This window comes from Pseudomonas sp. I3-I5, from assembly GCF_022699445.1.
Classification (GTDB): Bacteria; Pseudomonadota; Gammaproteobacteria; order Pseudomonadales; family Pseudomonadaceae; genus Aquipseudomonas; species Aquipseudomonas fulva.
Genome location: NZ_CP093940.1, coordinates 1,786,634 through 1,842,262, shown reverse-complemented (window position 1 = coordinate 1,842,262; position 55,629 = coordinate 1,786,634). Strand labels below are relative to the sequence as shown.

Here is a 55,629-nt window from a genome sequence, read left to right as displayed (position 1 = left end):
GACCCCTATTACCGGCGCTGTCGCTGCACAGCCCGCTGCCCAGTTGCAACGTGACCCCGCCAAGCTGCACTTGGCCTCCGGCAGCGCCTTGTTGATCGACCTCAACACCAACAAGGAGCTGTACGCCAGTCACCCTGACCGCGTGCTGCCCATTGCGTCGGTGACCAAACTGATGACGGCCATGGTCGTGCTCGATGCCAAGCTGCCCATGGACGAAATGCTGACCATGACCATTGCCAACAACCCGGACATGAAAGGCGTCTACTCCAGGGTTCGGCTCGGCAGCCAGTTGAACCGACGCGAGACGTTGCTGATCACCCTGATGTCCTCGGAAAACCGCGCCGCAACCACCCTGGCCAACCACTACCCTGGCGGTTACCCGGCTTTCATCAAGGCGATGAACGCCAAGGCACGCAGCCTGGGCATGAGCCATACCCGCTACATCGAACCCACCGGTCTTTCGACTCAGAACGTCTCCACTGCCCGCGACCTGACCAAGCTGTTGATGGCGTCGCGCAAGTACCCTCTGTTGAGTACGTTGTCGACCACCCGTGAGAAAACCGTAGCGTTCAGCAAACCCAATTACACACTCGGGTTTCGCAACACTGATCACCTGGTGAACAAGAGCAACTGGGACATCAAGCTGACCAAGACCGGCTTCACCAACGAGGCTGGACACTGCTTGGTACTGTTGACACGCATGGACAACCGTCCGGTCGCCATGGTCATTCTCGACGCATTCGGCAAGTACACCCACTTCGCCGATGCCAGCCGTATTCGCCAGTGGCTGGAGACGGGCGCGGCCAAGCCAGCCCCAGCGGTGGCCATGCAGTACAAGGCCGATCGTCACAACAAAGCGCGGTTAGCCGCCGATTGACCCTCTCGGTTTGGTCAGCGCCGGCTAGGCACGGGTGCTGACCAGGCCACCGGCACTGCCACCACCGCTTTGCTGCAACAGTTCGAGCAACTGTGCCGAGGCCGCGATGATCTGGCTGCTGAGCGTGGCAATGCTGCTTTGCTTGGTGCTGATGGCAGCCATCTTCGCGGTCTCTTCCATGTCGCTGTTCATCAGCGCTGAAAGTTGTTTCTGCTCCTCTGCCAGCTGTTTCTGCAACGTCTTGATCAACTCGCGCAGCTGCTTGACGGCCTCTGGCTCGTCGCTGTCGTCGCTCTGGGCAGATTGTGCCTGGCCCGTAGCCGTGGCGTTGAGGCTGTCACTGGTGATGCTCAACGGGCCGGGCGCTTCGCCCGCCTGCACACGCCGTTCACGCTCGGCGGCAGCGTCAACGCTCAGCGTCTGGGCTGAGACGCCGTTGATCAACAGATTGCTCGAGTTGATTGCGACCATGATGATTCCTTGCTCCAAAACCGGTCCGTGCCCCATTTATCGGCACAAATGGGCTTGTCTTGAGCCCTGCTAAATTCCCTGTCGGTTGGCTCGTTCCAGAAGATGTACCAGCGCGGTAGCCGGATCACCGGTGAGCGTCCACATCGACCTTATGGAATCGCGGCCATGACCCAAGCCACACAGCAGGAAACCATCAAAGATCTGATCGGCGTAGGCTTCGGCCCGTCCAACCTTGCGCTGGCAATCGCCCTCGAAGAGCTGGCCGAAAGCCAGGGGCGCGCCCTTGACGCGCTATTTATCGAGAAGCAGCAGGACTATCGCTGGCACGGTGAAACCCTCGCCACCCAGAGCGAGTTGCAGATCTCCTTCCTCAAGGACCTGGTGTCCCTGCGCAACCCCACCAGCCCCTACAGCTTCGTCAACTACCTGCACCAGAAACAGCGCCTGGCCGACTTCATCAACCTGGGCACCTTCTATCCCTGCCGACTGGAATACAACGACTACCTGCGCTGGGCTGCCGAACATTTCGCGACCCAGGCGGTATACGGTGAAGAAGTGCTGCGTATCGAACCTGAAATCACCCAAGGCCGCGTCGAGCACCTGCGCCTGGTGTCCCGTGATGCCGAAGGCCGGGAATACACCCGCAGGGCCCGTTCGGTCGTGGTGGGCAGCGGCGGAACACCGAAGATTCCGGAAACGTTCGCGGCCTTCAAGAACGACCCGCGCGTGTTCCACCATTCCCGCTACCTCAGCAGCCTCAGCCAGCTGCCCTGCAATGCCGGAAAACCAATGCGCATCGCGGTCATCGGCTCAGGCCAGAGCGCAGCCGAGGCGTTCATCGATCTCAACGACAGCTACCCGTCGGTGAAGGTGGACATGATCCTGCGCGCCTCGGCGCTCAAGCCGGCCGACGACAGCCCGTTCGTCAACGAGATTTTCGCACCCGACTACACCGACCTGGTCTACAACGAACCGGCCGATCAACGCAGCAAGTTGCTCGATGAATACCACAACACCAATTACTCGGTGGTCGACCTGAACCTGATCGAGCGCATCTACGCCATTCTCTATCGGCAAAAAGTGGCCCATCAGTTCCGCCACAATGTGCTGTGCCGGCGCCAGGTAGAAGCGGTGGTGGACACCTCAGAAGGCATCGAGTTGACCCTCAGCGACCTGGCCACCGGCCAGCAACAGACCCACCGCTACGATGCCGTCATCCTGGCCACCGGCTACGAGCGCCGTTCGCACCGCGACTTGCTGGCCCCCCTGGCTGGCTACCTGGAGGACTTCAACGTCGATCGCAACTACCGCGTACTGACCAGCCCCGACCTCAAGGCGTCGGTGTACCTGCAAGGCTTCTGCGAGAACAGCCATGGTCTGAGCGACACGCTGCTGTCGGTTCTGCCCTCGCGGGCCGCCGAGATTGGCCGTGCGCTCTATCAAGACCTGCCATCGTTGCGCACCCTGCCACTGCCAGAAGCGGTCCTGTCCCGCGCCTGACAGACGCTTCGCCACCGCCCCCCCGTTTCAGGTGCGGGGGCCGGCTCCTCAGCCTGAAACATTTCCTTGCATTTAAATCGACGGAATTTCGATTCTCATTCGTCCTTATCAATACAGCTCTCCAGGGTTGGGCTTAAGCTCGACCCCTTATTGTGAAGATCGTCTGATGGCCAAAACTCCGAAAAAATCCAAGTCCAGGCTCTGGTTCCTGGTCCACAGCTGGCTCGCGCTGCCGATCTGGTTCTTTGTCTTGATCGTGTGTTTCACCGGCATGCTCGCGGTGGTCAGCCAGGAAATCGTATGGCTGGCCGACCCTGCGGTCCGCGCCAACAAGCCCGATGCCGACGTGGACCGCCTGAGTTTCCAGCAAGTGCTCGATGCGCTGCACAAGGCCGAGCCCGAGATGATCGTGGACATGCTTCGCCAGCCCGACGGCTCGCACTTCGCGGTCATTGCCAACGTTACCCTGCCCGACGGCACCAGCCCCACGCTGTATGTAAACCCCTACACCGGGGCCATCCAGGGCAAGACGCCCGACTTCGACTTCGAAGCCTTCACCCGCGCCTTGCATGGGTGGTGGCTGGTGCCATTCACCAACGGTTACAGCTGGGGCTGGTACCTTGTTTCACTACTGGGCCTGCCCATGCTGGCGTCCCTGGTCACAGGGCTGGTGGTGTACAAGAAATTCTGGAGGGGGTTCTTCAAGCCGGTGCGCACCGGTCACGGCTCGCGGATTTTCTGGGGGGACGTGCATCGCCTGGCCGGCGTCTGGTCCATCTGGTTCATCGCCGTCATTTCCATTACCGGTACCTGGTTCCTGATCCAGGCCATTCTGGGCGATAACCACGTCACGATTTCCACACGCCCCATCGTGCCGGTGATTGCACGCGAGGACGTGCCGCAGACCACCGACGGCACCCCGGCACCACGCATCGACCTGGACGAAGCCGTGCGCATTGCCGGGCAAGCGGTGCCGGGCCTTGAGGTCAGCTTCGTGATATTGCCCGCCACGGCGTACAGCCATATCAGCCTTTCGGGGCCGGGGTGGTACCCGTTGATGTTCCAGAATGCCTCGGTCAACCCCTACACCCGCCAGGTCGACAGCCAGTTCCGCATCAGCGACCGCACGCCCCTGGAGTTCGTCACCGAATCCATGCGTCCGCTGCACACCGGCGACTTCGGCGGGCTGCCGATCAAACTGGTGTGGTTCTTCTTCGGCCTGGTATTGACCTTGATGGTGTTCAGCGGCCTGCTCATCTGGACCAAGCGCACCGCCCAAGCTACCGCCGCCGCCCTCAAGCGCAGCGAGCGCGCCCCGCGCGTCGCACAGCGCGAGCCTACCCTGGAGACCCAACCATGAGCCAGGCACACACCCTTGAGCAACGGCCATTGAAGCAGATCTGGTTGAAGTGGCGGTTTCACCTGAACATTCTGCTGGTCCTGATCCCGCTGGGCTTCATGCCCCAGTACTTTGCCGACGCCAAGCTGTTTCGCGGCGAAGCCGGGCTGGGCGCGAACGTGATACGTGATATCAAAGTAGGGCCCTACAGCCTGGACCTGGCTGAAATGCGTGACGAAGTGCCCCAGGCCGATGGTCCGGCCGGCTACTTCAAGGTGTTCAATGCCTCGCTCTGCAAAGGCTGCGCCCAAGAGGTGAAAGCCACCTACCTGCGCATCGGCAAGCCGCGCAGCCTGCGCGCCGCCGGCACCATTTTCTTCGGGGCCCCCTACCACATGGGTACCTCCCTTCCAATTGCGCCGCGTACTCGGCCAGATGCCCAAGTGTGGATCACCCTTGAAGGCTGGGACGGCAGCATGCATCAAGCCTCGGTGCCCTTGGCCCAGGCATCGCCAGCCACCGTGGCCTGGCTCAAGAAACAAGGAGGCAACAAATGAAACACCTCATGCGTAGGCTCATGCTCCCATCACTGCTGTTGACCGCGACGGCTGCCATGGCACACAACCCCATGTGTGAATGTGAGGAAGTGCCAGGCAGTCAGATCAAATGCACTGGCGGCTTTTCTGACGGTAGCGGTGCACCTGGTGTAACCCTGGACGTGATCGGCTACGACGAACAGGTGCTGGTCGGCGGCAAGCTCGGGGATGACTCCACCCTCACCTTCAAGCGCCCGGATGGTGAATTCTACGTGTTGTTCGACGCAGGCCCTGGCCATGTGGTCGAAGTCGACTACGCCGACATTTCGCAACCATGAGCCGGGTTCAGGTGATTCGCCCGGCCGGCGCCGGGCATGAAACGCTGTATGTGCTGATGGTCAGTGCATTGATCGTAGCCCTGGCAGCCAGCGTCGTGCTGGTGCGTGGGGAGCGTGTGGACGATCAGCCGATCGCCAGCCATCAAATTGACGCTCGGCGGGACCTGACGCCGGCTGAGCAAGGCCTCTACACCGACCTGCGGGTGGCCTTCGACGAAATCCAGTACCTTCGCGAGGAAGAGGGCGCCGTGCCCGACGTGCAAACACTGGCGGCCGAGGGTCTGCCGCCTTTCGTCGTTGATGCCGGTAGCCAGGGCCGTGGCAATCACCACTGGACGTTGCTGGCCGACGGCGCCTACCTGGGCCGCAGCCAGGCGCCGGAAATCGCCGGCGACCTGCTGATGATCCTGCCCGCCGAAGCTGGCGCCGAGGCCGAGGTCTGGCTCCTTAGAGACAGCCCCAGCTCATCGGTCGATGACCTTGCCCCGGCAAGCCTGATCGTCGCCGGCTGGCGCCAGGTCGTCAGCCACTACGACGCCGGTGTCACCCGCGAACACCGTCACTGACTCCAAAGGAATGTTCCATGCTTCGCTCCGCCCTCGCCCTGCTCCTGGCCTGCGCCCTACCCGCCTTTGCCCTGGCCGACGCCGGCAAACCGCTGCGTATCGGCATCACCCTGCACCCTTACTACAGCTATGTGAGCAACATCGTTGGCGACAAAGCCGAGGTGGTGCCGTTGATTCCGGCTGGCTTCAACCCGCATGCCTACGAGCCTCGCGCCGAGGACATCAAGCGCATCGGCACGCTCGATGTGGTCGTGCTCAACGGCGTCGGTCATGACGACTTCGCCGACCGCATGATCGCGGCCAGCGAAAAACCGAACATCGCCACCATCGAATCGAACCAGAACGTGCCTCTGCTCGCGGCAACCGGCATTGCCGCACGCGGCGCTGGTAAGGTCGTCAATCCGCATACATTCCTGTCCATCAGCACCACCATTGCGCAGGTCAATAACATTGCCCGGGAGCTGGGCAAGCTGGACCCGGAAAACGCGAAACTCTACACGCAAAATGCGCGGGCCTATGCCAAGCGTCTGCGTGCCCTGCGTGCAGAGGCCTTGGCCAAGGTGAGCCAAGCGCCTGGTGCCACCTTCCGGGTGGCCACGATCCACGCTGCCTACGATTATCTGGTGCGTGATTTTGGCCTGGAAGTCACCGCCGTGGTGGAGCCTGCCCATGGCATCGAGCCCAGTCCCGCTCAGCTGAAGAAAACCATCGACCAACTCAAAGCGCTGGATGTGCGCGTCATCTTCTCGGAAATGGACTTCCCCTCGGCCTATGTGGAAACGATCCAGCGTGAATCCGGCGTGCGCTTGTACCCGTTGACGCATATTTCCTACGGCGAATACACCAAGGACAAGTATGAGGTCGAAATGAAGCGCAACCTCGACACAGTGGTGCGCGCCATCGAGGAGAACCGCGCATGACCGCCGCCACTCAGGTGCTGCCGGTTTGTGGACCTCGCATCGAGTTCGAGGCGGTCAACCTCGAACTGGGCCGTACGCGCATTCTCGAACAGGTCAGTTTCAGCGTCGCGGCCGGCTCGGTGCATGCCATCGTCGGACCCAATGGGGGCGGCAAGAGCTCGCTGATCAAGACACTGCTGGGGCAGATGCCTCATCAGGGCCGATTGGCTATGCACTGGCCCAGCGAGCGGGAGGTGATCGGCTACGTCCCTCAGGCGCTGGAGTTCGACCGAGGCTTGCCCATGACCGTGGACGACTTCATGGCTGCCATGTGCCAGCGCCAGCCCGCCTTCCTAGGGTTGTCCAAGCGTGTCCAGCCGGCCATCGAGGCGGCCCTGACCCACGTCGGCATGCTCGACAAGCGCAAGCGGCGCATGGGGGCACTGTCGGGCGGTGAGCGTCAGCGGGTGCTACTGGCGCAAGGGCTGATTCCCGAACCGCAACTACTAGTACTGGACGAACCCATGTCGGCACTGGACGAAGCGGGTATTCGTGTGTTCGAGCACTTGCTGGCCAGCTGGCGTCGCTCCGGCACCACTGTCTTGTGGATCGAGCATGACCTTGAAGCCGTGCTGCGGCTGGCTGACCGGGTAACCGGCCTGAGCCGCCGCGTGCTGTTTGATGCACCGCCTGCCCAGGCTCTCACCCCTGAGCGTCTGCTCGGGCTGTTCTCCGTCCATCCGCGCAGCGAGAGCCTTGCCTGATGAGTTTCGAATCCTTCCGTGAACTGGTGCAGCAGTGGGCCGTTCAAGGCTACTTGCCCGAAGCGCTGGCCTACGGCTTCGTCGTCAATGCGCTGCTGGCAGGGTTGATGATCGGGCCGGTGCTCGGTGGCCTTGGCACATTGGTGGTGGTCAAGCGCTTTGCCTTCTTCTCCGAAGCGGTCGGCCACGCGGCGCTGACTGGCGTGGCCATCGGCATCCTGTTGGGCGAACCCTATACTGGGCCCTACGGCAGCCTGTTCGGCTATTGCCTGCTGTTCGGCATCCTGCTGAATTTCCTGCGCAATCGCACCGGCTTGTCGCCCGACACGCTGATTGGCGTGTTCCTGTCGGTGTCATTGGCGCTGGGCGCCAGCCTGCTGCTGATGCTGGCCGGCAAGATCAACGTGCACATTCTGGAAAACGTGCTGTTCGGTTCGGTGTTGACCGTCAGCGGTCAGGACCTGGTCGTGTTGGGAATCGTCGCCGTGCTGGTGCTGGCCTTGGCGCTGCCGCTGTACAACCGCATCATGCTGGCCAGCTTCAATCCGCAACTGGCTGCTGTACGCGGGGTGGCGGTCAAAACCCTGGACTACCTGTTCGTGGTGCTGGTGACCTTGGTCACGGTGGCCGCGGTCAAAGTAATCGGTGCGATTCTGGTGGGCGCGTTACTGGTCATCCCCGCGGCTGCCGCGCGCCTGGTCAGCCAGTCATTGAAAGGCTTTTTCTTCATCTCGGTGTTCATCGCTACCCTGAGCACCCTGTTCGGCATTCTGCTGCCCATTGTCTTCGACCTGCCTGTACCGTCCGGCGCCGCGATCATTCTGGTCGCTGGCCTCTGCTTCGCCCTGGCCGCCCTGGCCCGCGCGCTCGTCCCACGTCTGCAAGGAAACCCGGCATGAACCTCAAACGCCTGTGTCTGGCCGTCGCCCTTACCAGCCTGCCGTCCCTGGCCTCGGCCACCCAGGTGCTGACCACCCTGCCGGTGACCCACAGCCTGGCCAACACCTTGCTCGAAGGCACTTCGGTTGAGCTCAAACGCGCTGCGCCGGCGAATTTGCCCGCCAGCCGCCAGCCGTCATATTTCAGTGGTCGTGGCGAAGCCAGCCTGCACAAGGCGGCCCAGCAGGCTGACGCTGTGATCGGCGTGCGTTCGATCTGGCGAGACGATCCGCTTTATCCGGTGGCGCGGCGCAGCAATATCCGCATCGTGGAAATCGACGCCGCTCGCCCCGTCGATGGTGCATTGCCAGGCATCGCCGTGACGGGGGCTGATGCCTACGCCGGCTACCCATGGCTCAGCCCCACCAACCTGGGCCGCATGGCCGATGTCGTGGCCAATGATCTGGAGCGGCTGTCACCTGCGGACAAGGCACGCATTAAAACCAACCTTGCCGGCTTCAAGCAGCAAGTGTTGGCGCTGGCCGCCGATAGCCAGACGCGTCTGGCCAAGGTGGAAAACCTGACCACCGTCAGCCTTTCGGAGCGGCTGGGTTACTTGGCCAGCGGATTGAACCTGGACCTGGTGGACCAGCCGCTGCCCACCGAATGGGATGCCGCTGCGCTCAAAGCCTTGGCCGACAACCTCAAAAACCAGGACGTGGCCCTGGTCCTGGATCATCGGCAACCAGAGGCCGCCGTGGCGCAGGTCATCAAAGACAGCGGCGCGAAGCTGGTTGTCGTGCAGAGCGATACCGACGACACGCTGGCAGGCTTGAAGAGCAGCGTTGATCTGATCGTCGAGGCATTAGGCCAAGGCTGAAGGGGTAGCGCAGTACCTGTGTGGAGCATAAGGGCCGAATAAGAAGAGCAGACCCGCACTTACTCAACGACTCATACACTGCTCATAGCGCCCATCCACCCGCTCGGCAAACCAGGCAGTGGTCAGCTTGCGGGTGATCTTCGGGCTCTTGAGCTCGATGCCCGGCAGCACGGCCCGCGGCAATGCACGGCCGGCCCTGGCATCGGCCAGGGCAAACACCTCCCGGTACAGCCGAGTCTCTTCGAAATCCAGTTCGGTGCCCTGCTCCAGCTGACTGCGAATCTGCGGGTTGCGCAGGCCCAACTGCCGACCCAGCTGACGTGCTGCCCTTTCCGTGGTGCCGGGCATGATCGACCCAGGCGCAATCAGGTCACCGTCCAGCGCCAGATCTATCCCGGTGACCTGGCTGAGCGCCGCCTGAAACGCCGCATTACGGCTGGCGTACCAGCCAGCGTTGAAGTCAGCGAACCGATAGAGCTGACGCTCGTAGTTGGCGGGATAGCCCAATAGATGCGCAATCCCGAAATACAGGCCACCGCGGCGCGTGAACACTTCCTGGCGCACGCTACCCTCGCGTGCGTAGGGATAGGCTTGCGCGTGTTTCTCGGCAAAGTCGATGCTCACCTGCATCGGGCCGCCGGTATGTACCGGGTTGAGCCCCCCCAGCAAGGTACGGCCCAATGGCACCCGCGCGATCACCTCATCATACAGTTCGCTCAATTGCTTCTCGGTGCGCACTGCCTGCAAGCGCTGTGCGTAGGTCTTGCCATTGCCAGACGGGGTTTGCAGCGCGCCGTCGACCAGCATTCTAGGCACATGCACACGGGCAGCCCGCCGATTGATTTCCTCGCGCGCGATACGGCCCAGCTGGGGCACCTGGGGGTCGGCGTTGAAGGTGGACTCCTGCTCGGTCACAGCCAGTACCGCGCACAGGTTTCGCTTTGAAGGCTCGATACCTTGGGCCTGGAACGCCTTCTGGATATCAGCGGCCCAGCCGGCCCGGTCGCCAGCCTTGGCGGGCAACAACCGCATCAGCTCTGCGTGCACCTGCGCAGGGTCGGCTTGGGGTACGGACGCTCGGCGCCCCGTACACCCTTGCAATACGGCCAGGGCCAGAACGGCTGCGGCCAGCATGCGCCCGTTCAGAGGTGGGCTCCTGCCAACGGGCGCGCAGAGAGATCGATCAGCATGGTCTGTCCTGGAGGTTCAAAGCCCCTAGCCTCGCCGACCCTGGGCGAGACGTCAATCAACCCGTCAGGCGCAGCGGTTCCAGGGCGCTGGTCAATGCCGCCAGCACGCCTGGCTCGTGGTCATGGATGAAGAAGTGACCGCCAGGGAACACCTGCAGCGAAAACGAGCCCTGGGTTTCGTGCTGCCAGGCCCGTAGCTGCTCGTCGCTGGCCCGATCATCTTCGCCACCCAGTACGTGCAACGGGCAGCGAAGCGCGGGCCGCTGGCGATACGCGTAGGTCCCGCACAGCAGAAAGTCAGCGCGCAGGATCGGCAGTGTCAGGCTCATCAGTTCTTCATTGGCAAGCACCTGCTCTGGCGTGCCTTGCAGCTCACGCAATTCATCGATCAGCTCGGTGTCGGACTTCGGCTCGCGCCAGTGCCTGCCGTCATAGTCTTCCCGGCGGGTAGGCGCAGCAGTGCCGCAGGCGAACAACGCCAGCGGTGGCTGGCAACCAAGCGCCTGCAGTTCATGGGCCAGTTCGAAGGCCAGCAGCGCGCCCAGGCTGTGGCCGAGCAAGGCATAAGGCGTACTGGTCGTCAGGCGCTGCTCCTGGGCCAGCTGTCGGGCCAGCGCCTGCATGTCGGTCTGCAACGCCTCGGCCATGCGTGCGCCGCGGCCTGGCAATTCCACTGGCCTAACCTGCAACCACGCCGGTAGCGCGCGGCGCCACCGGCTGTACACCATCGCACTGGCCCCCGAATACGGCAGGCACAGGAGATTGATCACCGTCACTGTGCGCCAGCTTCAGCCATTTTCTGACGCAGGCTGAGCGGACGCATGTCGGTCCACACCTCATCGATGTAGGCCAGGCAGTCCTTTTTCAGCCCTGCTTTGCCCACCGCCCGCCAGCCCTCGGGGATCGCCTTGTATTCCGGCCAGATCGAATACTGTTCTTCGTGGTTGACCACGACCTGGAACTGGATGTCTTCACGGTCGAAAACTGAAGTCATGTTGCCTGCCTCCTTGAGTGGGATTGCCACTGCGCGCGCGGCGCAGGGGAACTCTCAAGTAGACGTGCAGGGAGTGGAAAAAATTAGGCGACCAGGCAATGCCGAGCCGGCCTGGGGATGTGGGGCCGGTTCGGTCAGGTATCGCGCAACAGGTCGTGGGTGTCGAGCAGGCGGAAGGCAACCTGCGGATTTCGTTCGAGCCCCTTGCGTATGGCCGCCGGTATGGCCTGGCGCGTCTTGCGGCACAACCCAGGCTGATCGTCCAGCTCGATGACGATCCCGCGCATGGTGCGCACTTCATGATGGCCCGGTGCGATATGCAGCCGGATGCCCAGGTTGTCATATAGCCGACGTTGCAGACGATAGAGATCCTCGATGTCCTGAAGGTTCTCCAGGCGTTCGAGCAGGCGCTTTTCTTCCTGCCGGGTCAGCAGCAGGATGCGCCGAGCAGGCTCGCACTCGGTGGCCAGCTGATCGCGACCGCAGATGCACGCACCGGGCGGGCAAGGTTGGCGCAATGGTACAGAGTTGGTCATTGCCCAAGCATAGCCAGGATTGCGGCACCCGTGCTACGCCCGGTGGTGTCATGGCGCGACGCCCTCGACGATGATCACCTCGGCGCACGCCGCACCTTGGCGCAGGCCGCAGGCTTGCTGGTAAACGTCGGATCGATAGCAGGCCACGGCCTGGTCATAGGAGTCGAACTCGATCACCACGCTGCGTTGGGGCGTAGGCCGCCCTTCCAAGGCCTCACTGCGCCCTCCCCTGGCCAGAAAGCGCCCACCGTAGGCCTGGAAGGCTGCCGGGGCACGCTGAGTGTACTGCTGGTATTGAACCGGGTCGGTCACATCCACATGGGCAATCCAATAGGCCTTCATCCGCTTGTCTCCTGCGTGGGGGCTTTTGTGTATGATGGTATACCATAAACAATAACTCTCAGCACGAGCACTCGACATGCCTTTCAACAGCATCGATGAAATTCTCCAGGATTATCGGCAAGGCAAGATGGTCTTGTTGGTGGACGATGAAGATCGTGAGAACGAAGGCGACCTGCTGATCGCCGCCGAATACTGCGACGCACAGGCCATCAACTTCATGGCCAAGCAAGCCCGTGGCCTGATCTGCCTGACGCTGACGGATGAGCACTGCCAGCGCCTGGGCCTGGAACAGATGGTTCCGGCCAATGGCAGCATGTTCAGCACCGCCTTCACCGTCTCGATCGAGGCCGCGACCGGCGTCACCACGGGCATCTCCGCCGCCGATCGCGCACGCACCGTGGCAGCTGCCATGGCCGCCGATGCGCGCCCGGAAGACCTGGTGCAGCCTGGGCATATTTTCCCGTTGCGCGCCCGCGAAGGCGGTGTTCTCACCCGCGCAGGGCACACCGAGGCCGGCTGTGACCTGGCCCGCCTGGCAGGCTTGAGCCCGGCGTCGGTCATCGTCGAGGTGCTCAACGACGACGGCACCATGGCCCGTCGGCCCGAGCTTGAAGCCTTCGCGGCCCGCCACGGCATCAAGATCGGCACCATTGCCGACCTCATCCACTACCGGCTGAGCACCGAGCAGACCATCAAGCGCATCGGGGAGCGTGAGCTGCCCACGGTGCATGGCACCTTCCGCCTGGTCACCTATGAGGACCGTATCGACGGCGGCGTGCACATGGCCATGGTCATGGGCCAACTGCGCCGAGAGACGCCTACGCTGGTGAGGGTGCACGTGATCGATCCGCTGCGCGACCTGGTCGGCGCCGAGTGGGCGGGCCCGGCCAACTGGACGTTGTGGGCGGCACTGCAGAAAGTGGCTGAGGAAGGCGCAGGCGTGGTCGTGATCCTGGCCAACCATGAGTCCTCCCAGGCGCTGCTCGAACGTGTGCCGCAATTGACCCAACCCCAGCGCCCCTACCGGCGCGGGCAGTCGAAGGTGTATTCGGAGGTCGGCACTGGTGCGCAGATACTTCAAGACTTGGGCGTGGGCAAGCTTCGTCATTTGGGTCCGCCCTTGAAGTATGCAGGCTTGGCGGGCTACGAGCTGGAAGTGGTGCAGAGCGTACCGTTCGAGCCAATGGCTGGCTGATCGCGCAGCCTGCATGGCCATCGACCAAATGATGGCCGGTAGCCTGCTGCTACTTGCGAAAAGTTTGGAATACCATAATATGACATTCCGTAGACCTTGAATTTGTCTACCGCTGCTCCCCGAATACTGTTGGCGGGCGCACCACAAGCCCTGCCTCGAATAACAAAAAGCAACGAGGGCGTAATCATGCTGTTGAGCAAACGTGTAACCGCAGTGCTGTCGGCCAGCCTCCTGACATTGGCCTGCCAGGCCACTCAGGCGGCTGAGAGCCTGAATTTCGTAAGCTGGGGTGGAACGACCCAGGATGCTCAGAAACAAGCGTGGGCAGCCCCGTTCAGCAAGGCTACTGGCATCAAGGTGGTGCAAGACGGCCCGACCGACTACGGCAAGCTCAAGGCCATGGTCGAAAGCGGTAACGTGCAGTGGGACGTGGTCGACGTCGAGGCTGACTTTGCCCTGCGTGCTGCCAGCGAAGGCCTGCTCGAACCTCTGGACTTTTCCCAGATCCAGCGCGACAAGATTGACCCGCGCTTCGTTTCCGATCATGGCGTGGGTTCGTTCTTCTTCTCCTTCGTGCTCGGCTACAACGAAGGCAAGCTCGGTGCCAGCAAGCCAACCGACTGGACCGCGCTGTTCGACACCAAGACCTACCCCGGCAAGCGCGCCCTCTACAAATGGCCAAGCCCAGGTGTGCTGGAACTGGCGCTGCTGGCCGATGGCGTAGCACCGGACAAGCTCTACCCGCTGGACCTGGATCGCGCCTTCAAGAAGCTCGACACCATCAAGCAGGACATCGTCTGGTGGGGCGGCGGTGCGCAGTCGCAACAGCTGCTGGCCTCCGGTGAAGCCTCCCTCGGCCAGTTCTGGAATGGCCGCGTCTACGCCCTGCAACAAGACGGCGCGCCTGTAGGGGTGAGCTGGAAACAGAACCTGGTCATGGCCGATTTCCTGGTCGTACCCAAAGGCGCGAAGAACAAGGATGCGGCCATGAAGTTCCTGGCCAATGCCAGCAGCGCCGAAGGCCAGGCCGAGTTTGCAAACAAGACGGCCTACGCCCCGGTCAATACCGACAGCCTCGCCAAGCTGGACAAGGACCTGGCCCCGAACCTGCCGACTGCCTATGCGCAGGATCAGGTTACCCTGGACTTTGCCTACTGGGCCAAGAACGGCCAGGCCATTGCCGCCCGCTGGAATGAGTGGCTGGTCAAATGAAAGTCGCGATCAATGCCCTGCATAACGCCCAAGGTGCCCCTTCGGGCACCGGTGCTCCAGGGGCCGGGCCACGGCGCGCCTCCCTGAGCCAGCGCTGGAAGGGCAGCCGCAACCTGCTGCCAGCCCTGCTGTTCCTGGGCCTGTTTTTCTTCGCACCGTTGGTTGGCCTGTTACTGCGCGGCGTGCTCGAGCCCACGCCTGGCCTTGGCAACTATGAACAGCTGTTCGCCAACTCGGCCTATGCCCGGGTGTTGTTCAACACCTTTTCGGTGGCCGGGCTGGTAACGCTGATCAGCGTACTGCTGGGCTTTCCGCTGGCCTGGGCGATCACGCTGGTGCCCAAGGGCTGGGGCCGGTGGCTGCTGAACATCGTACTGCTGTCGATGTGGACCAGCTTGCTCGCACGCACTTACTCCTGGCTGGTGCTGCTTCAAAGCTCGGGGGTCATCAACAAAATGCTGATGGCCATGGGCATCATCGATAGCCCACTTGAGATGGTGCACAACCTCACAGGCGTGGTGATCGGCATGAGCTACATCATGATCCCGTTCATCGTGCTGCCGCTGCAGGCAACCATGCATGCCATCGACCCGATGGTGCTGCAGGCAGGCTCGGTGTGCGGTGCCAGCCCGTGGACCAATTTCTGGAAAGTGTTTCTGCCGCTGTGCCGGTCGGGGCTGTTCTCCGGGGCGTTGATGGTGTTCGTCATGTCGCTGGGGTACTACGTCACCCCGGCGCTACTGGGCGGGGCGCAGAACATGATGCTGCCTGAATTCATCATCCAGCAGGTGCAGTCGTTCCTCAATTGGGGCCTGGCCAGCGCGGCAGCCGCCTTGCTGGTGGTCATCACCCTGGTGCTGTTCTACCTGTACCTGAAGCTGCAGCCGGAATCCCCGGTTGGCACTGCGAGGTAAACCACATGCTCTTGTCTCCCAACGCCATGGGCCGGCCGCTTCGCACCGGCCTGTACTTGACCACCGGCGTGATTGCTGCCTTCCTGCTGCTGCCGGTGGTCTTCATCGTGCTGCTGTCGTTCGGCTCATCCCAATGGCTGGTGTTTCCGCCGCCGGGCTGGACGTTCAAATGGTACGGGCAGTTTTTCTCCAACCCTGAGTGGATGGACGCGGCCCTGGCCAGCCTCAAGGTCGCCGTGCTCACCACCGTTGCGGCAGTGCTGCTGGGCCTGCCCACGGCCTTTGCCCTGGTACGGGGTCGCTTCCCGGGGCGCGAACTGCTGTACGGTTTGTTCACCATGCCCATGATCGTGCCCCTGGTGATCATCGCCGTGGCGGTATACGCCTTGTTCCTCAAGCTGGGCTACACCGGGACTTTGTTCGCCTTCGTGGTGAGCCACGTGATCGTCGCCCTGCCCTTCACCATCATCTCCATCATCAATTCCCTGAAGCTGTTTGACCAGTCAATCGAAGACGCCGCCGTCATCTGCGGCGCCTCGCGCCTGCAGGCCATCTTCAAGGTGACTTTCCCGGCCATCCGGCCTGGGATGATCGCCGGCGGGTTGTTCGCGTTTCTGGTGTCCTGGGACGAAGTGGTGCTGAGCGTGATGATGGCCAGCCCCGACCTGCAGACACTGCCGGTAAAGATGTGGACCACCCTGCGCCAGGACCTCAGCCCGGTAATCGCCGTGGCATCGACCTTGCTGATCGGTCTGTCGCTGCTTGTGATGTTCCTTGCCGCCGCCCTGCGCCGGCGTGCCGAAACCAACGCCTGAGCGCGCGGAGATTAACCCATGAGTGCAGTGATCCAAGACAACGCGCGTGGCAAGGCCCTGGTCAGCCTGCGCGGCCTGAACAAGCATTACGGCGACTTCACCGCCGTGGACAACCTGGACCTGGACATTCAGGAAGGCGAATTTCTGACCTTCCTGGGTTCCAGCGGCTCCGGCAAGTCCACCACCCTTTCGATGCTGGCTGGCTTCGAGACGCCCAGCAGCGGCCAGATACTCGTGGAGGGCCAATCGCTGGTCAACGTGCCGCCGCACAAGCGCGACATCGGCATGGTGTTCCAGCGCTATTCGCTGTTTCCGCACCTGAACGTGCGCGACAACATCGGCTTCCCCCTGGCCATTCGCAAGCTGGGTGCGGCTGAAACACGCAAGCGTGTCGATGCCATGCTCAAGCTGGTGCAACTGGAGCCCTTCGCGCACCGCAAGCCCTCGCAGATGTCTGGCGGGCAACAGCAACGCGTGGCCATCGCCAGGGCGCTGGTCTACGAGCCGCGCATCCTGCTGATGGACGAGCCGCTGGGTGCCTTGGACAAGAAGCTGCGTGAAGACCTGCAGGACGAATTACGCCAACTGCACCGGCGTCTTGGCATTACCATCGTCTACGTCACCCATGACCAGGAAGAGGCCATGCGCCTGTCCCAGCGCATCGCGATCTTCAGCCATGGCAAAATCGTGGGCCTTGGCAGTGGCTACGACTTGTATCAGAACCCGCCCAACGCGTTTGTCGCCTCGTTCCTGGGCAACTCCAACTTCCTGCGGATCAAGGCCAATGGCAACGGCGCCGGTAGCTTCGAAGGCCAGAGCGTGGCCATCCGCCTGACCCCAGGCCTGAGCCAGGACCAGGATGCCCTGATCATGGTGCGACCCGAGAAGGCCCTGGCCCTGACTGCTCAGCAAACTGCCGAGCAACCTCTGCCTGCGGGCTGGAATGAAGTCAGCGCCACGGTCGGCGAGGTGTTGTTCCTGGGTGAAAGCCAAACCTGTCATGTGGTCACAGCAGGCGGTACATCGTTGACGGTCAAGGCGCTGTCGGCGGCAGGCATGCCGATGCAGCCAGGCGACACCGTCAAGGTACGCTGGGCCGTGGCCGATGCGTGTATCTATACCCAATGGGCAGAAAGTGACCTGAGCAAATCGGCCGGCGCTCACTGAGCCGAGGAGCTGACGCCACGTATCAGGCCGTGCGCTAATGCCTGCGCACGGCCGCCTTGTCATCACACCATCACGCCACTGTCTTACGCTCAGGCCATTCCCACCGTAAAGGTCCAATCGGCATGGCCCGCCTGTTCGCCCTCCTGTTGACCATGCTACCGGTGATGGCCTGGGCCGAGTCCGTGCCTCTGCGCATCCAGGGCTCCAACACGCTTGGCAGCGCCCTGCTACCGGCATTGGTGCTGGCGCAACTGCGTGCTGAGCTCGCCACCCAGGTGCAGGTTCACCGCGGTCAGTCTGACAATGAGTCAGTGATCACGGCGACCCGCGCCGACGGTGTAGCCGTTCGGGTCGACATCGCGGCACATGGTACGAACACGGGCTTTTCTGCCTTGGCTCGTAACGAGGCCGATCTGGTCGCCGCCTCACGTCCGATCAATGACAGCGAAGCGCGGCAATTGCAGGCATTTGGTGACCTGCGGGCCCCTGCCGCCGAACATGTGATCGGATTGGACGGTGTCGCCATCCTCGTCAATCCTGCCAACCCGTTGCATGAGTTGTCCCTGGATCAAATTGCGCAGGTTTTCAGCGGGCAGATACAGCGCTGGGAGCAACTGGGAGTGGCCGGTGGCGACATCCACCTGTACGCCAGGGACGAACGCTCCGGGACGTTCGAAACGTTCAAAGCACGGGTGCTGGCGCCTGGGCAGGTCAACCTGGCGCGGACAGCCACGCGTTTCGAAGCCGGCGATCGTCTGGCCGCCCAGGTAGCAGGTGATCGCCAGGCAATCGGATTCTCCGGCCTTTCGACCACACACGGGACGAAGGTGCTGGCAGTGGCCGAAGGCACCGCTGCGGCGCAGCTGCCCGAACGCGCCTTGGTGGCCAGCGAGAACTACCCCCTGTCACGTCGCCTGTTCCTGTATCTGCCCACTCCCTCAAGCCCTCAAGCCACCGCATTGATCGACTTCATCCAGAGCCCTGCTGGTCAGGCCATCGTGGCCGAACAAGGCTTTGTGTCACAACAGGTCTTGGCCCAGCGGGTGGTGCCTGTTCCGGACATGCCCGCCCGGTATCGCGACCTCGTAGAGCACGCCCAGCGGCTGAGCGTGAATTTGCGCTTTCAACCGGGCAGTGCCGCCCTGGACAGCAAGGCCATCCAGGATGTGCAGCGGATCATCGATTACCTGAACCAGGCCAGCAAGCAGCAGCGCAAGGCTGTGCTGGTCGGCTTCGGCGACCCCAAGGACACACCGGGACGCGCGGCCCTGCTCTCGCGCCTGCGCGGCGAGGCGGTACGCCAGGCGCTGGCGCGCGGGGGTATCGAGGTGCTGGAGGTGGCGGGGTTAGGTGACCTGATGCCGGTGGCCGGTAACGAGCTGGAGCAAGGCCGATTGCGCAACCGTCGCGTCGAGGTCTGGGTCTATTGAGGCTTGCAGTACTGCACCAAGACCTGAGCCGTCAGCGCATCGAAAGCCCTTCGCAAAAAAATGTAACAGCTGCCCATTCGGCGTGCCCCACAAATGGATCTACGCTCAAGCTTAAGTGATACCGGGCCCCTCTGACGGTTGCCAGCCGCCATGTCGGATCACTGTTGCCACGCAACGTCGACCGACCAGGAGGGGCTCATGACAGCTCTGCACACCTTTCTCACCACACCTTTTCTTGGCACCAGCGCTTGGCTATGGCTGATCTTCGTCGCCATCGTCGTCGGCTTGCTGGTGCTCGACCTGGGCGTGCTGCATCGCCATGACCGTGAAATCGAAATGCGCGAAAGCCTGCTGCTGTATTCGGGCTATTTTGGCGTTGGCGTGCTGTTCGGCGTTGGGGTTTGGTACTACCTGGGCGCGCAGCCGGCGCTGGAGTTCTACACGGGGTTTCTCGTCGAGCAGTCGTTGTCGATGGACAATGTCTTCGTCATGGCGATGATCTTCAGCTACTTCGCCGTTCCCAGGCGGTACCAACACCGCGTGTTGTTCTGGGGCATTCTCGGTGTGGTGGTGTTGCGCGCCATCATGATCGGGGTAGGTGCGGCCCTGGTGCAGAACTTTGCCTGGGTACTTTATATCTTCGGCGCTTTCCTGCTTTTTACCGGCGTGAAGATGGCGCTGTCCAAGGAAGGCAGCCAACCGGACCTGGCCAACAATCCGATTCTGAAGTTTGTACGGCGGCACATGCGCGTGACCGATCAGATCCACGGCTCGAAGTTTTTCGTGCACATCACGCCCAGCGAGGGCAGCCATGCTGTGCGCCACGCTACGCCGCTGTTCCTTGCGCTGGTTTTGATTGAACTGGCCGACCTCGTCTTTGCCGTGGACAGTGTTCCGGCAATATTCGCCATTACTCAGGACCCTTTCATCGTCTACACATCCAATATCTTTGCCATCTTGGGCCTGCGTTCGCTTTACTTTGCCTTGTCGGCACTGATGCACCGTTTCGTGTACCTGAAATATGCGTTGGCGCTCGTGCTGATCTTCATCGGTTGCAAGATCTTCTACCACGGCTTGATTGGCAAGGTGCCCGCCCTCTTGTCGTTGGGTGTCACGTTCGGACTGCTGCTGGGCGGTGTGCTGGTGTCGCTGATAAAAACCCGTGGTCAGGGCAAGGCTGCGATTACTGAGTCGGATCAAGCGACTGGAACCACTGGGCATAAGGAGTATTGACCGCCATGCGCCGGTTGAAGTCCGGGCTCCCGTCGGCCCACCAGACAGGGCCCCGCTCACCCAGCGCCACCTTTGCCGTCTGAACCTGGGCACGGGCGCGGGTTAACTGATCGGGATCGTTGTTGGCTTTTGCGTCCTTTACAGCTCTGCGGGCGTCCATCAGGGCATGCACCCAGTGCTGACGCTCAGCCTCGGACAGGGAGGGGTCGGTACAGCGCCACAACCGCCCCCGGACAACGAAATAGCGGCCGTCCGGGGTCGTGGGGTAACGCTGGGCAGGCATTACTTGGCCAGCCAGTTTTCCACTTCATCTGCGCCGTGTTCTGCCTTCCATGCCTTGAGCTTGGTGTGATTGCCACCTTTGGTCTCGATGACTTCACCGGTGTGAGGGTTCTTGTACTGCTTGACTTGCCGAGCACGACGCGGCGCTTTCTGGGACGCAGCAGGCGCAGCGGGACGTTGACCGTTTTTCGGATCGAGCAGGTTGACGATGTCGCGCAAACTGTATTCGTACTTGGCCAGCAGATTTCGCAGTTTGGTTTCAAACTCGATTTCTTTCTGCAGCTCAGGGCTACCTTTCATGGCTTCCAGCTCTGCAAGTTGGGCAGCCAATTTCTGTTCCAGTTGTCGAAACTCTGCAAGACGAGACATGGGGACGTTTCCTTTTCAGTACGACGGGCAATAAAACTTCAGTAACTTGTTAGTGCAGTCGAACATACGCTTGGTTCAACCCGCTTGACTAACTAGACCGCATTACCGTCTGTCCGTCAAAGAAAATGTTAGTGCCCTGCAAGCGGTCTGTTGCGCACACCCAGCGGAGACTGAATCATGCCCAACCCGTTCCCCAGCCTTCTTGGCTTGTGTATCGCCAGCGCCCTGCTCGCCGGTTGCTCAGGTGCCAAAACCGCATCACCCGTACACACACCCGGCGCCCCAATAAAACCCGGGACGCAATGGCTTGAAAAAGGCGCGGCGCTGTTACAGTCCAAACCACCCATTGAGGCACTCAATGCCTACCTGGACGGCTTTCACTTCTATAACGGCCATCCGGATATTCAAATGGAAGCGCATCATTACTGTGCGATCCTCAACGAAGACGTCATTCAGTGCGTGATCTACGATGGCAGCACGGCCACGGCCAAGATCATGGGCGTGGAGTACATCATCGATCAGAAGTTGTTCGCCCGTTTACCCGACAAGGAAAAAGCCCTGTGGCACAGCCACGGTTATGAAGTGTCCTCTGGCCAGTTGGTGGCGCCCGGTATACCTGCGCCTGCCGAGCATGCCTTGATGAAACGCCTGGCCACCACCTACGGCAAGACGTGGCATACCTGGCATACCGACCAGGACAAGTCCCTGCCGATGGGCGTGCCCCAACTGATGATGGGCTTTACGGCAGACGGTCAGGCAGACCCTGCAATGGTCGAGCAGCGCAATCGTCGCCTGGGCATCGATACCACCCAGACGCGCAAGCAGCGCGCTGACATCGACATTCCGACGCCTGACACCGGCGCCGACAGCTGGCAGAAAGGCGTCGTCATTCAGTTGGATGACCCTACGGGCGCGCATCTGCACAAACCTGCCACCACTACGCCTGCCGGTACCAACAGCCGTTCGGCCCGTTGAGCCTGGCGGGGTGACCACAGCAATCAGCGTTGGGCCGCTGAACCCGACGCAGGCAGGTGCTTGCCGATCTCGTACTTGCCGATCGCAGCCCGGTGTACTTCATCGGGCCCGTCGGCCAGGCGCAGCGTGCGCTGCATGGCGTACATGTAGGCCAACGGAAAGTCAGCGCTGACCCCCGCGCCACCGTGCAACTGGATCGCCCGATCGATCACGCGCAGCGCCACGTTCGGTGCTACCACCTTGATCTGGGCGATTTCGCTGCGGGCCACCTTGTTGCCCACCGTGTCCATCATGTAGGCCGCTTTGAGCGTGAGCAGTCGTGCCATGTCGATGTCCATGCGCGAATCGGCAATCTTGTCGACATTGCCGCCCAGGCGCGCCAGTGGCTGACCGAACGCAGTCCGGCCAACCGCGCGCTTGCACATCAATTCAAGGGCCCGTTCGGCCATGCCAATGGATCGCATGCAATGGTGAATGCGCCCAGGCCCCAGTCGGCCCTGGGCGATCTCGAACCCCCTGCCTTCTCCAAGCAGCACGTTCTCCAATGGCACCCGCACATTTTCGAACACCACCTCGGCATGGCCATGGGGGGCGTCGTCGTAGCCAAACACCGGCAAAGGCCTGAGCACCCTCACACCGGGGGTATCCATCGGCACCAGAACCATCGAATGTTGTTGATGCCGCGGGCCGTTCGGGTTGGACAGGCCCATGAAGATCAGCACCTTGCACCGTGGGTCACAGGCGCCGGAGGTCCACCACTTGCGGCCATTGATGACCCATTGGTCCCCTTCGCGCACTGCTGTGGCCGCCATATTGGTGGCATCTGAGGACGCCACATCGGGCTCGGTCATGGCGAATGCCGAGCGGATCTCGCCCCGCAGCAAAGGCTCCAGCCACTGCTGCTTCTGCGCGGCCGTGCCGTAGCGCACCAGCACTTCCATGTTTCCCGTGTCCGGTGCCGAGCAGTTGAACGGCTCCGGGCCCAGCAATGAACGGCCCATGATCTCTGCCAGTGGGGCGTACTCCAGGTTGGTCAGCCCTGCACCGTATTCGGATTCAGGCAGAAAAAGGTTCCACAAGCCCTCCTCGCGCGCTTTGGTCTTCAACGACTCCATGATGGCGGTAGGCTGCCAACGATCGCCTTCGGCCACCTGGCGGTCGAATACGGACTCGGCAGGATAGACGTAGGTATCCATGAATGCAGTCACGCGCTCGCGCAGCGCTTGCACCTTGGGCGAATAGGCGAAATCCATTGGCGGGTTCCTTCGGGTCGAATGACATGAAGCAAGCCTAGGGCAGGCATGGGTCATCCACCTAGTCTATTTTCGGCGTGTATTAACATTCATAACCGATATATGATCAGCCGATAATTCCAAGAACGAGCGGCGCTCATGAACCTCAGCAAGGTCGATCTCAACCTGTTCATCGTCTTCGATGCGATCTACACCGAAGCTAACCTCACCCGTGCCGGGCAGATCGTCGGCATCACCCAGCCTGCCGTGTCCAATGCATTGTCCAGGCTGCGGGAGACCTTCAACGATCCGCTGTTCGTGCGCACCGCCCAGGGCATGGTGCCGACACCCATGGCGCAAAACATCATCGGCTCGGTCCGCAGCGCCCTGGCGTTGCTGCGCACCTCAGTGCAGGAAAGCCGAACGTTCAATCCCCTGCAAGCGAGCAAGACCTTTCGCATCAGCATGACCGACCTGACCGAGGCCGTGATCCTGCCGCCGCTGTTCCAGCGTCTGCGTCGCCTGGCACCTGGGGTGCTGATCGAGAGTTTCCTGTGCAAGCGTCGAGAAACGACCAAGGAGCTCGCCGCGGGACGACTGGACTTCGCCATCGATGCCCCTCTCAACACCGACCCTCAAGTGCGGCACATCAAGTTGATGCAGGACCGCTACGTCTGCGCCCTGCGCCAAGGCCACCCGCAGGCCGACAAGGCATTGAGCCTGGACGCGTACCTTGGCATGACCCACATCCACATTTCCAGCCGCCGCAACGGGCTGGGTTACGTGGACCTTGCGCTGGGCAAGATGGGCGTACAGCGCAAGGTTGCCCTGCGCTCACAGCATTACCTGATGGCCTCGCAAGTCTTGCAGCAAACCGACATGGTGATGACCGTGCCAGAGCGCTTCGCCCGCCGTCATCAGCTGTGCTACAAGCCCCTGCCTGTGGAGGTGCCTGCGCTGGAGACGCACCTGTACTGGCATGAAAGCACTGATCAGGACCCCGCGAACCGCTGGATGCGCGAGCAGATCACAGAGTTGTGCGAGCGAGTAGTCAGCGAAGAGGAACGGTCTCTGCGCGGTGCGTGAAGAAAAACCGTCTGAAGGGTCGTGGCAAGCACGGGAACATTTTTTCCGTTATGCCTGAGCGGGAGAAAGCTTTTGCAAAATGGTCTTAAAAAGCCCTGATTTAGAGCAAAAGTCTCTTCACAGCGCAGTTAATCTTGTTCAGGCACCCTCGTACTCTTGCCAATGGACCTGCTCATGACTGACGCCCCGCTCTACTTCGATTACGCTGCCACCACCCCGGTCGACGATCGAGTGATCGAGACCATGCTTGCGTGCCTGGGTCGGCATGCCCATTTCGGCAACCCGGCCTCGAGCGGGCATGTCTACGGCAAGGCAGCGCGTGATGCAGTCGAACTGGCCCGTGAGCAGGTGGCCGAACGCGTGGGGGCGTCGCCGGCGTCGCTGGTATGGACATCCGGGGCGACCGAGTCCAACAACCTGGCGCTCAAAGGGATCGCACAGGGACTAGGCCAGCCTGGGCATCTGCTTACCAGTCAGCTAGAGCACAAGGCCGTTCTGGACACGGCGGCCGAACTGGAACGCCAGGGCTGGACAGTGACGCGACTGCAACCGGACCGATCAGGCCTGATCCATCCCGCCATGGTTCAGGACGCGCTGCGCGCCGACACGCGCCTGGTGTCGCTGATGGCGGTGAACAATGAACTGGGAACAGTGACCGACATCGCTGCCATCGGCGAGCGGGTGCGGGCGCACGGCGCCCTGTTGCACGTGGATGCCGCCCAGGCGGTTGGCAAGCTCGGCATCGACCTGGCCGGCCTGCCCGTTGACCTGATGTCCTTTTCAGCCCACAAAGTGTATGGCCCCAAGGGCATCGGTGCGCTGTTCGTCGGTCCACGGGCCCGCGCCGGCATGCGTGCGCAGCTGCATGGCGGGGGTCACGAGCAAGGCTTGCGCTCCGGTACCCTGGCGACGCATCAGATCGCGGGCATGGGCAGCGCGTTTGCCCTGGCAGGTCAACCGGGCGACGGCGAGTACCAGCGCCTGGCACAGTTGGCCAAGCGCCTGCGCGAGGGCCTACTGGCACTGCCCGGCATCACGCTCAACGGCTGCGCAACCCAGCGCGTGCCGCACACCTTGAACCTGTGTATAGAGCAGGCGGGGTTCAACAACGCGGCGCTTGCCACGCAACTGGCGCTGTCGACCACCTCGGCCTGCAATTCGGCGAACAATGCGGCATCCCACGTCTTGCTGGCCCTGGGACTGGACGAGCGCCGTGCCCGTAACAGCATTCGCCTGAGCATCGGCAGGTTCACCACAGAGGCAGAGGTAGACAAGGCCATTGCCGTAATGGCCTCGGCATTGAAGACGGCCAGCGCTGCACTGTGGTGAATCACGCCAGCCGGGCATGCCTTTACAGGAAGGTGAATACCTGGGAGGCCGGGAGCCGCGATTTGCTCAACCCGGCATTGAAGTCGGTTTCACTGCGATAGCCCAGGCTCAGCAGCACTACGCTGGTGAAGCCTTGTTCGCGCAACCCCAGCTCGGCATCCAGGCGCTGGCTATCGAAACCTTCGATGGGGGTAGCGTCCAGGCCCAAGGCAGCGGCGCCCAGCAAGGCGGTACCCAGGGCAAGATAGGTTTGCTTTTCCATCCAATGCTGCAGGTCCTTGCGCTCGTAACGATGCAGGTCGGCGTAGTGGCGTCGGCTCTTGTCCTGAGCTGCCCTGGCCTGCTCATCCCGAAAACGCCCGTCGAGTGCTTCCTGGGCGAGCACGGCCTCCAGGTGCGCCTGGGTCATGTCGGTACGCGTGCAGAAAACGATGACATGAGAGGCATCGCGCAATTTGGGCGAGTTGTAGGCGTAGTCGGTGTCGGTACTCGTGGTCAGGCGGGCTTTGGCAGCCTCGCTCTGGGCGACGACGAAATGCCAGGGCTGGGAATTGACCGACGAGGGGCTGTGGCGCAATTGCTCGAGTAAAGCATCGACCGTGGCTTGGGGAATTTGACGCGATGCATCGTAGGCTTTGGTGGTGTAGCGGCGCTTGGCCAGCGAGACGGTATCCATGGGCAATTCCGGTCGTCGAGAGGAAAGAAGTGCCCATAGTATCTTTCCTGCCACAAATAAAAACCGGCACAATCGAGCAACACTTTCACCCACGGAGTGACAATGCTGCGCCTTGCCGACCTCGAACTGTTCGTACGCAGTAGCGCACTGGGCAGCTTCACCGCAGCTGCCCTAGAAGCGAACCTGTTACCCGGCCAGGTGGCGGCCGCCATCAAGCGGCTGGAGCGTGACCTGGACGTGCGCCTGTTCGTTCGCACCACCCGCAGCCTGCGCCTGACTGCCGAGGGCGAGCGCTATCTGCCGACCGCCGTGAACGTGCTGGAAAGCCTACGCCGCGGGCATGACGATTTGCATGGCAATGCCACCGCCCTGCGCGGCACCTTGCAGGTTTCAGCGCCCTCGGACCTGGGCCGCAACATGCTGTTGCCATGGCTCAGCGCGTTTCGCCGGGAACACCCGGCCCTGCACCTGCGCTTCATGCTGTCCGACCAGATTGCCGACCTGAGCCGTGATCCGGTGGACGTCGCCGTGCGTTACGGCCTGAATCAGGACGCCAACTACATTGCCCTCCCCCTGGCCGACTGGAACCAGCGCGTGCTGGTCGCCTCGCCCGATTACCTGGCCCGCCACGGCCGACCCCAGACACCCGAAGCACTGCACACTCATGCCTGCTTGTTGTACATGCAGCACGGACGGGTGTACGACAAGTGGCAACTCGGCCAACGCACGGTGCACGTGCAAGGGCCACTGGTCAGTGATGATGCCGATGTGATTCGCCGCCTGGCGGTACTTGGCGAGGGAATCGTCTACAAGTCGTGGCTGGATGTCAGCGACGACCTGGCCTGTGGCAGACTGGAAATCGTCCTGCCTCAATGGCCGGGCGAGCCGACGCCGGTCACGCTGGTATGTCCGCACCGCAAGCAGCTCACGCCCGCCGTCACGCAACTGCACCAGTGGCTGCGCCAGCGGTTCGACGCACTGCAGCCGGCAGCCAGGCTCGGCAGTTGCACAAATCTTCCAGACACCTGAAACCGGGGGCATTAGGCTTGTGATACAGCCCCCGCATCAGCCTGCACACAGCGAGCACTCATGAGTAACTGGATCGACCTCAAGCAGGACGCCGAGACCGGCATCGAGTCGATCCGCGCGCATTTCGTCGGTCATGCCTACGACCCCCATTGGCACGACAGCTACCTGGTCGGTGTGACCGAGCAAGGGGTCCAGCAATTCAATTGCCGTCGGGTCAGGCACCGCAGCGTGCCGGGTCAGGTCTTCATGCTTGAGCCTGGGGACCTGCACGATGGGCTTGCGCCTACTGAAGACGGTTTTACCTACTCTACGCTCTACCTGGAGCCGGACTGGCTGGAGCAGCAGTTGCGCCTGCTGTTCGAACACGCGCCCCGTGATGCCTTGCCCAGTTTCGCCGACACGCTGACCCAGGACCTGCAGCTCGCCCAAACCACCGCTTTTGCCTTCAATGCACTGCATGCAAACGAGCTGCTCATCGTCAGGCAGTCGGCCACCGACGCCCTGCTCGCCTGCCTCACACGCCACCTGCACTGGCGCAAGCGGGTCGACCCGGACCCGCGCCTGCCGCTCACGGCGCAACGGGCCCGCGATTATCTGCATGACAACCTCGCACGGGATGTGGGCCTCCAGGAGCTGGCAACAGCCTGTGGTATCGACCGCTATCGCTTGACGAGAGCCTTCAAGGCGGCATTCGGGCTTGCCCCCCATGCGTACCTGATCCAGCTGCGTCTGGCCAGGGCCCGGCGTTTGCTCGCCAGCGGGGCCAGCCCTGCAGACGTAGCCGTCACCTTGGGCTTTGCCGATCAAAGCCACCTGGGCCGCTGGTTTCGGCGGGCCTATCGACTCACGCCGGCACACTACCGCAAACGCTGCTCAATCCTTCCAGACTGACGCGATGCAAACGGCGAGCATGGTGGCTGATCTCAAGGAGCCCCTGCACATGACGCATTCTTTCCTGCCATTTATGGCATTTGCCCTGGTTGCCAGCATCAGCCCGGGCCCGACCAATCTGCTCATCCTTGCCCAAGGTGCGCGTCACGGCCTGCGCAGCACACTGGTACCCATCCTGGCGGCCTGCCTGGCCGCTGCGGCCACCGTATTGCTGGTTGGCATGGGGCTGGGCCAATGGTTGACGCGTCACCCCCAAGCCCAGCATCTGATGATGTGGGGCGGGGTGTTGTGGTTGAGCTGGCTGGCCTGGCAACTGCTGCGCAGCGCCGGCGACACCGGCGCGGCAGCCCAGGTGCGGGCGTTTACGGCAGTGGACGCGGCAACGTTGCAGGTAATCAACCCCAAAGTGTGGCTGATGGCCGTGGCCGTGATCGGCGTGTTTGCCGCGCCCGGCCTGGCGGTGTGGCAACTGGCGCTGGTGTTTCTGGTGATCGCCCTGCCGTGCATGACGCTGTGGGCGGTGCTGGGCGCAGGCAGTGCGGGCTGGCTGCAAACGCCACGCCGCATGCGCTTATTCAACCGAGCCCTGGGCGGGCTGCTCTTGCTCTCAGCGTGGGCTGCGGTACTGAGCTGAGCAGCCTTGCTGGCCTGTAAGCCACACTCAATGCGTCAGCGCGTCGCGAAAGCGGCGGGTACTGCCGACTGCCAGCAACAAGCCGACCACTGCCACGCTGCCGCCGACCAGGCCGATATTGGCCACGCCCAGGTAGCTGCTGACGATACTGCCCAGCAACGCCCCCCCGCCGATGCCAATGTTGTAGATGCCGGAGAACAACGCCATGGCCACATCCGTGGCGTCGGAAGCCAGCTTCAAGGTGCGTGACTGCAACGACAGGCTGAAGCTCAAGATCGCCACACCCCAGCACATGCTCAGCACAGCAAATGCATTGAAGCTGCCGGACAAGGGCAAGAGCAGCAGCAAGCAAACTGCCAGCATGCCGATCGAACCCACCAGAAAACCCTGGGGGAAACGGTCGCTGTAGCGGCTGAACAGGAACGAGCCGACCACGCCAGCGCCGCCAAACAACAGCAGGACCAACGTGGTGCGTTCACCGCTGATCTGCGCGACATGCAAGGCGAACGGCTCGATATAGCTGTAGGCGGTGAACTGCGCGGTGATCACCAGCGTCACCAGCAGGTAGGTGATGACCAGCGCAGGCCGCTTGAACAGTATCGGCAAGCTGCGCAACGACCCCGAGTTTTGGCTCGGCAACAACGGCAGCGATTTCATCAGGCACAGCATGGTCGCCAGCGCCACGCCGGCGATGCTCAGGAAGGTGACGCGCCATCCCAGCGCCTCGCCCACCACGCGCCCCAGGGGGATGCCGAGCACCATCGCCAGCGTCGTGCCGGTGGCCAACAGGCCCAGCGCCTTGGCCTGTTGCCCAGGCGGGGCGACGCGCACCGCCAGCGAGGCAGTGATCGCCCAGAACACGGCGTGCGCCAGGGCTATGCCGATGCGGCTGAGCAGCAGCATCGCAAAACTCTGCGACAGCCACGACAGCAGGTGGCTGACGATGAACACCAGAAACACGAACAGCAGCAGGCGCCGCCGCTCGATGTTGCGGGTCATCAGCATCATCGGCAGTGATGCCAGTGCCACGACCCAGGCGTACATGGTCAGCATCAGCCCCACTTGCGCAGTGGTCATGTCGAAGCTGCGGCCAATGTCGCTGAGCAGCGCCACCGGCACGAACTCGGTGGTGTTGAAGATGAAGGCGGCCAACGCCAGGGCGATGACGCTCAGCCAGCTGCCGCCGCCTACAGTGGGTGGCAAATGGTCAGGTAGGGGTCCGTTCATGGCGTGAAACCGGTTCTCCACAGGCAAGGCAAGACCACGCACGTCCAGCCCCGGCAAGGAGCGGTATGAGCGTGTGTCTTATTAAAATTGGGGACGCAGGCATGGTACGCGTCATGCTTGGGCCTCACAACCGCCGTACCGAAGGAGTACCATGCGCAATCTCGGATACTGGCGCACATCAAGGAGTTCCACCCACTCATGGACAAGCAGCATCCCCAGCAGCAATGGCAGCAGGCCGTTATCACCTACGCCCAGGCCGTCAACGACTATGTCGCACAAGGCCGTGCGCACGGCTGGGACCAGCTCGAAGAACCCCGGCACCCTGCCACCGAGCACTTGCTGGACGCCTGGCGCGCCGCCTTGCGCACGGTCAATCAGCCGGCTGTCGAGGAGCACCAGCGCCAGGCGTTTCGCCAGGCCTGGCCGCCAGCCCATGCGCCCTTGTTGCCCCTGCTCGATACGCACGGCCAGGGTATCGCCACGTTACTGCTGCTCGACGACGGCAGCCTGCTCGCACGGATCGGCATGCCTCACGAGAAAGGCCAGGTGGTGCGTATCGATGGTTACAGCGTGACACCCATCATCGGCGTCGAGCATTTCGGCCGATGCCCGGCTCGGCGCTTCTTCGCCCTGGCCAATGCCGAGGGTGTGCGCGTGACCGATGGATGGGGCGGCCCACAGGTGCGGCGGCTGGCCTGGCCTACCGGTTTGGAGGGGCTGCCCAAGGGCTATCCGTTCGAGCCTTTCGACCTGCCCCCCGTTGCGACTGCCTTGATACCGTTCCCCGACGGGCAACAGGTGCTGCTGGTCAGCGACGAGGGCATTTTCGTGCTATCCGAGCAGGGCGCGAGCCGGCTGCTGCCACGCCAGGAGCAGGTCGAGCAAGCGCTGGCAGAGGGCACGGACCCCGATGACATCATCCTTGGCCTGAGCATGGCCCACGGCGCTGTTTCGCCTGACGGCAAGCGGGTCGTGGTGGGCGAGCAAGCCAACCGACACCAGGTGCTGGACCATCGGTTACGGCCTGTTGCCAGTATCGGGCCGGCCAGCGAATACCCGCACTACGCCCTGTTCAACCGCGCCGGGGACCAGTTGCTGCTCAATGCCTGTCACTTCTACAGCGGCGCGTCGCTGGCCGTCAGGGTGAGCGACCTGGAAGGCCTGGACACCGATTACTACAGCCAGGACCCCCGCACGCCGGTGGTGCAGGAAGGCGCCCGGGTCTATGCAGGCGTGGCGCGCCAGGACGAGTACATCGTCGGTGATGCCTATGGTTATCTAAGGGCGTTCGGGGAAGACGGTAGCGAACGCTGGCAGCACTATCTGGGTTCGACCATCAGCGCGATGGACATCAGCGAGGATGGGAGAACCCTCGTCGCTGCAAGCCATGCGGGGTTCATCTCGGTGATCGCGCTCGACAGTGGCCGACCCGATTGGCAGATCGGCACAGGCCCGCATGGTGAGGTCCGGCGCTGGCTGTTCTGGAAAGGTGGGGAGAAGCCGCTGGCCTGGTAGGGCCAGCAACAGGACCTGCACCGGTTGCCCCGGTGCAGGTCAATGGCTGATCAGGCCTTGAGGGTCGCCATGTCGATCACGAAGCGGTACTTCACGTCGCCTGCGATCATGCGCTCATACGCCTCGTTGATGTGGCGGATGTCCAGCATCTCGATGTCGCAGCGAATGTCGTGCTTGGCACAGAAGTCCAGCACCTCCTGGGTTTCTGCGATACCGCCGATCAACGAGCCGGCCAGCACGCGTCGCTTCATGACCAGGTTGGCAGCATGCAGCGCAGGCTCGATCGGTTCGATCAGCCCGACGAGGATGTGCACGCCGTCGAAGGTCAGGGTTTCCAGGTAGGGATTGAGGTCGTGCTGGACAGGGATGGTGTCGAGCAGGAAGTCGAAGCGACCGGCAGCGGCTTTCATCTGCTCGGCGTCGGTGGATACGATCACATGGTCTGCTCCCTGGCGACGCGCCTCAGCGGCCTTGGCCTCGGACCGGGTGAACAGCGTGACTTCGGCACCCAGCGCCTTGGCCAGCTTGATGCCCATGTGCCCCAGGCCACCCATGCCAAGAATGCCCACCTTGTGGCCTGGGCCTACACCGTGGTGCTTGAGCGGTGAATAGGTGGTGATACCGGCGCACAGGATAGGAGCGGCGCTAGGCAGGTCCATGCCTTCGGGGATGCGTACCACGAAATGCTCGCTGACCACGATGCTGCTGGAGTAGCCACCCATGGTGTTGCTGCCATCGACGCGATCGGGCGTGGCGTAGGTCATGGTCGGGCCTTCGAGGCAGTATTGCTCGAGGTCCTTGGCGCAGGCCGCGCACTGACGGCAGGAATCCACCATGCAGCCGACACCGACCAGGTCACCGACCTTGTGGCCGGTGACCTGGGCGCCTACTGCCGTCACGCGGCCGACGATCTCGTGGCCGGGCATCAAGGGATAGACCGCAATGCCCCATTCGTTGCGGGCCTGGTGGATGTCCGAGTGGCACACCCCGCAATACAGGATGTCGATGGCCACGTCATCCGGGCGCGGGCTGCGGCGCTCGAAGTTCATGGGTGCCAGCGGGCTGGTGGGGGTTTGGGCGGCGTAACCGATAGCGGTATACATGGAGACCTCGCGGTTAAGTGAAACGGTTCATGTGAAGCATTTTGTTCCTAGAGAGGGACATTGCCCACCGCAGATTCTCCGGAAGCCTTGCCTGATTCTCCGAAGCTGCTGGTGAAGACCACGCGCGGCGGGCATAATTCGACTCCCCATGCTGTCCGATTCTCTGCCCCGGTGCTCCATGCAACTGACCCGTCACGTAGACGCCAATGCCCCGCTTTGCACGCTCATACGTCGCCTGGCACTACGCCCAGGGTTCGTGTCCACCCACCTGCCCCAGGTACAAGTGATGAGCTGGGACCACTACGTGGCCAGCAGCCCGCAGATCTACGAGCCGAGCCTGATGATCCTGGCCCAGGGCAGCAAGCTGGCCCGCCTGGGGCCCCGCACGCTCGAGTACGGCGCCGGGCATTACCTAGTGCAGGCGCTGTCGGTCCCTTTCATGTGCGAGACCTTCGCCACGCCCGATGTGCCCTTGCTGGGCGTGGCAGTCGCGATCGACCGCGCCACGCTGAGCGAACTGGTGCAGAGCACCGGCCTTGCCACGGATGGCCCGGTACAGGCTCAGACGCCCCAGTCGATGACCTCGGCCGCCCTGGACGCGCCCATGCGCGAGCGGGTCGAGCGATTGCTGGAGTGCCTGCAAGACCCTGTGGACGCCAAGGTGCTGGGGCCGGCCCGGGTACGCGAAGTGCTGTACGCCGCTTTGCGTGGCCCACAGGCCGGGGTACTGAGAGCGTTGGTCGAGCAGCAGGGCCATTTCGCCCGCATTGGTGCTGCATTAGCCCACCTGCGCGAGCACTACAGCGAGCCCCTGAGCGTCGAGGCTCTGGCTGGGCGAGCGAACATGAGCGTCTCCACCTTCCACGAGCATTTCAAACGCTGCACGGACATGGCGCCTATGCAGTACCTCAAGCGTCTGAGGCTGCTGAAGGCACAGCAGATGCTGATCGGCGAAGGAATGGGCGTGGCACAGGTCGCCCATCGGGTGGGCTACCAGAGCACGTCGCAGTTCAGCCGCGAGTACAAACGCCAGTTCGAACGCAGCCCCGGCGAAGAATTGCCCTATCAGAGCCTACCGGTGTGAGCCCGGCGGGCTCAGGAATGCGCCCCCATCCCCTAATGCCCAGCGCGCCAGTGCCTGGTAAGCGCCCTTTCGGGACTCGTAAAGTACACATTCCCGGGCGCTGACAAAGAACTCCGGTGGCGAGCTGGCTTCAGGGGGCTGCCCGTGAAACTCGCGAGACAGCGTCAAGTGCGGGCGAAAGCTGCGGTCTGCCACGGCGATCCCCAGGGGCAGCAGCGCCTGTTGCAGCCCATAGACCAGTTGAAGAAGCGCCGCAGGCGTATGCTGCGCCTCAAGCACCAGGGCACCGGCCTTCTGCCACACCTGCAAGCGATCGAGCACCAGCCTCGGCGGCTTGTCGGGCAGCACCAATTGGTCGACGGCAGCGCACACAGACGGCACCTGAGCCGCGTCGACATTGCCCAAGAAGGCCAGGGTGACATGGAAGTTGGCGGCTGGCACCGGCTTGCCGCTGCGCAGCGCCAGGCTGCGCCGCCACTGGGAGACATCGCGGCGCTGGGCATCACTGACCGGCAGGGCGAAAAACAGCCGCTTGAAGGGGCTGGCGCTGGAGCGTGTGTCCTGAACCATAAGATCTCCTGAAGGTGAAACCAGGGTCGCGGACTGTGCAACGCGACACCGAATCGGCCGGACAGTTTCGTAACAATCAGTACAAACTGCTGCGACGATTGTTTATGCTGGCGGGCTTATGCCATGCGCATGGCCATTTTTCGACAAGTAAACGTCCATGAAAATTGCACTCGTTCTGCTCTTCGTCTTCTCGATCGCCTACGTTCACCTGCGCGGTCGGGTACGTCACAAGCTGACTCGCCAGCTGGGTGACCATTCCAGTTTCCTGGCCCCGGTCAACAGTTTCCTTTACTTGTTCTCGAAACATCCAGCCAAGCCCTACCTGCCGGTTGAAGCCTTCCCCGAGCTACAACCGCTGCAGGAACACTGGCAGGAGATCCGTGAGGAAGCCCAGCGTTTACTCCAGGTGGGTGAAATCAAGAAGTCCGATAATTACGACGATGTTGGCTTCAACTCGTTCTTCAAAACCGGCTGGAAGCGGTTTTACCTCAAGTGGTACGGCGAGAGTCATCCGTCGGCCATGACCCTGTGCCCACGCACCACACAACTGCTGCAAGGCATCGGCACCGTCAAGGCCGCCATGTTCGCCACCCTGCCCCCTGGGGCCAAGCTGGTTCGGCACCGCGATCCCTATGCTGGCTCCTACCGCTATCACCTGGGCCTGGACACTCCCAACGACGACGGCTGCTACATCGACGTCGATGGCGAGAAATATTCGTGGCGCGATGGCCAGGGCGTGGTGTTCGACGAAACCTACATCCACTATGCGGCTAACACCACCGAGCACAATCGCATCATTCTGTTCTGCGATGTGGAGCGCCCCCTCAAGTACCGCTGGGCCACGGCGTTCAATCGCTGGTTCAGCCGCAACGTCATGGCCGCTGCCGCTGCACCCAACGATGCGGGGGACAAGACCGGCGCCATCAATCGCCTGTTCACCCGTATCTATCGCATCCGCGAACGGGGCAAGGCGCTGAAGAAGCGTAATCGCATGCGTTACTACCTCGAGAAATGGGCAGTGGTCGCCGCGTTGGTGCTGGTGTTCATCTACATCTGAGGCTGCACATGATCAATATCCGCCCCATGACGCCAGACGACTTCGAGCGCTTCTGGCCTACGCTACAGGCGGTGGTTCAGGCGCGGGAAACCTACGCCCTTGACCCCGACATGACCTTTGAGCAGGCCCGGCATCTGTGGCTCGAGCTGCCCCGGCACACACTGGTGGCCGAAGCCCAGGGCGAGCTCCTGGGCTCCTACTACCTCAAGGCCAATGCCGGTGGACCAGGCAGCCACGTGGGTAATTGCGGCTACATGGTGACCGAGCAGGCACGTGGCCGAGGCGTGGCGCGCTTGATGTGCGAGCACTCACAGAAGCTGGCTCGCCAGGAAGGCTTCCTGGCGCTGCAATTCAATTCGGTGGTTGCCAGCAACGAGGTGGCGGTCGCCTTGTGGCACAAGCTGGGCTTCGAAACCGTCGGCCGCTTGCCCAAGGCCTATCGGCATGCGCATCTGGGGTTGGTGGATTGCCTTGTCATGTACAAATGGCTGGCTGATGAGCCAGTCACGGAAAAGCCTGCGCTGCTCATTGGGCGCAAGAACATCGAAGCGCGCGTAGCGCGTCGCAAGGGTCGGTAGGCAGTACAGGCGCAGGGGCGTTAGGGCCGGATGCGTGCAACGGCCCTGGGCGATACGAGCGAGGTGCGCATGCCAAGGACAGCCTTGCTCAGCGCATGAGTTATAAGATAACGTTGCGATCTTCGTTTTGATACGTGATGTCCATGCCCCCTGCAATCCTGCCAACGCCCCTCTCCCATCAACGCCTGCAGAGCATCGACGCCCTTCGCGGTTTCGTCATGCTGATCATGCTGCTGGACCACGTCCGCGAAACGTTTTTCATGCAGCATCAGGTCAGTGACCCGATGGCAGTGGAAACCACCGACCCGGCGTTGTTCGTCAGTCGCACCCTCGCCCACCTGTGCGCGCCCGTCTTCGTGCTGCTTACCGGCTTGTCTGCCTGGCTTTATGGCGAAAAGCGGCAGAGTCGCAGGGAAGTCTCGTTATTCTTGTTCAAGCGCGGGCTGTTTCTGGTAGTGCTGGAGCTCACCCTAGTGAACGTTGCCTGGACATTCCAGGTGCCGCCGACTGTGATCTACCTGCAAGTGATCTGGGCCATCGGTATCAGCATGATGGCGCTGTCAGCCTTGATATGGCTGCCCCGGGCTGGTCTGCTCGCTGTTGGGCTGGCCATCATCGCCGGGCACAACCTGCTTGACGGTGTGCACTTCAGCGCCACATCCCCCTGGCATGTGCCGTGGGCCATCGCGCATGACCGTACCTGGCTCGACATCAGCGCCACACTGCGTCTGCGCACATCCTACCCGGTACTGCCCTGGCTCGGCGTCATCGCCGTTGGCTACTGGCTGGGCCCTTGGTTGCACAGCGCCTGCACGCCGGCACTGCGTCAACGACGCCTGCTACAGGCTGGGTGCGGCGCACTCCTGGGCTTTGTCGCGCTACGCGTGATCAACGGCTATGGCGAAGCGCACTGGAGCATTCACCCTGCGCTGACGCAGACGCTGATGAGTTTCTTCAACATCACCAAGTACCCTCCATCACTGCTGTTCCTGATGTTGACCTTGGGCGTTGGGCTGCTGTTGCTGCGCGCATTCGAGCGCGCCGGGCACCCGCGCTGGATCGCAGTGCTGGCGATGTTTGGCGCAGCCCCGATGTTTTTCTATCTCCTGCACCTGTACGTGCTCAAACTGCTGTACCTGAGCGCAGTGGGCGTGTGGGGCGCCAACCAGGGCGCCTATTTCGGTTTCGAGACCATTGCCGCAGTCTGGCTGACGTCGGCCCTGCTACCGCTGATGCTCTACCCACCTGTGCGCTGGTTCGCCCGGTTGAAGGCGCGCAGGCGTGACTTGGCGTGGCTGAAGTATTTCTAGGCGCTAAATCAGCCCCTTAAAGCGTTTCACCCGGCGGCGCGATGGTCTACCATGCGTGCCCCCCGGTTTCCACCGCTCAAATCAATAGTGAATCCCGCGTTCGTCTTGCGCGAGCCACCGGGAACTGCCCAACAGGAGATCGTCCTGCATGCTGCCCCGTTTCGCCACCCTGCTCGCTGGCCTTGGCATTGCCGGCTTGGCTCAGGGTGCACCTACCGCGTATCCGCTGACGGTCGACAACTGCGGCAAACCCCAGGTGTTCGCCCAAGCCCCCCAACGCGTGGTGACGATTGGCCAGGCAGGCACCGAAATGCTGTACGCGCTGGGCTTGGCCCCCCGGCTGGCCGCGTCATCGCTTTGGTTCAATGACGTATTGCCCGATTACCAGGCGCAGGACGCCAAGGTCCCTCGGCTTGCCGACAACGAGCCCAGCTTCGAGGCGGTAGTGGGCAAGCGCCCGCAGCTGGTGACGGCCCAGTTCGAGTGGATGGTGGGGGACCAGGGTGCGGTGGGTACGCGCGAGCAATTCAATGAGCTGGGCATCGCCACCTATGTGCTGCCGTCGGATTGCGAAGGCAAGGACAACCGGGTGGGCGCCGACGGCACGCGGCTGCAAGCCTTCCAGGTCGAAAGCATCTACAAGAGTGTCAGTGAATTGGCCAGCGTCTTCGATGTGCAGGCTCGTGGCGCCGCCCTCAATGACGAGCTCAAGGGCCGCCTGGCCCATGCCCAGGCGCAGCTGGCAGGCGTTGACCTGTCCACTACCTCGGCGCTGTTCTGGTTCTCCAGCGCCGATCTGGCCACCGACCCGTACGTGGCAGGCCGCCAGGGCGTTGCGGACTTCATGTTGCGTGCCCTTGGCGTGCGCAACGTGGTGAGCTCCACCGAGGAGTGGCCAACCGTGAGCTGGGAGACATTGGCCAAGGCCAACCCGACCTGGCTGATCATTGCACGCATGGACCGCCGCCGTTTTCCGGCCGACGACTACCAGAAAAAACTCGATTTTCTGCGCAATGACCCTGTGACGCAGCACATGGACGCCGTCAAGCATGGGCGTATCATCGTGCTCGATGCCGAGGCGATGCAGGCGGGCATTCGTTTGTTCCGCGGCGTGCAGACGCTGGCCACGGCCTTCTCCACCGGCGTCGCAGCGCAGTGATCAAGCGTCTGGGGCTGACCTGCGCCGCACTGGCGGCCCTGCTGGGCGCGCTGTTGGCGGGCACTTCAATCGGTGAAAACCCGCTGTCATTGGCCTTGGTCGGCCAGGTACTGGCCAACCATGCCTGGCAGGCGGGCTACCCGGTCGACCCCATCGACGCCGGTGTCGTGTGGAACTACCGGCTGACCCGCAGCCTTGTCGCGGCGGCCTGCGGCGCTGGGCTGGCCACCTGCGGCGTGATCCTCCAGGCGTTGCTGCGCAATCCGCTGGCCGAGCCCTATCTGCTGGGCCTGTCGGCAGGCGCCTCAACAGGTGCAGTGCTGGTCGGGCTGCTGGGCCTGGGCAGCATGACGCTGAGCATGTCAGCCGGGGCTTTCATCGGTGCCCTGGCCGCCTTCGCACTGGTGCTGCTACTGGCGCGCGCCGCGAGCCCGGGCGGCATTGGCGCTCACATCATCCTGGCGGGGGTTGCCGGCTCACAGTTGTTCAATGCCGTGACGGCGCTTCTTATTACCAAGTCGGCCACGGCCGAACAGGCCCGCGGCATTCTGTTCTGGCTGCTGGGCAATCTCAGCGGCGTGCGCTGGCCTTCGGTCTGGCTGGCCGTACCCGTTGCCCTATTGGGCCTTCTGGTTTGCCTGTGGCAACGCCGAGCGCTGGACGCTTTCACCTTCGGCGCCGACTCGGCAGCCTCCTTGGGGGTTGCGGTACGGCGCACTCAACTGCTGCTGATCAGCTGTGCAGCCCTGGTGACCGCCGTCATGGTCTCGATCGTCGGCGCGATCGGTTTCGTGGGCCTGGTCATACCCCATGCGCTACGCCTGCTGCTCGGGCCCGGTCATGACCGCCTGCTGCCGGCCAGTGCCCTGGGCGGGGCGCTGTTCTTGATCACCGCGGACATCCTGTCGAGGACGCTGATTGCCGGGCAGGTCATCCCCGTGGGGGTGGTCACGGCCCTGATCGGTGCGCCAGTGTTCGCAGTTATCCTGGTGGCCCGCAGGGGGCGCGCGTGACCGCCATGGCGCCCATGCAGCTCGCCCCAGTGGGCTGCCAGGGCATCAGCCTGCACCTGGGGGGCCGCCCAGTGCTCGACGGGATCGACCTGACGGTGCACGCCGGCGAGACCCTGGCCATCGTCGGGCCAAACGGCTCGGGAAAGTCGTCGCTGCTCAAAGTGCTGGCAGGCCTGCGCAAGCCGGCCACTGGCACCGTGCAACTGCTGGGCAAGTCGCTCTCGCGCCTGCCTCGCCGAGCGGTGGCAAGGTCATTGGCACTGGTCGAGCAGCATGCGGACACGCTCGATGCCATTCGAGTCTTCGACGCTGTGGCGTTGGGCCGTATCCCCTGGTTATCGGCCTTGGCGCCGTTCGGTGAGGACGACAAGGCCATCGTCGAACACGCGCTGACTGATGTGGATGCCCTGCATTTGCGCAGCCGCCTGTGGGGGTCGTTGTCCGGTGGCGAGCGCCAGCGCGTTCACATCGCTCGGGCCTTGGCGCAACGCCCCGCGGTGCTATTGCTGGACGAGCCGACCAACCACCTCGACATCCAGCATCAACTGGGCCTGTTGCAGCAGGTGCAAGCATTGCCGGTCACGACCTTGGTGGCCTTGCATGACCTCAATCAGGCATTGACCTGCGACCGTGTGGCGGTATTGAACAACGGGCGACTGGTCGCACTGGGCAAACCGCTGGATGTGCTCACGCCCGCTTGCTTGCTGAGTACCTTCGGCGTTCACGCACACGTGCTCACCGACCCGCTGGACGGCGCTCAGGTATTGCGCTTTCGCAGCGCGTGAGCGCCTGCGTATCACGCGCCACATCATGAACATCGAGTAGGCCGACGGTAGTGCGTGTTGAATACGGGCGGCGACAGCGAGGCCGCCGCGCGCCCCTGTCAGCGGTCAGTGAACGGTATCGGTCGCCGTGCGGCACCATTGCGCCCGCTCCTGGCCAGTGAGCGAGCCAGACAGTTCGATGAACGTGGCTTCCAACTCCGGTTCGACGTGGCCGGCCACCTTGATGCGACTCAACAGGTATTGCCTGACCGTCCTGGGCCACCTGCCCTCTCGGTGCGCGGCATTGATGATGCAGGCGGCATCCTGGCGGGTGGCGCCACGCCAGATGTCCATCAGGCGGTTCTGGAAATCGTCGAACGACCAACCGTCTGTGCGAACCTCGAATTCATCCAGCAGTTTCAGTTTGTACAGGGCCATGTGCGGCATTGTCACTCTCCCTCTGCGGCTGTGAAAAGTCCGTGCACGAGGAAGCAAACCATCACCTGCCTTGTAAGAAAATGAACGCGTGGTCCATCACACCCGCGTCAATGTAGGACATGTCCGAGCGCCTAACGCAGCCGCAGGTCCATGTGGGTCGTCTGCCAGATCGGGTCGTCCTCAACGTCTAGCAGGGTGAAGCCCTGCCGCTCCCAGAAGCTGACGGCGCCCGGCAGAAATGGGTGGGTGTGCAGGTAAAAACGGTCGATTTCATCGATTGCCGCCTGTGCTTTCAAGGCCCCGAACAAGCGTGCCGCCACGCCAAGCCGGCGATAGGCAGGCAACACGAACAGGCGCACGACCTCGGCCACACGCTGGTCACCGTAGTCGAACTGCGCAAAGCGGTTGTCATAGGGCAGGTAGCCGATCACGCCCACTAGGCCTGCGCCCGCCCGTGCTTCGAGGAAGGCGCCGGCGCCTTGCAGATAGACATCATCAAACTGTGCAAGGTCGGGAGGTAAAGGCGCTTTGGCAAGCATCGGGAACAAGTCCCGTCGCGCGGCCTCGACAAAGGCCACGACCTCGTCACGGCTTTCGGGGGTCACGGGGCGCAGGGTAAGTTCAGGCATGGGGCAACCGTTGCAGTCAAAGGCCTGGTTCTACCGCAGCCAGCCCGGCAAGGCAAATGCAACGCTCGTCCCGGACGTGCGCGCACCCGTATAATCGCCCTACCCCACAGCCCATTCAGGCCAAGCCATGCATCGCCTCCCGAAGTTGCTGCTCATGTTTGCGCTCACCGCCGCGGTCACGGCGTGCGACCAGAAACCCTCGCGAGAAGAACAGATCGTTGCCCAGTTGCCGCTGCAGGAGGCTTATGACCACAACATTCAGCGCATGGCCGTGCTCCTTGCGGGCAAGCACCCTGACGTGAGCCAGACCCGTATCGAACAGGTCCTGCGTCGGCACCTGACGGTTGACGACCAGCGTCAGGACCTGTTCCGCTTGTACAGCGAACAGAACTTCACCGATGCCGAATTCGCCAGTATCGTCGGCGCCTTGCAGGACCCCGCCAAGGCCCGCGCCTTGGAAAAGACACCGGAAGGCAAGCGGTTGAGTGAAAAACTCACGGAACTGATGCAGCAAACCGCCGCAGATGCCAAGGTACAGGCGGTGGCTGAACAGCGCATGCAGGACGTGGAGGCTGAACTCAAGGCGCTTGAAAAAAACGCCCCCTGAGTGACACTCGCGCTACGCGACTGCCAATGAGCATTCATTGCCATTCGCCGCATTTGATGATTCCGAGGTCAGGATTGCCTAACACCAAGCATGGATTGCGACTGGACCTGCGCAGGCTCATTCTGGTGCTCTGCGCACTCACCGCACTGGTGATGCTGTGCGCCAGCTATTTTGCCAGCTACCGCGTCCAGCGACAGTTGCTGATCAATCACGCACTGGAAGCGAACCGGGTGTACGCCACCAAGTTGGCCACCATCACCGAAACATTCATCGGTAACGCCTTGCAGCAACTGCAGTTCAGCGCAGGTGTACAAGGCCGACAATTGAGTGACGCCGTGGCCTTGCAGGTTGAAACAGACCGCGTGCTGGCGCAGAGCATGGCGTTCAATTCCACGTTCGTGATCGATGCCGACGGCACATTGTTGTCAGTTTCCCCTGCGCCGCTACGGCACCTGGTGGGCGGGCGCATGCGCTCCCCAGGCGTCGACGAAGCGCTGCACCTGCGGCGTGGGCTGGTCTCGACCCCGTACGTCTCTGCCGCCAACAACCTGGTGGTCACGCTTTCGCAGCCGATCATCGACAAGCAAGGCCGTTACCTGGGCTACGTAGGGGGCACCCTCTACCTGCGCGAACGCAATATCCTCAACAGCCTGCTGGGCGAGCATTTCTACAAGGACGGCTCATACCTCTATGTAGTCGACCACCAGCGACGCCTGCTCTATCACCCTGATAACCAGCGCGTCGGTACTGTCGTGCAGGGCAATGCCTTGATCGATCAGTTGCCAACACTGCCCAGCGGCACCGTGGCGCTCACCAACAGCCAGAACGTCGAGATGCTCGCAGGCTTCGCCACCGTGCCCAGCGCCCGCTGGGGCGTGGTCGCCCAGCAACCACTGTCACGCACCGTGGCGCCGCTCAATACCCTGGTCCTCAATGTGATAGGTACATCAGCGCCACTGGCGCTGGTCGGCAGCCTGCTGCTCTGGTGGCTGGCATTGGTCATCGCTCGGCCGCTCTGGCAGCTCGCCGCAAGTGCACGGATGATGGACAGCGCCAACACGGCCGAAGACTTGCATCGGGTGCGTGCGTGGTATTTCGAGGCGGCTGAGCTCAAGCGAGCGTTGTTGTTCGGCCTGAACCTGCTGCACGAACGCATTGGCCGCCTGAACCGCGAAGCCCAGACCGACCCCCTGACAGGGCTGATCAATCGCCGCGGGCTGGAATTCAGCCTGTCGTTGCTGGAGGCCGAAGGGCGGCGCTTTTCAGCCATCGTCATGGACGTGGATCATTTCAAACGGATCAACGACGGCCACGGGCACGACACCGGCGATGCCGTGTTGCGACAACTGGCCCATTCGATGCGCCGTTGCTGCCGGGAAGGCGACTTGCTGTGCCGTACTGGCGGGGAGGAATTTCTGATGCTCTTGCCCGGTGCGGATCTAGCTGTGGCAGCCAGTGTGGCCGAGCGCCTGCGCGCGACCATCGGGGACACCCCGGTAGCGCCGGTGGGCGCCCTGACTGTGTCGCTTGGGGTGGCGCACTGGGAGGGCACAGGCGATGCGGCCGGCACGTTGGCCGCGGCTGACAGAGCGCTGTATCTGGCCAAGCAAGGTGGGCGCAATCGCGTTGTCGTGGCCTAAAGCCCCGCTCGCCGCGGTCGTTTCTGGCATCCGAAGGTCGTCCTCGACAAAGCGACTCGTAAGCGGGGCCGATCTACTGACAACCATAACTACTGATGGCGCGGCTCGACCGCACCACGCTCGTCATGGCTGCCAATGGAAAATCGGAGAGCACCCGCATGTCCGCACTTCACGAGGTATCCCCTGCCACCCTGCGCAGGGTGATCGCCGCTTCGGCCATCGGCAATTTCGTCGAATGGTTCGATTTCGCCGTTTACGGCTTTCTTGCAACACTCATCGCCAGCCAATTCTTCGCCAGTGGTGACCCGAGCGTCGCCCTGCTCAAGACCTTCGCAGTGTTCGCGGTGGCGTTCGCCCTGCGCCCACTGGGGGGTATCGTATTCGGCGCCCTGGGAGACCGCCTGGGACGCAAACGTATCCTGTCGCTGACTATCTTGCTGATGGCAGGCTCGACCACCCTCATCGGGCTACTGCCCACGTATGCCACCATCGGATTGGCAGCCCCCGTGCTCTTGACGCTCGCCCGCTGTCTACAAGGTTTCTCGGCAGGCGGTGAATATGCGGGGGCCTGTGCTTACCTGATGGAGCATGCACCGAACGACAAGCGCGCGTTCTATGGCAGCTTCGTGCCGGTCTCGACGTTCTCGGCCTTTGCCTGCGCTGCCGTGATCGCCTACGGCCTGGAAGCGAGCCTGACCACGGAAGCCATGGCCACCTGGGGCTGGCGCGTACCCTTTCTGATCGCCGCACCACTGGGCTTGGTCGGTTTGTACCTGCGCTGGCGCATGGAGGAAACGCCAGCCTTCCGTGACGCACTGGCCCAGGGCAAGGAACACGAGCATTCGCCTCTCAAGCAGACCCTGCGCCACCATGGACGAGCGATACGCAACCTGGGCGCGTTCATCTCCCTCACTGCACTGTCGTTCTACATGTTCACCACCTACTTCGCCACCTACCTGCAATTGGTGGGCAACCTGACTCGCGCCCAGTCGCTGCTGGTGACCACTGTCGCGCTGTTGTTCGCCGCCGCTGGCTGCCCGGTTGCCGGCGCTGTGTCGGATCGGATCGGGCGGCGCAAGACCATTGGCTTCACCTGCTTGTGGGTGATGGTGTGCGTGTTCCCAGCCTACTGGCTGGCCAGCTCGGGGTCGATGTTCGGCGCCTTGCTCGGTGTCGTGCTGCTGGCGGTAGGCGCGTTGTCCAGCGGCGTGGTAACCGCGGCCCTGCTATCGGAAAGTTTCCCGACACGTACACGCTATACCGCGTCGGCCATCACCTACAACGTTGCCTATACCCTGTTCGGCGGCACCGCCCCACTGGTCGCGACCTGGCTGATCGGGCAGACAGGCAGCAGTCTGGCGCCGGCTTTCTATCTGGTCGTCATTGCCTTGATAGCGCTAGTGGGCGGGCTGGCGTTGCCGGAAACCTCGCGGATATCGCTGCATGATGACCCATCCCTGGCCCAAACTGGCAGCGCAGGACAATCCACGACCTGACCCGTGAGGGCTGCGCTGGCAGCCCTGCATGGCACCCGGTCTTCCATGAGAGGGCTCGACAAGAGGCTCAGTCTTCCAAGGGCTTGGGCGGTGAGGTGGGCTTGGCGGCCTTGCCCGGTTTGGTTTCCTTGGTCTTTTCCTGCACTGCGGTCGCAACCGGCTCGGAAGCCTTGACCGCTTTTTCACTGGCAGGTAGATCGTCCACCGCCTTGATGATGGCCTGGGGATCGAGGACCTCCCCAGTGTCATCATCCTTGAGCATGTGCCGCTCACCGTCCTTGCCAACGAGGATGACCTTGGTCCCCTTGCTCGCACCAAGCTTGAGCTCGCGGATCAGTGCCATGGTGGTCTGCTGCTCCAGGTTCTTGTCGTCCCGTTTCCCCATCATCTGGGCGACGCTGTACAGCACGACGTTGCGCTCCTTGAAGGCAGCCTGCGTAGCCGGATCCTCCATGGCCTTGGTCACGGCCCTGAGGGTAGGGTCGGCACTGCTGGGGGCGATGATGACCAATGGCCTTGCCTTGCCCAGCTCCTGGGCCAGTGGCCCACTACTGTCGGCCGCAAAAGCCGGGCTCACGGCGGCGAGCAGGGCGGCGAGGGTCAATGACCGGACAAGCATGCGCATCTCCTTATTCTCTCGATCAAACAAAGACTACGGACCTTGGAGAAAGATCCGACGCAGGAGCCTAAACCAACCCACCCGGCAAGGCGCAACTCAAAAGTAACTGGAGGTGTCACCCTGCCATGTGGCGCCTTACATGGCTCGTGCATGCCTACGAGCATAGCTCAACACGCTCACCCTGCTCCGGCACGACGGCGCTCCTGTTCCTAGGGTTGAAGGGGCTCGGCCGCGCTGCCCAGCGCCTGACGCGTGATGTCCAGCAGAAGCGCCCGTTCGGCCGCCTGGCGTTGCTGCGAAATTTCTTCCGTCTGCTGTAACACCTGCTGTTCGCTCAGATCAGCAGCCTCTTGCACAGCCTCCAGCCGTGCATGAAAAGGTGCGTTCATCTCGTCGAAACGTTGTGCATGCAAGCGGCGCACGTGACTGCACCAGAATTCCCTGTCCAACAGGGAGTTGGCCAGTTGCTCGCTGGTTTCTGCTTGCAACACGCGCCTGGCTGCTCCTTCGATATGCGTCTCGGTGACCCCGGCCACCGCCCTGAATGACATGCCGCTGGTGAAAATGGGCAAGTCAAGGCGCTCGCGTAGCGCCAGGCGGTAAGCCAGCACCACCTCGATCTCGTCAGGATCGGCACCATCGGCCTGTCGCCAGCGCACGTCGTCCATGGCCACACGCTCGACTTCATCCAAACGCCACAGCTGCCGCCCTAGGTGCAACAGCACCTGTTCTCGTTCACCTTGCTGCGCTTGGACTTCGGCCTGCCAGACCCGCAGGCGCACTTCCAGATCGCTGAAACGCAATGCCACGCTGTCCTGACAGGTCAGTTGCTCAGCGTCGCTGAACATCGCCATCCTCAAGTCGCTCGAATCACGCATGGCCCCCAACAATGTCAGGACTCGGCCGGCAAGATAGCGCGCGCCTGTGCGGTGCTGAAAATCCGCTGTTTCCATCAGGCGTTCGAGCAGACCGAAGAACTCGCCGCTGCCCTCCATGGCCTGCAGGTGTTCCCAGCAGGTGCCCAGTTCCGTGCGCTGGGCTAGGCCGATCGCATCCATCCAGTTCAGCCGCACCAGTACCATCGCTCGATCACGGGCGCGGGTAGCCGCTGTGAGTAACGCTTGCTCCAGCCGTTCGCGCTCAACAGCCGACAGCGGATTACCGCCCAGGTGGACCTCCCCCTCCACCCACAGGCGCGATTCATAGAAGTCGTCAGGCAACGCCGTAAGCAGGTTGTCGCGCAAGTCGACCACCCGCAGCGAAGTGCTCTCGAGCAGTTGGTAAGGCAAGCTGCGCAGGCCGGCGCCTGCTATACGCAACTCGTGCAGGCATGTCAGCCCGCCCACCGAAAAGGGCCTGCCCAACGGGTTGCGTGAGAGGTCCAGGTAACGCAAATGGCTGCAGCTACCGAGAATGGTTGCCTGCCCCGCGTCCAGCACCACTTGGTTGTGCGCCAAGTTCAGCGTCCACAGATGTTCCATCTGCAAGAGCGCCTGGGGGATCCGAGAGATCTGGTTATCGGGAAGCTCGAGCGACCGGACACTGGTAAACGCACCCAGAAAGCTTTCAGGCAGGTAGCGGATGCTGGCGTCGCGCAGCGACAGCGAATACACATGATCAAACCGTATCTGGGGCGGCAGCTCCGGTAGACTTTCGGTGTGAATGCCGATCATGTCCCAACGATAGGCAAGAATCAGACTGTCGCCGTGCATGCCCTCATCGAGCACGTGCTGCCAGCAATTGCGCAAGGCTCTTCCCAGCGTCCGGCGACGTTGACGCTCGGCATGACTTGAGCCTTGCCTGGCCCACGTACGCAAATGCATGTTGAGCGTCCGGTACTGATCCTCCAGGCACTGCAGCCGCGCCTCGATGCCTCCTGCTGCCGAACGCGCATCAGTCAGCCACTCGTCGAGTTGATTATCGGTGTAGGTGGGGTACAGGAACCTCAGCCTTCGCAGATAGGGGTTGGGCCTGCGCCCTCCACGTCCACTGAGCACGTAACCCACGCGGCCGTCAGCCAAGCGGGTGGGCAATTGCCAGCGGCCGCGAGTCGCGATGCCCAGGAGCTCAGGCAGCGCTGCCCGGTGAACCTGGGCAAGCGCAGCGACTTCCTGGCGCAAACTTTCGGCGAAAGGCGCATGCAGCCCCATGGTTGTCAGTTGGGCCTGATCGTAGGCATTCACGATGACCTCGAACAGGTCCCCGGGAGGGCAGATTTCCTGCGAAAAGGCGTTTCTTACGCTGAAGCCTTGGGTGTCATGGAACAGCTGTAGCTCGACATCCCCTTCTCCGGCACTGGTCAGTTGCACGCCGTTGAACTGCGCACTCAACAGGCGCCACCGCACATTACCGATGCCTCCAACTCGATAGTCGAGCAATTTCAGGACCAGCTTGGCCAAGTCCGTATCCTGCGACGTCCGCAAGTACAGGCCTTCGAGGGCGCGCTGCACACGAATGTGCGAGCTGCGCTCACGGGCAGCTTCGGCCAGTTGCAATGGCACGCGACCCGTCCGACGCAGACGTTGCAGGTCGACACTGCTCGCATTGGCCAGCAGCGCCTGTGCCGCACTGGGGTACAAGCGTGGGAATACGCACTGCAAAGCCTGGATATCCTGACTGGAAGGAGACATTTGCTGATCAAGCAGGTGCTGCATGACCTCGTACCGTCGTGCATCGAGCTGCGCCGCCAGATCCGAAGAAGACAGGCCCTCGCCACCGGTCAGCTGCACAACCTGCGCAAGCAGCCTCTGATCTTCGATTACAACACCAGTGCGCAACTGCATCAGCAGGTTCTCGGTACGCTGAGCAAGATGCGCACGGCGGCTGGTATCGATCAGCGCTGGCAAGAGGTCGACGCCGCGAAAATGCAAACCGCGTAGCTGGTCATCGTCGAGCGCGTGAATGGCCATGACCTGCTCGATTCGCGTGTCGTCAAGTTCAGCCATCGGCTCGCCCAGGCGCCTGAACAGGTAATGGCTGGTCGACCAATCCAGGGGAGACTCACTCCACAACCGCCACGCACCTGCACCGTTGTGCTGTAAAAGAGGACCTACACCCTCGCGCGGCACCAGTTGCCACTGCTCGTCCGTCGTGCGTTGCTGCACCGGGTAGGTGTGGCCGTCCATGCGGATCCATGCGCGGCTATCCTGGCGGCTGATCCCCTCATGATCTGCCACGGCTTCAACAGGTGGCGGGGAGCTTCGAAAGGGCGCCAGGTCCTCGGACCACAGGCGCGCGCCCCCATCCTCAACGTTGGACTGGACCAGACCATCTACCCACGTCGAGCGTTTCCACACCTTGGCCAAACCATAACCCGCTCCCGCGGTAACTCCAACCAATGCAACTTGAGCGGCCACATGGGTCATATGGTCCATAGCCTGCTCCGTCTCGCCTTCGTGCCAAGTGTCTACCCCGTGATACACCTCCTTCATCAACTCCCAGGCAGTCACGGCAAGCAATACCAGGCCCAACCCAGGTAGCCAGAAACTGGCCAGCCCCAGCAACGTCCAGCCCTCGACTGCCAGGCGTTTCTCATGCGCGCGCCCAATGGCCCGATCCAACGCGTTGACCGGAGGCGCCAGCGTTGCGGCATCGTCCATTACGTGTGCAACGCGGCTGCGGGCGAGGGTTTCGAACACAGGCTCCGACAAGGCGCTTGCTACCGGGTACAGGTCAGCTGTTGCCCAGATCGGTATGTCTTCATAGAAAGCCGACGCGAGCTGGCTGAAGAATCGTTGGCTATCACGACGTCGAATGAAACGCGCAAAAAACTGCTGATAGGCAGGCTGGCGCAAGCGTGCGTTGAGCACAGCGCGTTCAAAGCGTTCCAGATTATCGGCTGTGCTCCAGGCTCCAAACGGGTCACCCGGGATATACACCAGCACACGCTTGCTCGACGTGTAGAAAGGTGCCAACGATTCGTCCCGCACATCCAGCACCAGAATCTGCTGCAATGGACAATCCATAATCTGCAAGCTTTTAGGAAGCACTCGATCGCCGTGCAGGCGTCCCAGCCTGCCGCTTTGCCACAAATCGACCAACAGTTCGAGCTCGCCGGGAGCGAACACGCCCTGGGCATCGGCCTTGAATGCATCAAGCACCATTTCGTGCCGGTTCAGCTCACCTAGTAACGCTTGCATGGAGGCCGACGCTAGATGGGCAGACAAGTGTTGTTGATAGAGCCCACCCAGATCCAGTTCCCGGGTCAACTGGGCAAACCGAGCGGCGCTAAGCCTGGGCACCGAGTTACCTGCCGCGTCGAACACGCCAGCCATCGGCGGCAAGACCTGGGGCTGCGTCTGTTCAGCGGTAAAATTTCGCAAGACGGCTTCAAGCAGCGGTATCTGGTAGTAGTGGCGTTCGTACAAGGGCACCCGTATCGGGAAGTAAGTGGCGAGCGGTACCTCGTAAGCATTGCGAAACCACAACTGGTCCACGCCCTGGGTGATACCGAAACGAGCGCTCAGGGATTTTTCCAGCAGAGGCTTGGCGAATGCCTCGATACCTTCGATCAATCCCCACCGCGCGGCCAGACGCTGGCGGCATTTCAGGCTGCTGTTCAGCGCTTGCCCTGCCTGGGCAATGAATGCCTTATCGAGCTTTTTGAGCCAGGCCGGCAAGCGAGCAGCGATCAGGCCATCCTGGCAGGCCTGCTCCGCCAGCTGTTGATCAGTGAGTGCGGTGTCCATCAGTTGCTCCCGTGAAGTGACTTTGCACGGGAGGTTAGCGAGACGACAAACATACCTGCGGCGACGGGGTACTACCTCACGATCAAAACAGCAGCATCTGGTCATCGATCAACGTAGAAAAGCGATCACCCACAAAGGGAAGAATCGCATCGGCGACCGGCTGCAGCTGGCGTGACAGATAATGGTCATAGTCGATGGGGGCACGACGATTCTCCAACGGCTGGGGCCCGGCAGTGGTCATGAGGTAGCTGATCCAGCCTCCGCGCTGGTACTGGAGCGAGCGACCCAGTTCCCGGTTATAGTCATCGGCAAGCCGTGCGGCCCGCACATGCGGTGGCACGTTACGCTGATACTCCGCCAGCGGGCGGCGCAGGCGTTTGCGATATACAAGCGAAGCGTCGTGCTCTCCAGCGAGCATCTGGCCGACGTACTCGCGAACGAATTCGCGATAAGGCTCGCCGCGAAAAATGCGTCGGTAGAGCTGCTGTTGGAAGGTCCTGGCCAGCAGCGACCAATCGGTGCGTACCGATTCCAGCCCTTTGAAGACCATGTCTTCAGTGCCATCGGCACGCTGAACAAGGCCGGCATAGCGCTTTTTGCTGCCCTCCTCGGTGCCGCGTATGGTGGGCATGAGAAAACGCCGGTAATGGGTCTCGAACTGCAACTCAAGCGCACTCTCCAGGCCGAGCGTCTGGCGCAGGTGTTCGCGCCACCATTGATTCACCTCGCGCACCAGTGCATTGCCGATCTGCTCGGCCGCCGCCTCATCATGGCCGGTCTTGAGCCAGACGAATGTCGAATCCGTATCGCCATAGATCACGTCATACCCGCGGGCTTCGACCAGGGCGCGGGTCTGGCGCATGATCTGATGCCCGCGCAAGGTGATCGATGAGGCCAGTCGCGCATCGAAAAACCGGCAGCCACTTGAGCCCAACACCCCGTAGAAGGCATTCATGATGATTTTCAGCGCCTGGGACAATGGCGCATTGCGATCCTGCTTGGCGTGTTCCCTGGCGCGCCACACACGTTCGACGATCGCCGGCAGACAGTGACGTGTGCGTGAGAAACGCGCCCCTCTGAAGCCTTCGACCGCGTTTGTGTCATCTGGCTGTTGCAGCCCCTCGGCGAGGCCGACAGGGTCAATCAGGAATGTGCGGATGATCGAGGGGTACAAGCTCTTGTAGTCCAGCACCAGTACCGAATCGTACAGCCCAGGTCGTGAATCCATGACGAAACCGCCGGGACTGGCTTCGTCGGGGCGGCTGCCCAGGTTGGGCGCGACGTAGCCTTGGCGGTGCATGTGAGGCATGTACAAGTGGCAGAAGGCGGCCACCGAGCCACCGCTGCGGTCTGCCGCCAGGCCCGTGACCGACGCGCGCTCAAGCAGAAACTGCAGCAACCTGGTGTGGGCAAAGATGCGTGTGACCAGTTCACAGTCCTTCAGGTTGTAGCGCGCCAGCGCAGGCTTGTCCTTGGCGAACATGCGATTGATTTCATCCATGCGCTGGTAGGGCGTACTGATGGCCTTGCCGTCACCCAAGAGGGTTCGCGCGACATTTTCAAGACTGAACGATGGAAAACTCCACGTTGCCGAGCGCAGCGCTTCGACGCCGTCGATCACCAATCTGCCGGGCACATCAATGAAGACATGGCCACCACTACCTGACGCGCGCAGGGTCATGGCCGCTCCCCCCCTGCCCAGGTGCATGGGTACTTGCAGCTGCTTGCCGTGTTCATGCAGCAGGCGCAGGTCGAACTGCACCACGTTCCAGCCGATGATCGCGTCCGGGTCGTGGCGCGCTATCCAGTGGTTCAGGCAGTGCAGCAACGCACTGCGATCGGCGCAGTAGTGCAGGTCGAAGTCAACTTCGCGAGGGTCACCGTTGGGTGGGCCGAGCATGTACACCTGGCGCTGCCCACAGCCTTCCAGGGCGATGCTGTACAACTCGCCCCGCTCGGTGGTTTCGATGTCCAGCGACACCACGCGCAGCGATGGACGGTAGCTGCCGTGCGGCTTGAGCTGGGCATCGCAGAGCACGCCCTGCTCATCCAGGCGTCCAGCGAACTGCACGGGGGCCGTAATGAAACGCTCCATGAGGTAGCGCTCCGGTGGCCTGACATCGGCCTCGTAGACGTCGATACCTGCGGCGCGCAGCCGTTGTTCTACCTGAAGCAATTGCCGGTATTGACGGCAGTACAGGCCCATTACTGGGCGTTGATCGAATGTCTTCAATCCAAGCGGGCGCAGCTCTGCATCCGGCTCGTCGGCCAGCAACCGTTGCGCGTGCGCTTGTTGCGCCTGAGGGACGAACGCCACATTGATCTGGGGCGCCAGTCGCACTTGCCGGGGGCCCTGATCGGTAGCCAGCCACAGCTCCACGCACGTACCTGCCTGCGTGTCGTACCAGTGCCGGGTCAGGACGAAGCCCTGCTGCAAATCCACCGCCGCGCCCTCTGCGTTGTTGATGATGACGAATGTAACGGGTCGCTCCAGGCGCACCTGGCCTTGCCTGCGAGACGACATGATTGCGCCGGCAACCAAGCCCCAGCGTCTAACCTCCACCGTCGGTGGACGGGTCGCGCTTACCCTGTGCGGCGTAGTGAATTCAGCTGTACAGGTAGTTGATGTCCTTGAGCACCAGTGGAGGCACTTGACCGAGAAGAAAATCTCGCAACTTTTGCATCTGACGGGCCTTGGGGCTGTTTTTCAGCCAAGTCATGTAGTAGCCATCCCCAGTTGCCACGGCTTGCTTGAAAGGTGTCACCAGGCGCCCGGCTGCCAGATCGGCACTGGCCAACACCAGATCGACCACGGAGATGCCCAGGCCCTGCTGAGCGGCGGAGATACCTTGATCGAGCGTGTCGAACACCTGGCCTTGGTCGATGCTGACATCAAGGGCCTCCAACCGCGCCAGCCAGCGCCGCCAGTCGCGCCGATCCGGCGAGGGATGCAGCAGTTCGCAACGGTTCAGGTCCGACAGCACAGGCTGCGCCTGCTCCATGTAGTCAGGGTGGCACACCGGTATGAGCCACTCGTCGAACAGCCGGCAACTCTCCACATCGGCAGCGAACCGACCGTTGGCCAGCAAGATGGCGCAGTCGTAGGGTTCGGAATAGAAATCGACGCTGTCGATGTCCATCCACACGCTCGACAACTGCACCGAACAGGTGTCTTCGTGTTTCTTGAAGCCATCCAGTGCCCTTAGCAACCAACGCACGGTGAGCGTTGAAGGCGCCTTCAGACGCAGGCCGTAGCGGTCCTGGCGCAGAAGCGAGCAAGCGTTCTCAATGATCTTGAAGCCGACCTTGAGCTCTTGAGAGAGCAAGCGCCCATGCTCGGTCAGGCTCAGTTTGGGCCCGCGCCGCTCGAACAAATCGCAGCCGAACATGCCCTCCAGGGTCTTGATATGGTGACTGACTGCGCCTTGGGTCAGTGCGAGCTCTTCCGCCGCCTTGGTGAATGAACCATAGCGGGACGCAACCTCGAACGCACGCAGTGCATGCAAGGCATGAATCCTTTCCGACATTGACGCCTCCTGAGTATTAGCAAGACTAATAGTAGCTCATAATTTCACGCGTTTTACAACCTGCCGACAGTGCTAGAAAATGCAGTGAAAAAACATACATAACCTAAATCCTGCCTGAATCTGCGTGGATCGTTCATCATTTGAAGCTCGGGGAAACCATGTTTACGGGATATGGACATTGCTACCGCCTGGATGCGTTTGAGCAGGCCCTCGAACATGAGTGCGTCGAAACACACTGGACAATCGCTACCCTGCAACACTTTCGCCAGACCCTTGCCAATCCGGAATTCCCCTGCCTGTTCGGGCGCAAGGCAGTCAATGCGCAGACGTGCTATGTCCTTTTCGCCCGCGCCGAACAGCTGGCGGATGACATCGCTCAAGGGCTGGCCAGCTATGTCCGGTTGATGGATCCGGTTGCGCCCAAGCTACGTATCGGCCACCCGTTGGTGATATTTCTCGAAACGGTGACCGACATGCCGCTTGCCCAACAGCAGGCGCTTGCCTGGAAGGTGCTGCAAGGCGTTCATGCTCGGGATCCGAACCCCTGGCCCCAGACAGTGCCAGCCGACCCCGCCGACAGCGGCTGGTCGTTCTGCTTTGCCGGCATGGCGCTGTTCATCAACATGAATTTCCCGGGCCACGAGCAGATGAAAAGCCGCAACCTGGGCAAGCACATCACATTCGTCATCAACCCCCGAGAGAACTTCGACGAAGTGGCCAATGTCGCCACCCAGAGCGGCCAGCGCATCCGCGAGCGCATTCGTCAACGGGTCGGCCACTACAACGACGGGTTAGTACCTGAAAGCCTCGGTTTCTTCGGTGAAGCGGATAATTTCGAGTGGATGCAGTACCAGTTGCAGGAAACCGGTTCGTTGAACCCGGCGCGCTGCCCTTTCCATGCCAGGACCGCCGTGTCTGCCACCCCCGACAACATCATCGAGAAATGACGTGAATACCGCCCTGACTGCCACCTACGCCCTTACCGTCCTGCTGCTGATCGCCACTCCAGGTCCGGTCGTGGCATTGATCGTCAACACCGCAGCCGCTTCGGGCTCACGCAAGGCCATTTTCACGGCCCTGGGCACCAACTGGGCCTCACTGGTACTGATCGGAGCAGCGGCCTGGATCATTCTTACCAGCGCAGCCATTGACAGGGCATGGCTTGGCGCCATGAGCCTGCTGGGTTGCCTGTTCATCGGCTACATCGCCGTGGGCACGCTCAGGGAAGCGCTCAAGGCGCCGCATCCCAACCACGAGCCCGATATGGCCGAGCCCGCGGGCCGCGGGGGTCTTTGGCAAGGCTTCATGGTGGGCATCTCCAACCCTAAGGACATCATTTTCTTCATCGCCTTCTTCCCGCAGTTCATCCAGATTACCGAGTCGTTCGGCAAGAGCATGGTCGTGCTTTCTCTGCTATGGATCGTTATCGACTTCGCCGTGCTGAGTCTTTACATCTTTGCCATCGGCAAGATTGCCTCAGCACGCAGCCATCGATTCATCAGCCTTGCGTCTGGCGTGGCATTGCTGTTGATCGCCATCGGCGGGCTTTTGTACAACCTCAGGGAGCTAACCGCCTAGCACCTTGCCTGACGCGGTGCCTTGCCAGGAGACCAGATGTCTACAGCCAGTCGCCAAGGGCTTTCGCCTTTGCAGCTCGAGTACCAACAGCTGCTTGCCAAGGCCACCCAGTGCGCCACTCAACGCGTTCGGGTGCACGAAACCGGGTTCAGCTCGGCCGTCGTCAACACCGACGCCCTGGGCCTGCGCTACAGCTACTGCAACGGCCGGCGGTTTTCGGTGGCTGAACGCAACGGCACTACGCGTCTCAACCTGCTGGTCGGGGGTTCGGTGGCCATGGGCATCGGCGCCAGTTCGGATGAACACACGGTCGCCTCGCAGCTCTCGGTGCTGACCGGAGAAATCTGGTTGAGCCTGGCCGGGTGCGGGCTGGATGCGAGCCAGGAGCTGCTGCTGTTCCTTACCCACGAGCACCGCCTGGCGCCGCTGGGACATGTGGTCATACTC

56 protein-coding genes (2 of these 56 only partly in view) are annotated in these 55,629 nt (G+C 62.2%); 37 read left to right on the top strand and 19 right to left on the bottom strand.

Annotated features, from left to right (window positions below):
* Positions 1-877, top strand: the 3' portion of a protein-coding gene (gene pbpG / locus MOP87_RS08320) for a D-alanyl-D-alanine endopeptidase (protein ID WP_242810388.1). 53 nt of this gene lie to the left of the window's left edge; only the last 877 of its 930 coding nucleotides appear in the window; its start codon lies off the left edge, out of view; it ends in the stop codon at positions 875-877.
* A gap of 24 nt (positions 878-901) precedes the next feature.
* Here the strand turns inward: pbpG and MOP87_RS08315 are convergent, their stop codons facing one another.
* Positions 902-1,348, bottom strand: coding sequence for a hypothetical protein (locus MOP87_RS08315; protein ID WP_027914702.1), 447 nt, complete (start codon positions 1,346-1,348; stop codon positions 902-904).
* 165 nt (positions 1,349-1,513) lie between these two features.
* On the opposite strand from MOP87_RS08315, the gene MOP87_RS08310 reads away from it, so the two are divergent.
* The 9 genes from MOP87_RS08310 to MOP87_RS08270 all read left to right on the top strand — a co-directional run bounded on the left by MOP87_RS08310 (position 1,514) and on the right by MOP87_RS08270 (position 9,049).
* A complete protein-coding gene (locus MOP87_RS08310) occupies positions 1,514-2,848 on the top strand; it encodes a SidA/IucD/PvdA family monooxygenase (protein ID WP_242810387.1) in 1,335 nt (444 codons plus the stop codon).
* A gap of 166 nt (positions 2,849-3,014) precedes the next feature.
* Positions 3,015-4,208, top strand: coding sequence for a PepSY domain-containing protein (locus MOP87_RS08305; protein WP_027914700.1), 1,194 nt, complete (start codon positions 3,015-3,017; stop codon positions 4,206-4,208).
* The gene (locus MOP87_RS08300) at positions 4,205-4,744 is read left to right on the top strand and encodes a hypothetical protein (RefSeq protein ID WP_027914699.1); all 540 of its coding nucleotides are present in this window, start codon (positions 4,205-4,207) and stop codon (positions 4,742-4,744) included. Before MOP87_RS08305 ends, MOP87_RS08300 begins: the two co-directional genes overlap by 4 nt.
* Positions 4,741-5,061: a hypothetical protein gene (locus tag MOP87_RS08295; protein WP_027914698.1), complete on the top strand. Its 321-nt coding sequence runs from the start codon at positions 4,741-4,743 to the stop codon at positions 5,059-5,061. The genes MOP87_RS08300 and MOP87_RS08295 overlap by 4 nt, the downstream gene beginning before the upstream one ends.
* Positions 5,058-5,627, top strand: a complete 570-nt coding sequence (locus tag MOP87_RS08290; protein ID WP_242810386.1) for a DUF6162 family protein — start codon at positions 5,058-5,060, stop codon at positions 5,625-5,627. Before MOP87_RS08295 ends, MOP87_RS08290 begins: the two co-directional genes overlap by 4 nt.
* A gap of 17 nt (positions 5,628-5,644) precedes the next feature.
* Positions 5,645-6,547, top strand: coding sequence for a metal ABC transporter substrate-binding protein (locus MOP87_RS08285; protein ID WP_027914696.1), 903 nt, complete (start codon positions 5,645-5,647; stop codon positions 6,545-6,547).
* Entirely contained in the window at positions 6,544-7,290 is a 747-nt protein-coding gene (locus MOP87_RS08280) for a metal ABC transporter ATP-binding protein (protein ID WP_027914695.1), read from the top strand. Before MOP87_RS08285 ends, MOP87_RS08280 begins: the two co-directional genes overlap by 4 nt.
* On the top strand, positions 7,290-8,189 hold the full coding sequence (locus MOP87_RS08275) for a metal ABC transporter permease (RefSeq protein ID WP_058637323.1): 900 nt from the start codon (positions 7,290-7,292) through the stop codon (positions 8,187-8,189). The genes MOP87_RS08280 and MOP87_RS08275 overlap by 1 nt, the downstream gene beginning before the upstream one ends.
* Positions 8,186-9,049 carry a zinc ABC transporter substrate-binding protein gene (locus MOP87_RS08270; protein WP_028686980.1) on the top strand — a complete coding sequence of 288 codons (864 nt, stop codon included), beginning with the start codon at positions 8,186-8,188 and terminating at the stop codon, positions 9,047-9,049. Before MOP87_RS08275 ends, MOP87_RS08270 begins: the two co-directional genes overlap by 4 nt.
* 63 nt (positions 9,050-9,112) lie before the next feature.
* Here the strand turns inward: MOP87_RS08270 and MOP87_RS08265 are convergent, their stop codons facing one another.
* The 5 genes from MOP87_RS08265 to MOP87_RS08245 all read right to left on the bottom strand — a co-directional run bounded on the left by MOP87_RS08265 (position 9,113) and on the right by MOP87_RS08245 (position 12,111).
* Complete coding sequence (locus tag MOP87_RS08265) at positions 9,113-10,183, bottom strand: DUF1615 domain-containing protein (protein ID WP_165919251.1); 1,071 nt, start codon at positions 10,181-10,183, stop codon at positions 9,113-9,115.
* 112 nt (positions 10,184-10,295) lie between these two features.
* Complete coding sequence (locus tag MOP87_RS08260; protein ID WP_242810385.1) at positions 10,296-11,015, bottom strand: alpha/beta fold hydrolase; 720 nt, start codon at positions 11,013-11,015, stop codon at positions 10,296-10,298.
* On the bottom strand, positions 11,012-11,233 hold the full coding sequence (locus MOP87_RS08255; protein ID WP_028686977.1) for an MbtH family protein: 222 nt from the start codon (positions 11,231-11,233) through the stop codon (positions 11,012-11,014). The genes MOP87_RS08260 and MOP87_RS08255 overlap by 4 nt, the downstream gene beginning before the upstream one ends.
* 134 nt (positions 11,234-11,367) lie before the next feature.
* On the bottom strand, positions 11,368-11,769 hold the full coding sequence (locus MOP87_RS08250) for a hypothetical protein (RefSeq protein ID WP_027914689.1): 402 nt from the start codon (positions 11,767-11,769) through the stop codon (positions 11,368-11,370).
* A 48-nt stretch (positions 11,770-11,817) separates the two neighbouring features.
* The gene (locus MOP87_RS08245; RefSeq protein WP_242810384.1) at positions 11,818-12,111 is read right to left on the bottom strand and encodes a DUF1330 domain-containing protein; all 294 of its coding nucleotides are present in this window, start codon (positions 12,109-12,111) and stop codon (positions 11,818-11,820) included.
* A gap of 76 nt (positions 12,112-12,187) precedes the next feature.
* Here MOP87_RS08245 and ribBA point away from each other — a divergent pair, with 76 nt between their 5' ends.
* The 7 genes from ribBA to MOP87_RS08210 all read left to right on the top strand — a co-directional run bounded on the left by ribBA (position 12,188) and on the right by MOP87_RS08210 (position 20,077).
* Complete coding sequence (gene ribBA, locus MOP87_RS08240; protein ID WP_242810383.1) at positions 12,188-13,306, top strand: bifunctional 3,4-dihydroxy-2-butanone-4-phosphate synthase/GTP cyclohydrolase II; 1,119 nt, start codon at positions 12,188-12,190, stop codon at positions 13,304-13,306.
* Positions 13,307-13,492: 186 nt separating this feature from the next.
* Entirely contained in the window at positions 13,493-14,518 is a 1,026-nt protein-coding gene (locus MOP87_RS08235; RefSeq protein WP_027914686.1) for an ABC transporter substrate-binding protein, read from the top strand.
* Entirely contained in the window at positions 14,515-15,432 is a 918-nt protein-coding gene (locus tag MOP87_RS08230; RefSeq protein WP_027914685.1) for an ABC transporter permease, read from the top strand. The genes MOP87_RS08235 and MOP87_RS08230 overlap by 4 nt, the downstream gene beginning before the upstream one ends.
* Positions 15,433-15,437: 5 nt before the next feature.
* Positions 15,438-16,247: an ABC transporter permease gene (locus tag MOP87_RS08225; RefSeq protein WP_023536057.1), complete on the top strand. Its 810-nt coding sequence runs from the start codon at positions 15,438-15,440 to the stop codon at positions 16,245-16,247.
* Between the two features lie 18 nt (positions 16,248-16,265).
* Positions 16,266-17,414 carry an ABC transporter ATP-binding protein gene (locus tag MOP87_RS08220; RefSeq protein ID WP_242810382.1) on the top strand — a complete coding sequence of 383 codons (1,149 nt, stop codon included), beginning with the start codon at positions 16,266-16,268 and terminating at the stop codon, positions 17,412-17,414.
* Positions 17,415-17,536: 122 nt separating this feature from the next.
* Positions 17,537-18,844 carry a phosphate ABC transporter substrate-binding/OmpA family protein gene (locus tag MOP87_RS08215; protein WP_059183118.1) on the top strand — a complete coding sequence of 436 codons (1,308 nt, stop codon included), beginning with the start codon at positions 17,537-17,539 and terminating at the stop codon, positions 18,842-18,844.
* A gap of 198 nt (positions 18,845-19,042) precedes the next feature.
* On the top strand, positions 19,043-20,077 hold the full coding sequence (locus MOP87_RS08210) for a TerC family protein (RefSeq protein WP_059183119.1): 1,035 nt from the start codon (positions 19,043-19,045) through the stop codon (positions 20,075-20,077).
* Here the strand turns inward: MOP87_RS08210 and MOP87_RS08205 are convergent.
* A complete protein-coding gene (locus tag MOP87_RS08205) occupies positions 20,028-20,360 on the bottom strand; it encodes a hypothetical protein (RefSeq protein ID WP_082693164.1) in 333 nt (110 codons plus the stop codon). The genes MOP87_RS08210 and MOP87_RS08205 overlap by 50 nt on opposite strands.
* Positions 20,360-20,728 carry a histone-like nucleoid-structuring protein, MvaT/MvaU family gene (locus tag MOP87_RS08200; RefSeq protein ID WP_023536121.1) on the bottom strand — a complete coding sequence of 123 codons (369 nt, stop codon included), beginning with the start codon at positions 20,726-20,728 and terminating at the stop codon, positions 20,360-20,362. Before MOP87_RS08200 ends, MOP87_RS08205 begins: the two co-directional genes overlap by 1 nt.
* A gap of 177 nt (positions 20,729-20,905) precedes the next feature.
* On the opposite strand from MOP87_RS08200, the gene MOP87_RS08195 reads away from it, so the two are divergent.
* Positions 20,906-21,703: an OBAP family protein gene (locus MOP87_RS08195; protein WP_128610587.1), complete on the top strand. Its 798-nt coding sequence runs from the start codon at positions 20,906-20,908 to the stop codon at positions 21,701-21,703.
* A gap of 23 nt (positions 21,704-21,726) precedes the next feature.
* Here MOP87_RS08195 and MOP87_RS08190 read toward each other — a convergent pair whose 3' ends face one another.
* The gene (locus MOP87_RS08190; protein WP_027914679.1) at positions 21,727-22,956 is read right to left on the bottom strand and encodes an acyl-CoA dehydrogenase; all 1,230 of its coding nucleotides are present in this window, start codon (positions 22,954-22,956) and stop codon (positions 21,727-21,729) included.
* 138 nt (positions 22,957-23,094) lie between these two features.
* Here MOP87_RS08190 and MOP87_RS08185 point away from each other — a divergent pair, with 138 nt between their 5' ends.
* Positions 23,095-24,021, top strand: coding sequence for a LysR family transcriptional regulator (locus MOP87_RS08185; protein ID WP_110606805.1), 927 nt, complete (start codon positions 23,095-23,097; stop codon positions 24,019-24,021).
* Positions 24,022-24,195: 174 nt separating this feature from the next.
* On the top strand, positions 24,196-25,350 hold the full coding sequence (locus MOP87_RS08180; RefSeq protein WP_242810381.1) for an aminotransferase class V-fold PLP-dependent enzyme: 1,155 nt from the start codon (positions 24,196-24,198) through the stop codon (positions 25,348-25,350).
* 22 nt (positions 25,351-25,372) lie between these two features.
* On the opposite strand, the gene nfsB is transcribed toward MOP87_RS08180, so the two are convergent.
* Positions 25,373-26,026: an oxygen-insensitive NAD(P)H nitroreductase gene (nfsB, locus tag MOP87_RS08175; protein ID WP_128610589.1), complete on the bottom strand. Its 654-nt coding sequence runs from the start codon at positions 26,024-26,026 to the stop codon at positions 25,373-25,375.
* A 102-nt stretch (positions 26,027-26,128) separates the two neighbouring features.
* Between nfsB and MOP87_RS08170 the strand changes: the two genes are divergently transcribed.
* From MOP87_RS08170 to MOP87_RS08160, 3 genes are read left to right on the top strand one after another with little or no spacing between them, the layout of a single operon-like run.
* A complete protein-coding gene (locus tag MOP87_RS08170; protein ID WP_125921957.1) occupies positions 26,129-27,055 on the top strand; it encodes a LysR family transcriptional regulator in 927 nt (308 codons plus the stop codon).
* 60 nt (positions 27,056-27,115) lie between these two features.
* Positions 27,116-27,946, top strand: a complete 831-nt coding sequence (locus MOP87_RS08165; RefSeq protein WP_028686969.1) for an AraC family transcriptional regulator — start codon at positions 27,116-27,118, stop codon at positions 27,944-27,946.
* A 49-nt stretch (positions 27,947-27,995) separates the two neighbouring features.
* Complete coding sequence (locus MOP87_RS08160) at positions 27,996-28,580, top strand: LysE family translocator (RefSeq protein ID WP_110606808.1); 585 nt, start codon at positions 27,996-27,998, stop codon at positions 28,578-28,580.
* A 27-nt stretch (positions 28,581-28,607) separates the two neighbouring features.
* On the opposite strand, the gene MOP87_RS08155 is transcribed toward MOP87_RS08160, so the two are convergent.
* Complete coding sequence (locus tag MOP87_RS08155) at positions 28,608-29,807, bottom strand: sugar transporter (protein WP_242810380.1); 1,200 nt, start codon at positions 29,805-29,807, stop codon at positions 28,608-28,610.
* A gap of 198 nt (positions 29,808-30,005) precedes the next feature.
* Here MOP87_RS08155 and MOP87_RS08150 point away from each other — a divergent pair, with 198 nt between their 5' ends.
* On the top strand, positions 30,006-31,322 hold the full coding sequence (locus tag MOP87_RS08150; RefSeq protein ID WP_132578869.1) for a hypothetical protein: 1,317 nt from the start codon (positions 30,006-30,008) through the stop codon (positions 31,320-31,322).
* A gap of 50 nt (positions 31,323-31,372) precedes the next feature.
* Here the strand turns inward: MOP87_RS08150 and calA are convergent, their stop codons facing one another.
* Complete coding sequence (gene calA / locus MOP87_RS08145) at positions 31,373-32,425, bottom strand: vanillin reductase (protein ID WP_197874128.1); 1,053 nt, start codon at positions 32,423-32,425, stop codon at positions 31,373-31,375.
* 178 nt (positions 32,426-32,603) lie between these two features.
* Between calA and MOP87_RS08140 the strand changes: the two genes are divergently transcribed.
* Positions 32,604-33,509 (top strand): AraC family transcriptional regulator, encoded by a 906-nt coding sequence (locus MOP87_RS08140; protein ID WP_128610593.1) that lies wholly within the window; start codon positions 32,604-32,606, stop codon positions 33,507-33,509.
* Here the strand turns inward: MOP87_RS08140 and thpR are convergent.
* Positions 33,498-34,079: an RNA 2',3'-cyclic phosphodiesterase gene (thpR, locus tag MOP87_RS08135; protein WP_242810379.1), complete on the bottom strand. Its 582-nt coding sequence runs from the start codon at positions 34,077-34,079 to the stop codon at positions 33,498-33,500. The two genes, MOP87_RS08140 and thpR, sit on opposite strands and share 12 nt — an antisense overlap.
* Positions 34,080-34,236: 157 nt before the next feature.
* On the opposite strand from thpR, the gene lpxO reads away from it, so the two are divergent.
* The 6 genes from lpxO (at position 34,237) to MOP87_RS08105 (ending at position 39,981) form a co-directional block, all read left to right on the top strand.
* On the top strand, positions 34,237-35,136 hold the full coding sequence (lpxO, locus tag MOP87_RS08130; RefSeq protein ID WP_027914668.1) for a lipid A hydroxylase LpxO: 900 nt from the start codon (positions 34,237-34,239) through the stop codon (positions 35,134-35,136).
* A gap of 8 nt (positions 35,137-35,144) precedes the next feature.
* A complete protein-coding gene (locus tag MOP87_RS08125) occupies positions 35,145-35,714 on the top strand; it encodes an N-acetyltransferase (RefSeq protein WP_110606810.1) in 570 nt (189 codons plus the stop codon).
* A gap of 143 nt (positions 35,715-35,857) precedes the next feature.
* Positions 35,858-37,024, top strand: a complete 1,167-nt coding sequence (locus MOP87_RS08120; RefSeq protein ID WP_197874127.1) for a DUF1624 domain-containing protein — start codon at positions 35,858-35,860, stop codon at positions 37,022-37,024.
* Between the two features lie 148 nt (positions 37,025-37,172).
* On the top strand, positions 37,173-38,183 hold the full coding sequence (locus MOP87_RS08115; protein ID WP_059183120.1) for an ABC transporter substrate-binding protein: 1,011 nt from the start codon (positions 37,173-37,175) through the stop codon (positions 38,181-38,183).
* Complete coding sequence (locus MOP87_RS08110; protein ID WP_125921961.1) at positions 38,180-39,196, top strand: iron ABC transporter permease; 1,017 nt, start codon at positions 38,180-38,182, stop codon at positions 39,194-39,196. The genes MOP87_RS08115 and MOP87_RS08110 overlap by 4 nt, the downstream gene beginning before the upstream one ends.
* A 5-nt stretch (positions 39,197-39,201) precedes the next feature.
* Complete coding sequence (locus MOP87_RS08105) at positions 39,202-39,981, top strand: ABC transporter ATP-binding protein (RefSeq protein ID WP_110606839.1); 780 nt, start codon at positions 39,202-39,204, stop codon at positions 39,979-39,981.
* A gap of 105 nt (positions 39,982-40,086) precedes the next feature.
* On the opposite strand, the gene MOP87_RS08100 is transcribed toward MOP87_RS08105, so the two are convergent.
* Both MOP87_RS08100 and MOP87_RS08095 read right to left on the bottom strand, forming a co-directional pair.
* Entirely contained in the window at positions 40,087-40,407 is a 321-nt protein-coding gene (locus MOP87_RS08100) for a hypothetical protein (protein ID WP_088522986.1), read from the bottom strand.
* Between the two features lie 122 nt (positions 40,408-40,529).
* Positions 40,530-41,027 carry a GNAT family N-acetyltransferase gene (locus MOP87_RS08095; protein WP_110606813.1) on the bottom strand — a complete coding sequence of 166 codons (498 nt, stop codon included), beginning with the start codon at positions 41,025-41,027 and terminating at the stop codon, positions 40,530-40,532.
* Between the two features lie 127 nt (positions 41,028-41,154).
* Between MOP87_RS08095 and MOP87_RS08090 the strand changes: the two genes are divergently transcribed.
* The 3 genes from MOP87_RS08090 (at position 41,155) to MOP87_RS08080 (ending at position 44,770) form a co-directional block, all read left to right on the top strand.
* The gene (locus MOP87_RS08090) at positions 41,155-41,634 is read left to right on the top strand and encodes a hypothetical protein (protein WP_242810378.1); all 480 of its coding nucleotides are present in this window, start codon (positions 41,155-41,157) and stop codon (positions 41,632-41,634) included.
* A gap of 74 nt (positions 41,635-41,708) precedes the next feature.
* A complete protein-coding gene (locus MOP87_RS08085) occupies positions 41,709-43,274 on the top strand; it encodes a sensor domain-containing diguanylate cyclase (protein ID WP_242810377.1) in 1,566 nt (521 codons plus the stop codon).
* 158 nt (positions 43,275-43,432) lie between these two features.
* Positions 43,433-44,770 (top strand): MFS transporter, encoded by a 1,338-nt coding sequence (locus MOP87_RS08080; RefSeq protein ID WP_145279215.1) that lies wholly within the window; start codon positions 43,433-43,435, stop codon positions 44,768-44,770.
* A 67-nt stretch (positions 44,771-44,837) separates the two neighbouring features.
* Here MOP87_RS08080 and MOP87_RS08075 read toward each other — a convergent pair whose 3' ends face one another.
* The 4 genes from MOP87_RS08075 to MOP87_RS08060 form a co-directional block, all read right to left on the bottom strand.
* The gene (locus tag MOP87_RS08075) at positions 44,838-45,389 is read right to left on the bottom strand and encodes a DUF4174 domain-containing protein (RefSeq protein WP_145279217.1); all 552 of its coding nucleotides are present in this window, start codon (positions 45,387-45,389) and stop codon (positions 44,838-44,840) included.
* Positions 45,390-45,598: 209 nt separating this feature from the next.
* Positions 45,599-50,077, bottom strand: coding sequence for an NEL-type E3 ubiquitin ligase domain-containing protein (locus MOP87_RS08070; RefSeq protein WP_242810376.1), 4,479 nt, complete (start codon positions 50,075-50,077; stop codon positions 45,599-45,601).
* A gap of 82 nt (positions 50,078-50,159) precedes the next feature.
* Positions 50,160-52,520, bottom strand: a complete 2,361-nt coding sequence (locus tag MOP87_RS08065; protein ID WP_242810535.1) for a DNA polymerase II — start codon at positions 52,518-52,520, stop codon at positions 50,160-50,162.
* 163 nt (positions 52,521-52,683) lie between these two features.
* Complete coding sequence (locus MOP87_RS08060) at positions 52,684-53,604, bottom strand: LysR substrate-binding domain-containing protein (protein ID WP_242810375.1); 921 nt, start codon at positions 53,602-53,604, stop codon at positions 52,684-52,686.
* Positions 53,605-53,762: 158 nt separating this feature from the next.
* Here MOP87_RS08060 and MOP87_RS08055 point away from each other — a divergent pair, with 158 nt between their 5' ends.
* The 3 genes in view from MOP87_RS08055 to MOP87_RS08045 are tightly spaced (at most 36 nt apart) and all read left to right on the top strand, a layout consistent with a single transcriptional unit that may run on beyond the window.
* Entirely contained in the window at positions 53,763-54,551 is a 789-nt protein-coding gene (locus tag MOP87_RS08055; RefSeq protein WP_242810374.1) for a YqcI/YcgG family protein, read from the top strand.
* Between the two features lies 1 nt (position 54,552).
* Positions 54,553-55,182, top strand: coding sequence for a LysE family translocator (locus MOP87_RS08050; RefSeq protein ID WP_242810373.1), 630 nt, complete (start codon positions 54,553-54,555; stop codon positions 55,180-55,182).
* Between the two features lie 36 nt (positions 55,183-55,218).
* On the top strand, positions 55,219-55,629 hold the 5' portion of the coding sequence (locus MOP87_RS08045; protein WP_242810372.1) for a hypothetical protein. Its footprint extends 657 nt past the window's final position; 411 of the gene's 1,068 nt are visible here — the first part of the coding sequence; it begins with the start codon at positions 55,219-55,221; its stop codon lies off the right edge, out of view.

Bases quoted from the DNA above. Each gene is read 5' to 3' on its own strand.
- MOP87_RS08295 (WP_027914698.1), top strand. From the start codon at position 4,741: ATGAAACACCTCATGCGTAGGCTCATGCTCCCATCACTGCTGTTGACC.
- MOP87_RS08125 (WP_110606810.1), top strand. From the start codon at position 35,145: ATGATCAATATCCGCCCCATGACGCCAGACGACTTCGAGCGCTTCTGG.
- MOP87_RS08095 (WP_110606813.1), bottom strand. From the start codon at position 41,027: ATGCCTGAACTTACCCTGCGCCCCGTGACCCCCGAAAGCCGTGACGAG.
- MOP87_RS08160 (WP_110606808.1), top strand. From the start codon at position 27,996: ATGACGCATTCTTTCCTGCCATTTATGGCATTTGCCCTGGTTGCCAGC.
- MOP87_RS08190 (WP_027914679.1), bottom strand. From the start codon at position 22,956: ATGGATTTCGCCTATTCGCCCAAGGTGCAAGCGCTGCGCGAGCGCGTG.
- MOP87_RS08315 (WP_027914702.1), bottom strand. From the start codon at position 1,348: ATGGTCGCAATCAACTCGAGCAATCTGTTGATCAACGGCGTCTCAGCC.
- MOP87_RS08165 (WP_028686969.1), top strand. From the start codon at position 27,116: ATGAGTAACTGGATCGACCTCAAGCAGGACGCCGAGACCGGCATCGAG.
- MOP87_RS08105 (WP_110606839.1), top strand. From the start codon at position 39,202: ATGGCGCCCATGCAGCTCGCCCCAGTGGGCTGCCAGGGCATCAGCCTG.
- MOP87_RS08075 (WP_145279217.1), bottom strand. From the start codon at position 45,389: ATGCTTGTCCGGTCATTGACCCTCGCCGCCCTGCTCGCCGCCGTGAGC.
- ribBA (WP_242810383.1), top strand. From the start codon at position 12,188: ATGCCTTTCAACAGCATCGATGAAATTCTCCAGGATTATCGGCAAGGC.
- calA (WP_197874128.1), bottom strand. From the start codon at position 32,425: ATGTATACCGCTATCGGTTACGCCGCCCAAACCCCCACCAGCCCGCTG.
- MOP87_RS08100 (WP_088522986.1), bottom strand. From the start codon at position 40,407: ATGCCGCACATGGCCCTGTACAAACTGAAACTGCTGGATGAATTCGAG.
- MOP87_RS08245 (WP_242810384.1), bottom strand. From the start codon at position 12,111: ATGAAGGCCTATTGGATTGCCCATGTGGATGTGACCGACCCGGTTCAA.
- MOP87_RS08070 (WP_242810376.1), bottom strand. From the start codon at position 50,077: ATGGACACCGCACTCACTGATCAACAGCTGGCGGAGCAGGCCTGCCAG.
- MOP87_RS08080 (WP_145279215.1), top strand. From the start codon at position 43,433: ATGTCCGCACTTCACGAGGTATCCCCTGCCACCCTGCGCAGGGTGATC.
- MOP87_RS08155 (WP_242810380.1), bottom strand. From the start codon at position 29,807: ATGAACGGACCCCTACCTGACCATTTGCCACCCACTGTAGGCGGCGGC.
- MOP87_RS08265 (WP_165919251.1), bottom strand. From the start codon at position 10,183: ATGCTGGCCGCAGCCGTTCTGGCCCTGGCCGTATTGCAAGGGTGTACG.
- MOP87_RS08200 (WP_023536121.1), bottom strand. From the start codon at position 20,728: ATGTCTCGTCTTGCAGAGTTTCGACAACTGGAACAGAAATTGGCTGCC.
- MOP87_RS08185 (WP_110606805.1), top strand. From the start codon at position 23,095: ATGAACCTCAGCAAGGTCGATCTCAACCTGTTCATCGTCTTCGATGCG.
- nfsB (WP_128610589.1), bottom strand. From the start codon at position 26,026: ATGGATACCGTCTCGCTGGCCAAGCGCCGCTACACCACCAAAGCCTAC.
- MOP87_RS08055 (WP_242810374.1), top strand. From the start codon at position 53,763: ATGTTTACGGGATATGGACATTGCTACCGCCTGGATGCGTTTGAGCAG.
- MOP87_RS08300 (WP_027914699.1), top strand. From the start codon at position 4,205: ATGAGCCAGGCACACACCCTTGAGCAACGGCCATTGAAGCAGATCTGG.
- MOP87_RS08115 (WP_059183120.1), top strand. From the start codon at position 37,173: ATGCTGCCCCGTTTCGCCACCCTGCTCGCTGGCCTTGGCATTGCCGGC.
- MOP87_RS08230 (WP_027914685.1), top strand. From the start codon at position 14,515: ATGAAAGTCGCGATCAATGCCCTGCATAACGCCCAAGGTGCCCCTTCG.
- MOP87_RS08090 (WP_242810378.1), top strand. From the start codon at position 41,155: ATGCATCGCCTCCCGAAGTTGCTGCTCATGTTTGCGCTCACCGCCGCG.
- MOP87_RS08180 (WP_242810381.1), top strand. From the start codon at position 24,196: ATGACTGACGCCCCGCTCTACTTCGATTACGCTGCCACCACCCCGGTC.
- MOP87_RS08140 (WP_128610593.1), top strand. From the start codon at position 32,604: ATGCAACTGACCCGTCACGTAGACGCCAATGCCCCGCTTTGCACGCTC.
- MOP87_RS08310 (WP_242810387.1), top strand. From the start codon at position 1,514: ATGACCCAAGCCACACAGCAGGAAACCATCAAAGATCTGATCGGCGTA.
- MOP87_RS08270 (WP_028686980.1), top strand. From the start codon at position 8,186: ATGAACCTCAAACGCCTGTGTCTGGCCGTCGCCCTTACCAGCCTGCCG.
- MOP87_RS08275 (WP_058637323.1), top strand. From the start codon at position 7,290: ATGAGTTTCGAATCCTTCCGTGAACTGGTGCAGCAGTGGGCCGTTCAA.
- MOP87_RS08205 (WP_082693164.1), bottom strand. From the start codon at position 20,360: ATGCCTGCCCAGCGTTACCCCACGACCCCGGACGGCCGCTATTTCGTT.
- MOP87_RS08290 (WP_242810386.1), top strand. From the start codon at position 5,058: ATGAGCCGGGTTCAGGTGATTCGCCCGGCCGGCGCCGGGCATGAAACG.
- MOP87_RS08150 (WP_132578869.1), top strand. From the start codon at position 30,006: ATGGACAAGCAGCATCCCCAGCAGCAATGGCAGCAGGCCGTTATCACC.
- MOP87_RS08210 (WP_059183119.1), top strand. From the start codon at position 19,043: ATGACAGCTCTGCACACCTTTCTCACCACACCTTTTCTTGGCACCAGC.
- MOP87_RS08285 (WP_027914696.1), top strand. From the start codon at position 5,645: ATGCTTCGCTCCGCCCTCGCCCTGCTCCTGGCCTGCGCCCTACCCGCC.
- MOP87_RS08170 (WP_125921957.1), top strand. From the start codon at position 26,129: ATGCTGCGCCTTGCCGACCTCGAACTGTTCGTACGCAGTAGCGCACTG.
- MOP87_RS08235 (WP_027914686.1), top strand. From the start codon at position 13,493: ATGCTGTTGAGCAAACGTGTAACCGCAGTGCTGTCGGCCAGCCTCCTG.
- MOP87_RS08280 (WP_027914695.1), top strand. From the start codon at position 6,544: ATGACCGCCGCCACTCAGGTGCTGCCGGTTTGTGGACCTCGCATCGAG.
- MOP87_RS08255 (WP_028686977.1), bottom strand. From the start codon at position 11,233: ATGACTTCAGTTTTCGACCGTGAAGACATCCAGTTCCAGGTCGTGGTC.
- MOP87_RS08225 (WP_023536057.1), top strand. From the start codon at position 15,438: ATGCTCTTGTCTCCCAACGCCATGGGCCGGCCGCTTCGCACCGGCCTG.
- MOP87_RS08215 (WP_059183118.1), top strand. From the start codon at position 17,537: ATGGCCCGCCTGTTCGCCCTCCTGTTGACCATGCTACCGGTGATGGCC.
- MOP87_RS08195 (WP_128610587.1), top strand. From the start codon at position 20,906: ATGCCCAACCCGTTCCCCAGCCTTCTTGGCTTGTGTATCGCCAGCGCC.
- MOP87_RS08220 (WP_242810382.1), top strand. From the start codon at position 16,266: ATGAGTGCAGTGATCCAAGACAACGCGCGTGGCAAGGCCCTGGTCAGC.
- thpR (WP_242810379.1), bottom strand. From the start codon at position 34,079: ATGGTTCAGGACACACGCTCCAGCGCCAGCCCCTTCAAGCGGCTGTTT.
- MOP87_RS08120 (WP_197874127.1), top strand. From the start codon at position 35,858: ATGCCCCCTGCAATCCTGCCAACGCCCCTCTCCCATCAACGCCTGCAG.
- MOP87_RS08305 (WP_027914700.1), top strand. From the start codon at position 3,015: ATGGCCAAAACTCCGAAAAAATCCAAGTCCAGGCTCTGGTTCCTGGTC.
- MOP87_RS08060 (WP_242810375.1), bottom strand. From the start codon at position 53,604: ATGTCGGAAAGGATTCATGCCTTGCATGCACTGCGTGCGTTCGAGGTT.
- MOP87_RS08250 (WP_027914689.1), bottom strand. From the start codon at position 11,769: ATGACCAACTCTGTACCATTGCGCCAACCTTGCCCGCCCGGTGCGTGC.
- lpxO (WP_027914668.1), top strand. From the start codon at position 34,237: ATGAAAATTGCACTCGTTCTGCTCTTCGTCTTCTCGATCGCCTACGTT.